At 68.8% G+C, this 56,576-nt stretch carries 57 protein-coding genes and 3 tRNA genes (2 of these 60 running past the window's edge); 33 read left to right on the top strand and 27 right to left on the bottom strand.

Annotated elements, in window-relative coordinates; genetic code table 11:
• The 5 genes from ACFWVP_RS08590 to trxA form a co-directional block, all read left to right on the top strand.
• On the top strand, positions 1-1,637 hold the 3' portion of the coding sequence (locus ACFWVP_RS08590) for a serine/threonine protein kinase (protein ID WP_384494723.1). Its footprint begins 67 nt before the window's first position; only the last 1,637 of its 1,704 coding nucleotides appear in the window; its start codon lies beyond the left edge, outside the window; its stop codon occupies positions 1,635-1,637.
• Positions 1,638-1,663: 26 nt separating this feature from the next.
• Positions 1,664-2,365, top strand: a complete 702-nt coding sequence (gene sigM, locus ACFWVP_RS08585; protein WP_384494721.1) for an RNA polymerase sigma factor SigM — start codon at positions 1,664-1,666, stop codon at positions 2,363-2,365.
• On the top strand, positions 2,362-3,306 hold the full coding sequence (locus ACFWVP_RS08580; protein ID WP_384494720.1) for a hypothetical protein: 945 nt from the start codon (positions 2,362-2,364) through the stop codon (positions 3,304-3,306). The genes sigM and ACFWVP_RS08580 overlap by 4 nt, the downstream gene beginning before the upstream one ends.
• 129 nt (positions 3,307-3,435) lie before the next feature.
• Positions 3,436-4,407, top strand: a complete 972-nt coding sequence (gene trxB, locus ACFWVP_RS08575) for a thioredoxin-disulfide reductase (protein ID WP_384494718.1) — start codon at positions 3,436-3,438, stop codon at positions 4,405-4,407.
• Between the two features lie 45 nt (positions 4,408-4,452).
• The gene (gene trxA, locus ACFWVP_RS08570; RefSeq protein ID WP_361899860.1) at positions 4,453-4,785 is read left to right on the top strand and encodes a thioredoxin; all 333 of its coding nucleotides are present in this window, start codon (positions 4,453-4,455) and stop codon (positions 4,783-4,785) included.
• A 96-nt stretch (positions 4,786-4,881) separates the two neighbouring features.
• Here the strand turns inward: trxA and ACFWVP_RS08565 are convergent, their stop codons facing one another.
• The 9 genes from ACFWVP_RS08565 to rpmH form a co-directional block, all read right to left on the bottom strand.
• Positions 4,882-5,499 carry a GNAT family N-acetyltransferase gene (locus ACFWVP_RS08565; RefSeq protein WP_384494714.1) on the bottom strand — a complete coding sequence of 206 codons (618 nt, stop codon included), beginning with the start codon at positions 5,497-5,499 and terminating at the stop codon, positions 4,882-4,884.
• A gap of 305 nt (positions 5,500-5,804) precedes the next feature.
• Positions 5,805-6,896, bottom strand: coding sequence for a ParB/RepB/Spo0J family partition protein (locus ACFWVP_RS08560; RefSeq protein WP_384494713.1), 1,092 nt, complete (start codon positions 6,894-6,896; stop codon positions 5,805-5,807).
• On the bottom strand, positions 6,893-7,969 hold the full coding sequence (locus ACFWVP_RS08555; protein WP_384494738.1) for a ParA family protein: 1,077 nt from the start codon (positions 7,967-7,969) through the stop codon (positions 6,893-6,895). Before ACFWVP_RS08555 ends, ACFWVP_RS08560 begins: the two co-directional genes overlap by 4 nt.
• Positions 7,970-8,261: 292 nt before the next feature.
• Positions 8,262-8,978 carry a 16S rRNA (guanine(527)-N(7))-methyltransferase RsmG gene (rsmG, locus tag ACFWVP_RS08550; RefSeq protein ID WP_384494712.1) on the bottom strand — a complete coding sequence of 239 codons (717 nt, stop codon included), beginning with the start codon at positions 8,976-8,978 and terminating at the stop codon, positions 8,262-8,264.
• Positions 8,979-9,087: 109 nt separating this feature from the next.
• A complete protein-coding gene (locus tag ACFWVP_RS08545) occupies positions 9,088-9,597 on the bottom strand; it encodes a protein jag (RefSeq protein ID WP_384494710.1) in 510 nt (169 codons plus the stop codon).
• 14 nt (positions 9,598-9,611) lie between these two features.
• Entirely contained in the window at positions 9,612-10,877 is a 1,266-nt protein-coding gene (gene yidC / locus ACFWVP_RS08540; RefSeq protein ID WP_384494708.1) for a membrane protein insertase YidC, read from the bottom strand.
• A gap of 3 nt (positions 10,878-10,880) precedes the next feature.
• The gene (yidD, locus tag ACFWVP_RS08535) at positions 10,881-11,240 is read right to left on the bottom strand and encodes a membrane protein insertion efficiency factor YidD (RefSeq protein ID WP_384494706.1); all 360 of its coding nucleotides are present in this window, start codon (positions 11,238-11,240) and stop codon (positions 10,881-10,883) included.
• Entirely contained in the window at positions 11,237-11,608 is a 372-nt protein-coding gene (gene rnpA / locus ACFWVP_RS08530; protein ID WP_384494704.1) for a ribonuclease P protein component, read from the bottom strand. Before rnpA ends, yidD begins: the two co-directional genes overlap by 4 nt.
• 19 nt (positions 11,609-11,627) lie before the next feature.
• Complete coding sequence (gene rpmH, locus ACFWVP_RS08525) at positions 11,628-11,765, bottom strand: 50S ribosomal protein L34 (RefSeq protein WP_003967884.1); 138 nt, start codon at positions 11,763-11,765, stop codon at positions 11,628-11,630.
• 380 nt (positions 11,766-12,145) lie between these two features.
• Here rpmH and dnaA point away from each other — a divergent pair, with 380 nt between their 5' ends.
• The 9 genes from dnaA to ACFWVP_RS08480 all read left to right on the top strand — a co-directional run bounded on the left by dnaA (position 12,146) and on the right by ACFWVP_RS08480 (position 24,774).
• Positions 12,146-13,915, top strand: coding sequence for a chromosomal replication initiator protein DnaA (gene dnaA, locus ACFWVP_RS08520; protein WP_384494703.1), 1,770 nt, complete (start codon positions 12,146-12,148; stop codon positions 13,913-13,915).
• A gap of 987 nt (positions 13,916-14,902) precedes the next feature.
• Positions 14,903-16,033 (top strand): DNA polymerase III subunit beta, encoded by a 1,131-nt coding sequence (gene dnaN, locus ACFWVP_RS08515; protein WP_384494701.1) that lies wholly within the window; start codon positions 14,903-14,905, stop codon positions 16,031-16,033.
• 132 nt (positions 16,034-16,165) lie between these two features.
• Positions 16,166-17,044 carry a phosphogluconate dehydrogenase (NAD(+)-dependent, decarboxylating) gene (gene gnd / locus ACFWVP_RS08510; protein ID WP_384494699.1) on the top strand — a complete coding sequence of 293 codons (879 nt, stop codon included), beginning with the start codon at positions 16,166-16,168 and terminating at the stop codon, positions 17,042-17,044.
• 49 nt (positions 17,045-17,093) lie between these two features.
• Positions 17,094-18,224, top strand: a complete 1,131-nt coding sequence (gene recF / locus ACFWVP_RS08505) for a DNA replication/repair protein RecF (RefSeq protein ID WP_384494697.1) — start codon at positions 17,094-17,096, stop codon at positions 18,222-18,224.
• Positions 18,221-18,790: a DUF721 domain-containing protein gene (locus ACFWVP_RS08500; protein WP_384494695.1), complete on the top strand. Its 570-nt coding sequence runs from the start codon at positions 18,221-18,223 to the stop codon at positions 18,788-18,790. The genes recF and ACFWVP_RS08500 overlap by 4 nt, the downstream gene beginning before the upstream one ends.
• Positions 18,791-19,193: 403 nt before the next feature.
• Entirely contained in the window at positions 19,194-21,263 is a 2,070-nt protein-coding gene (gyrB, locus tag ACFWVP_RS08495) for a DNA topoisomerase (ATP-hydrolyzing) subunit B (protein WP_384494693.1), read from the top strand.
• A gap of 46 nt (positions 21,264-21,309) precedes the next feature.
• Entirely contained in the window at positions 21,310-23,937 is a 2,628-nt protein-coding gene (gyrA, locus tag ACFWVP_RS08490; protein WP_384494692.1) for a DNA gyrase subunit A, read from the top strand.
• A 93-nt stretch (positions 23,938-24,030) separates the two neighbouring features.
• Positions 24,031-24,627 (top strand): DUF3566 domain-containing protein, encoded by a 597-nt coding sequence (locus ACFWVP_RS08485; protein WP_384494690.1) that lies wholly within the window; start codon positions 24,031-24,033, stop codon positions 24,625-24,627.
• Positions 24,628-24,697: 70 nt separating this feature from the next.
• Positions 24,698-24,774 (top strand) — tRNA-Ile (locus ACFWVP_RS08480).
• Positions 24,775-25,050: 276 nt separating this feature from the next.
• Here ACFWVP_RS08480 and ACFWVP_RS08475 read toward each other — a convergent pair.
• Positions 25,051-25,410: a DUF6344 domain-containing protein gene (locus ACFWVP_RS08475; RefSeq protein ID WP_384494689.1), complete on the bottom strand. Its 360-nt coding sequence runs from the start codon at positions 25,408-25,410 to the stop codon at positions 25,051-25,053.
• A 281-nt stretch (positions 25,411-25,691) separates the two neighbouring features.
• Here ACFWVP_RS08475 and ACFWVP_RS08470 point away from each other — a divergent pair, with 281 nt between their 5' ends.
• The 4 genes from ACFWVP_RS08470 to ACFWVP_RS08455 all read left to right on the top strand — a co-directional run bounded on the left by ACFWVP_RS08470 (position 25,692) and on the right by ACFWVP_RS08455 (position 27,972).
• Complete coding sequence (locus ACFWVP_RS08470; RefSeq protein WP_003958712.1) at positions 25,692-25,826, top strand: DLW-39 family protein; 135 nt, start codon at positions 25,692-25,694, stop codon at positions 25,824-25,826.
• Positions 25,827-25,989: 163 nt separating this feature from the next.
• A complete protein-coding gene (locus ACFWVP_RS08465) occupies positions 25,990-26,118 on the top strand; it encodes a hypothetical protein (protein ID WP_384494687.1) in 129 nt (42 codons plus the stop codon).
• Between the two features lie 43 nt (positions 26,119-26,161).
• The gene (locus ACFWVP_RS08460) at positions 26,162-26,635 is read left to right on the top strand and encodes a hypothetical protein (protein ID WP_384494686.1); all 474 of its coding nucleotides are present in this window, start codon (positions 26,162-26,164) and stop codon (positions 26,633-26,635) included.
• On the top strand, positions 26,632-27,972 hold the full coding sequence (locus ACFWVP_RS08455; protein WP_384494684.1) for a hypothetical protein: 1,341 nt from the start codon (positions 26,632-26,634) through the stop codon (positions 27,970-27,972). The genes ACFWVP_RS08460 and ACFWVP_RS08455 overlap by 4 nt, the downstream gene beginning before the upstream one ends.
• Positions 27,973-28,064: 92 nt before the next feature.
• On the opposite strand, the gene ACFWVP_RS08450 is transcribed toward ACFWVP_RS08455, so the two are convergent.
• Positions 28,065-29,414 (bottom strand): serine/threonine-protein kinase, encoded by a 1,350-nt coding sequence (locus tag ACFWVP_RS08450; protein WP_384494683.1) that lies wholly within the window; start codon positions 29,412-29,414, stop codon positions 28,065-28,067.
• A 100-nt stretch (positions 29,415-29,514) separates the two neighbouring features.
• Positions 29,515-30,063: a helix-turn-helix domain-containing protein gene (locus ACFWVP_RS08445; RefSeq protein ID WP_384494681.1), complete on the bottom strand. Its 549-nt coding sequence runs from the start codon at positions 30,061-30,063 to the stop codon at positions 29,515-29,517.
• Positions 30,064-30,235: 172 nt separating this feature from the next.
• Between ACFWVP_RS08445 and ACFWVP_RS08440 the strand changes: the two genes are divergently transcribed.
• Positions 30,236-30,308 (top strand) — tRNA-Ala (locus ACFWVP_RS08440).
• 358 nt (positions 30,309-30,666) lie between these two features.
• Here the strand turns inward: ACFWVP_RS08440 and ACFWVP_RS08435 are convergent.
• Positions 30,667-31,392, bottom strand: coding sequence for a DUF5324 family protein (locus tag ACFWVP_RS08435; RefSeq protein ID WP_384494680.1), 726 nt, complete (start codon positions 31,390-31,392; stop codon positions 30,667-30,669).
• Between the two features lie 350 nt (positions 31,393-31,742).
• On the opposite strand from ACFWVP_RS08435, the gene ACFWVP_RS08430 reads away from it, so the two are divergent.
• On the top strand, positions 31,743-32,270 hold the full coding sequence (locus tag ACFWVP_RS08430) for a peptidylprolyl isomerase (protein WP_384494679.1): 528 nt from the start codon (positions 31,743-31,745) through the stop codon (positions 32,268-32,270).
• Positions 32,271-32,420: 150 nt separating this feature from the next.
• Positions 32,421-33,320: a rhomboid family intramembrane serine protease gene (locus ACFWVP_RS08425; RefSeq protein ID WP_384494677.1), complete on the top strand. Its 900-nt coding sequence runs from the start codon at positions 32,421-32,423 to the stop codon at positions 33,318-33,320.
• A gap of 254 nt (positions 33,321-33,574) precedes the next feature.
• On the opposite strand, the gene crgA is transcribed toward ACFWVP_RS08425, so the two are convergent.
• Positions 33,575-33,829 (bottom strand): cell division protein CrgA, encoded by a 255-nt coding sequence (crgA, locus tag ACFWVP_RS08420; RefSeq protein ID WP_056793179.1) that lies wholly within the window; start codon positions 33,827-33,829, stop codon positions 33,575-33,577.
• A 136-nt stretch (positions 33,830-33,965) separates the two neighbouring features.
• On the opposite strand from crgA, the gene ACFWVP_RS08415 reads away from it, so the two are divergent.
• The 5 genes from ACFWVP_RS08415 to ACFWVP_RS08395 all read left to right on the top strand — a co-directional run bounded on the left by ACFWVP_RS08415 (position 33,966) and on the right by ACFWVP_RS08395 (position 37,853).
• Positions 33,966-34,733 (top strand): DUF881 domain-containing protein, encoded by a 768-nt coding sequence (locus ACFWVP_RS08415; protein ID WP_384494675.1) that lies wholly within the window; start codon positions 33,966-33,968, stop codon positions 34,731-34,733.
• A 162-nt stretch (positions 34,734-34,895) separates the two neighbouring features.
• Positions 34,896-35,084: a hypothetical protein gene (locus tag ACFWVP_RS08410; RefSeq protein WP_056793181.1), complete on the top strand. Its 189-nt coding sequence runs from the start codon at positions 34,896-34,898 to the stop codon at positions 35,082-35,084.
• Complete coding sequence (locus ACFWVP_RS08405; RefSeq protein ID WP_384494673.1) at positions 35,081-35,719, top strand: aminodeoxychorismate/anthranilate synthase component II; 639 nt, start codon at positions 35,081-35,083, stop codon at positions 35,717-35,719. The genes ACFWVP_RS08410 and ACFWVP_RS08405 overlap by 4 nt, the downstream gene beginning before the upstream one ends.
• Positions 35,716-37,098 (top strand): class E sortase, encoded by a 1,383-nt coding sequence (locus tag ACFWVP_RS08400; protein ID WP_384494671.1) that lies wholly within the window; start codon positions 35,716-35,718, stop codon positions 37,096-37,098. The genes ACFWVP_RS08405 and ACFWVP_RS08400 overlap by 4 nt, the downstream gene beginning before the upstream one ends.
• 26 nt (positions 37,099-37,124) lie before the next feature.
• Complete coding sequence (locus ACFWVP_RS08395; RefSeq protein ID WP_384494670.1) at positions 37,125-37,853, top strand: class E sortase; 729 nt, start codon at positions 37,125-37,127, stop codon at positions 37,851-37,853.
• Positions 37,854-38,008: 155 nt separating this feature from the next.
• Here the strand turns inward: ACFWVP_RS08395 and pknB are convergent, their stop codons facing one another.
• The 6 genes from pknB to ACFWVP_RS08365 all read right to left on the bottom strand — a co-directional run bounded on the left by pknB (position 38,009) and on the right by ACFWVP_RS08365 (position 46,050).
• Positions 38,009-39,997, bottom strand: coding sequence for a Stk1 family PASTA domain-containing Ser/Thr kinase (pknB, locus tag ACFWVP_RS08390; RefSeq protein ID WP_384494668.1), 1,989 nt, complete (start codon positions 39,995-39,997; stop codon positions 38,009-38,011).
• A 168-nt stretch (positions 39,998-40,165) separates the two neighbouring features.
• The gene (locus tag ACFWVP_RS08385; RefSeq protein WP_384494667.1) at positions 40,166-41,623 is read right to left on the bottom strand and encodes a peptidoglycan D,D-transpeptidase FtsI family protein; all 1,458 of its coding nucleotides are present in this window, start codon (positions 41,621-41,623) and stop codon (positions 40,166-40,168) included.
• Positions 41,620-43,020, bottom strand: coding sequence for an FtsW/RodA/SpoVE family cell cycle protein (locus ACFWVP_RS08380; protein ID WP_384494665.1), 1,401 nt, complete (start codon positions 43,018-43,020; stop codon positions 41,620-41,622). Before ACFWVP_RS08380 ends, ACFWVP_RS08385 begins: the two co-directional genes overlap by 4 nt.
• A 23-nt stretch (positions 43,021-43,043) precedes the next feature.
• Positions 43,044-44,534, bottom strand: coding sequence for a Stp1/IreP family PP2C-type Ser/Thr phosphatase (locus ACFWVP_RS08375; RefSeq protein ID WP_384494663.1), 1,491 nt, complete (start codon positions 44,532-44,534; stop codon positions 43,044-43,046).
• A gap of 129 nt (positions 44,535-44,663) precedes the next feature.
• Complete coding sequence (locus ACFWVP_RS08370) at positions 44,664-45,179, bottom strand: FHA domain-containing protein (protein WP_384494662.1); 516 nt, start codon at positions 45,177-45,179, stop codon at positions 44,664-44,666.
• Positions 45,180-45,189: 10 nt separating this feature from the next.
• On the bottom strand, positions 45,190-46,050 hold the full coding sequence (locus ACFWVP_RS08365; RefSeq protein WP_384494661.1) for an FhaA domain-containing protein: 861 nt from the start codon (positions 46,048-46,050) through the stop codon (positions 45,190-45,192).
• A gap of 315 nt (positions 46,051-46,365) precedes the next feature.
• Here ACFWVP_RS08365 and ACFWVP_RS08360 point away from each other — a divergent pair.
• Positions 46,366-46,448, top strand: a tRNA-Leu gene (locus tag ACFWVP_RS08360).
• Between the two features lie 325 nt (positions 46,449-46,773).
• Here the strand turns inward: ACFWVP_RS08360 and ACFWVP_RS08355 are convergent.
• Positions 46,774-47,385, bottom strand: a complete 612-nt coding sequence (locus tag ACFWVP_RS08355) for an FMN-dependent NADH-azoreductase (RefSeq protein WP_384494659.1) — start codon at positions 47,383-47,385, stop codon at positions 46,774-46,776.
• Positions 47,386-47,538: 153 nt separating this feature from the next.
• Here ACFWVP_RS08355 and ACFWVP_RS08350 point away from each other — a divergent pair, with 153 nt between their 5' ends.
• Positions 47,539-47,883, top strand: a complete 345-nt coding sequence (locus tag ACFWVP_RS08350; RefSeq protein WP_384494657.1) for a winged helix-turn-helix transcriptional regulator — start codon at positions 47,539-47,541, stop codon at positions 47,881-47,883.
• A gap of 39 nt (positions 47,884-47,922) precedes the next feature.
• On the opposite strand, the gene ACFWVP_RS08345 is transcribed toward ACFWVP_RS08350, so the two are convergent.
• The gene (locus ACFWVP_RS08345) at positions 47,923-48,375 is read right to left on the bottom strand and encodes a MarR family winged helix-turn-helix transcriptional regulator (RefSeq protein WP_384494655.1); all 453 of its coding nucleotides are present in this window, start codon (positions 48,373-48,375) and stop codon (positions 47,923-47,925) included.
• An 80-nt stretch (positions 48,376-48,455) separates the two neighbouring features.
• Here ACFWVP_RS08345 and ACFWVP_RS08340 point away from each other — a divergent pair, with 80 nt between their 5' ends.
• The 4 genes from ACFWVP_RS08340 (at position 48,456) to ACFWVP_RS08325 (ending at position 52,678) form a co-directional block, all read left to right on the top strand.
• Positions 48,456-49,598 carry a hypothetical protein gene (locus tag ACFWVP_RS08340; RefSeq protein WP_384494653.1) on the top strand — a complete coding sequence of 381 codons (1,143 nt, stop codon included), beginning with the start codon at positions 48,456-48,458 and terminating at the stop codon, positions 49,596-49,598.
• A gap of 171 nt (positions 49,599-49,769) precedes the next feature.
• Positions 49,770-51,227, top strand: coding sequence for a DUF2252 domain-containing protein (locus ACFWVP_RS08335; protein WP_384494652.1), 1,458 nt, complete (start codon positions 49,770-49,772; stop codon positions 51,225-51,227).
• Between the two features lie 58 nt (positions 51,228-51,285).
• The gene (locus tag ACFWVP_RS08330) at positions 51,286-52,287 is read left to right on the top strand and encodes a J domain-containing protein (RefSeq protein ID WP_384494650.1); all 1,002 of its coding nucleotides are present in this window, start codon (positions 51,286-51,288) and stop codon (positions 52,285-52,287) included.
• A 46-nt stretch (positions 52,288-52,333) separates the two neighbouring features.
• Positions 52,334-52,678, top strand: a complete 345-nt coding sequence (locus ACFWVP_RS08325) for a rhodanese-like domain-containing protein (protein WP_384494648.1) — start codon at positions 52,334-52,336, stop codon at positions 52,676-52,678.
• Positions 52,679-52,860: 182 nt separating this feature from the next.
• Here ACFWVP_RS08325 and ACFWVP_RS08320 read toward each other — a convergent pair whose 3' ends face one another.
• The 5 genes from ACFWVP_RS08320 to paaA are packed head-to-tail and all read right to left on the bottom strand — an operon-like array spanning position 52,861 to position 56,442.
• Positions 52,861-53,922 (bottom strand): 2Fe-2S iron-sulfur cluster-binding protein, encoded by a 1,062-nt coding sequence (locus tag ACFWVP_RS08320; protein WP_384494647.1) that lies wholly within the window; start codon positions 53,920-53,922, stop codon positions 52,861-52,863.
• Entirely contained in the window at positions 53,923-54,420 is a 498-nt protein-coding gene (gene paaD / locus ACFWVP_RS08315; RefSeq protein WP_384494645.1) for a 1,2-phenylacetyl-CoA epoxidase subunit PaaD, read from the bottom strand.
• Positions 54,414-55,115, bottom strand: coding sequence for a 1,2-phenylacetyl-CoA epoxidase subunit PaaC (gene paaC / locus ACFWVP_RS08310; protein ID WP_384494643.1), 702 nt, complete (start codon positions 55,113-55,115; stop codon positions 54,414-54,416). The genes paaD and paaC overlap by 7 nt, the downstream gene beginning before the upstream one ends.
• A complete protein-coding gene (gene paaB, locus ACFWVP_RS08305; RefSeq protein WP_384494641.1) occupies positions 55,112-55,402 on the bottom strand; it encodes a 1,2-phenylacetyl-CoA epoxidase subunit PaaB in 291 nt (96 codons plus the stop codon). Before paaB ends, paaC begins: the two co-directional genes overlap by 4 nt.
• Positions 55,399-56,442: a 1,2-phenylacetyl-CoA epoxidase subunit PaaA gene (paaA, locus tag ACFWVP_RS08300; RefSeq protein WP_384494639.1), complete on the bottom strand. Its 1,044-nt coding sequence runs from the start codon at positions 56,440-56,442 to the stop codon at positions 55,399-55,401. Before paaA ends, paaB begins: the two co-directional genes overlap by 4 nt.
• Positions 56,443-56,557: 115 nt before the next feature.
• On the opposite strand from paaA, the gene ACFWVP_RS08295 reads away from it, so the two are divergent.
• On the top strand, positions 56,558-56,576 hold the beginning of the coding sequence (locus ACFWVP_RS08295) for a DUF5819 family protein (protein WP_384494637.1). It continues 968 nt past the right edge of the window; the window shows 19 of its 987 coding nt (coding positions 1-19); its start codon is at positions 56,558-56,560; the stop codon falls past the right edge of the window.

Genomic DNA, 56,576 nt, shown 5'->3' with positions numbered 1-56,576 from the left:
AGGCGGACGAGGCAACGACCGACGGCACGGCCCAAGCCCAGGACACCGAAGGCGCGAGCCCGGAGAGCACCGACGGCGGGCAGGACAACAGCCCGGCCGCCGTACCGGCGGCACCGGATCTGCACAGCGGCCACAAACTGGCCGGACGCTACCGCCTCGAGGAGTGCGTCACCCGTCTGGACGGATTCAGCAGCTGGCGCGCCGTCGACGAGAAGCTGCGCCGTGCGGTGGGCGTCCATCTGCTTCCCGCCGATCATCCTCGCGCCCGCTCGGTGCTGGCCGCAGCCCGCTCCTCCGCGCTGCTCGGTGACCCGCGCTTCGTCCAGGTCCTGGACGCGGTGGAGGAGGACGCCCTCGTCTACGTGGTCCACGAATGGCTCCCGGACGCCACCGAGCTCACGGCCCTGCTGGCCGCGGGTCCGCTGGACGCCCACGACGCCTATCAGCTCGTGAGCCAGATCTCGCAGGCCATGGCCGCCGCCCACCGGGAAGGCCTCGCACATCTGCGCCTCACTCCCGGAGCCGTACTGCGCAGCTCGACCGGGCAGTACCGGATCCGCGGTCTCGCGGTCAACGCGGCGCTACGCGGCATCACCTCCGACTACCCGCTGCGCAGGGACACGGAAGCGATCGGCGCCCTCCTCTACGCGGCGCTGACTCGTCGCTGGCCGTACGAGAGTGACGCCTACGGGCTCTCCGGGCTCCCGAAGGACCTGGGGCTCATCGCTCCGGACCAGGTACGCGCAGGGGTCCACCGCGGTCTCTCGGAGCTCGCCATGCGGGCGCTCGCCAACGACGGCGCCACCGCGTCACGGCAGGAACAGCCGTGCACCACACCGGACGAGCTGGCCAAGGCCGTCGCGGCCATGCCGCGCATCCTGCCCCCTGAGCCCGCTTTCACCGCTCCGCCCGAGTACCAGCGCACGACCTATCAGCAGGGCACCTACGGGCGCCCGTCGGCACATCCCCTCTCCGCGACTCAGCCCGTGATGGCCAAACCCCCGCCGCCTCTCCAGAGCCGCACGGGCAAGGCACTCAAGTGGGCCGTGTCCGCGCTGCTGATCGCAGCCCTCGGCCTCGGCAGCTGGCAGCTGGCGGAGACCGTCCTCGACCGGACCAACGACTCCGGCGAACCCGCCCCCACAAAGACCACGGACGACGACATCGACAAGAAGGCCGTCGAACCCAGTAAGCCCGTCAGCATCGCCGAAGCCTGGGATTTCGACCCCCAGGGCACGGACGGCTCGGAAAAACCCGCGTCGATAAAGAACGCCTACGACGGGGACGCCGGCTCGTACTGGAGCACCGACGGCTACTACACCGCCGGCTTCGGCAACCTCAAGGACGGCGTCGGAATCGTCCTGGACCTCGGCGAGGTCCAGGAGGTGGGCAACGTCGACGTGTCCTTCCTCGGGGGCCGTACCTCGGTCGAACTGAGGACCACGGACAGTTCGTCCGCCCCCCAGGCATCCGACGGCTTCACCAAGGTCGCGCAGGGCTCCGGAACAAAGGTGTCTCTCAAGCCCGACAAGCAGGTGCGGGCACGGTACGTTCTGGTCTGGCTGACAGAGCTGCCGCTGAGCAGTGACGACGGCAGATACCGGGGCAAGGTCTCGGACATCAAGATCACCAGCTGACGGGACCAGGGGGAGGGGGCTCACCGTTGGACGACACCAGATTCGCCGGCATCAGCGACCAGGATCTACTGGCTCAGCACGTCGCAGGCGAACCGGACGCCTTCGGTGAGGTCGTACGGCGGCACCGCGACCGGCTCTGGGCCGTGGCGCTCCGCACGCTGGGCGACCGTGAGGAAGCGGCCGACGCGGTACAGGACGCGCTTGTCTCCGCCTTCCGCGCCGCCCACACGTTCCGCGGGCAGTCCGCCGTCACCACCTGGCTGCACCGGATCACCGTGAACGCCTGTCTCGACCGCGCGCGCAAGGCTGCCTCGCGCAGAACCTCACCGGTCGACGACGCGGAGCGCCTGGATCAGCTCCTGGAGCCGCACGAGTCCGCCGAGGCTCCGGCCGAACGGCAGGACCTGCACCGCGAACTCCTGGTGGCCATGGCCACCCTCCCCGCCGAGCAACGGGCCGCTCTCATCCTCGTGGACATGCAGGCCTACCCCGTGGCAGAGGCCGCCCGCATCCTCGACGTGCCGACCGGCACCGTGAAAAGCCGCTGTGCGCGAGGCCGGGCCAGACTGCTTCCTCTGCTCACCCATCTGCGCAGCGGCAGAGGGGACGGCGAGGACGGCACCGGGGAGAGGAACCGTACGCAGGGGGCATCCGTCCCACCCGTGTCAGGACCAAGGAACGCAGGGGAAAGCGACCCTGCTGCTGTCAAGGGAGGAGGCCGCGCATGACATCCACAGCCGACACGGCTCAGCACCCGGACGTCTCGGAGATCTCCGACCTCACCGAGGGCCTTCTCTCTCCCCCGCGGGCAGCTGAACTCCGCCTCCACATCAGTAGCTGCGTCGACTGCGGCGATGTCTACTCCTCGTTGGAGGAGATCCGCTCCCTGCTCGGCACCCTGCCCGCTGAGGAGCGGATGCCGGAGGACATCGCGAATCGAATCGACGTGGCGCTGGCGGCCGAATCACTCGCCGCCGGAAAACAGGACGACGCGGGTTCTGTTTCACGTGAAACAGCGGGTTCTGTTTCACGTGAAACATACGATCAGCCTCCGGAGAACCCAGCCGCAGCTCGTCCCGAGGGCCGCCCCCGTGGCGCAACAGGGCCCGGCCGGCGTCCGGCCCGGCGTCGGCGCCGCACGGTGATCCTGGGAACAGCCTTCGGTGCGGCGTTCGTCGGCATGAGCGTCTTCCTGCTGCAGTCGGTCCAGGAGTCCCAGAACGCGTCCAAGAGTGCGGCCGACCACGGCGTGAGTGCTGCCGAGAAGAGCACGGAGGATTTTTCGGAGGACACGCTCGAGGGCCAGGTCCACGCGCTCCTGAGCGAGACGGCGGCCCTTGAAACTCCCGGCTCCGATGTGACGAAGCCTTCCATGGACACCAAGTCGTCCCCGCGGAACATGTCGCCCGAGTCCGTCTCCCCCCGGAGTCCTCTGCGCGCTCCCGTCGTGGACGTACCGCCGTGCGTCCAGGAGGGCACGGGGCGCAACGCCCCCGCCCTCGCCGTGGAGGAAGGCAGCTACCGAGGCACAGCCGCTTTCCTCGTCGTCCTGCCCCACCCGACCGACTCGAGCCGCGTCCAGGCCTATGTCGTCGACGCTGCGTGCGTGGGGGCCGCGCCCGCGGCGAAGGGACAGCTGCTGCTCACGGACTCCTACACGCGCCCCTGAGGGCCTCTCTGGCGGAAGCCGGTCCGGTGTTTCGGGAATGCATGCCCCGTAGGATCCGTTGGGTGGGGTGAGAGTCGTGGAACCGACCCCCGTAGCCAGCAGGCAGTCCGCAGAGACGAGGAAGAAACCGTGACCGACGTCCGTAATGTGATCATCATCGGTTCCGGGCCGGCCGGTTACACCGCCGCCCTGTACACCGCTCGCGCGTCGCTGAAGCCCCTGGTGTTCGAGGGCGCCGTGACGGCCGGTGGTGCGCTGATGAACACCACCGACGTAGAGAACTTCCCGGGTTTCCAGGACGGCATCATGGGCCCCGAACTCATGGACAACATGCGCGCCCAGGCCGAGCGCTTCGGTGCCGAGCTCATCCCCGACGACGTGATCTCCGTCGACCTCACGGGCGACATCAAGACCGTCACGGACACCGCGGGCACGGTGCACCGCGCCAAGGCAGTCATCGTCACCACGGGATCGCAGCACCGCAAGCTCGGCCTGCCGAACGAGGACGCCCTTTCCGGACGCGGTGTCTCCTGGTGTGCCACCTGCGACGGCTTCTTCTTCAAGGACCACGACATCGCCGTCATCGGTGGCGGTGACACGGCCATGGAGGAGGCGACCTTCCTCTCCCGGTTCGCCAAGTCCGTCACGATCGTCCACCGCCGTGACTCCCTGCGTGCCTCCAAGACGATGCAGGAACGCGCCATCGCCAACCCGAAGATCAAGTTCGCCTGGGACAGCGAGGTCGCCGAGATCCACGGCGATCAGAAGCTCGCCAGCCTGACCCTGCGGAACACCAAGAACGGTGAGACGTCCGAGCTCGCGGTGACCGGCCTGTTCATCGCGGTCGGCCACGACCCCCGCACTGAGCTCTTCAAGGGCCAGCTCGACCTCGATGACGAGGGCTACCTCAAGGTCGAGGCTCCCTCGACGCGCACCAACCTGAAGGGTGTCTTCGGCGCCGGCGACGTCGTCGACCACACCTACCGACAGGCGATCACCGCTGCCGGGACCGGCTGCACCGCAGCCCTCGACGCCGAGCGCTTCCTGGCCGCGCTCGACGACGAGAAGCTTGCAGAGCCGGAGAAGACCCCCGCGGTCTGACGCTCCCCCTCACCCCACACACCAAGCGAATTTAAGGAGGCCGCCGTGGCCGGCGCCCTGAAGAACGTGACCGACGACTCCTTCGACGAGGATGTCCTGAAGAACGAGAAGCCCGTACTCGTGGACTTCTGGGCTGCCTGGTGCGGCCCGTGCCGTCAGATCGCCCCCTCCCTGGAGGCCATCGCGGCCGAGCACGGCGACCAGATCGAGATCGTCAAGCTCAACATCGACGAGAACCCGGCCACCGCGGCAAAGTACGGCGTGATGTCCATCCCCACGCTCAACGTGTACCAGGGCGGCGAGGTCGCCAAGACCATCGTCGGCGCCAAGCCGAAGGCCGCGATCCTCCGCGACCTGGAGCCCTTCATCAGCGAGTAGTACAGCGGCACACTTGTTTCACGTGGAACGGCTCGCCCTACGGGCGGGCCCGTTCTGCGTCAGGCCCCTTCAGGCCCGGACGGAGTCCAAGAGGGCTCACAGAGGCCGCAGCACGGGCTCCTTCTGTACGGCACCCAGCAGTCGGTCCAATGCCAGCTCGACGTCCTCCTTCCAGGAGAGCGTCGTACGCAGCTCCAGCCTCAGCCGTGGGTACGTGGGGTGAGGGCGCACCGTCTTGAAGCCCACCGCGAGAAGATGATCCGCCGGGAGGACACATGCCGGCTCCTTCCAGCGGGCATCGCCGAAGGCCTCGATCGCCTTGAAGCCCCGCCGCAACAAGTCCTTGACGACTGTCTGCACGATCACCCGGCCCAGCCCTTGTCCCTGGAACCGCGGCAGGATGAGCGCGGTCATCAGCTGTACGGCATCGGGGGATACAGGGCTGGTGGGAAACGCCATGGCCCGGGGGACGTACGCGGGCGGTGCGTAGAGAACGAAGCCGGCCGCGACATCATCCACGTAGACGATCCGCCCGCAGGAACCCCATTCGAGGAGCACCGCCGAGATCCAGGCTTCCTTCTCGAGCCCGGATCTGCCCGCCCTTATCGCAGCTTCCCCGCTGACCGGATCAAGTTCCCAGAAGACGCACGAACGGCAACGCCCGGGGAGATCCGGAAGGTTGTCCAGTGTGAGCGGTACAAGCCGTCGCCCCATGAAGGCGATTCCTCGCTTCCTGCGCCCGCCGCATCACGTGCGGCTGCCAGCGCACTCCGTTCGCGGAACAGGCTGCCGACAAACCCCCCGACAGCGCCAAGCCCCAACCCGACTGTCACCAGGTGGCTGCGATTCACTGATCGCACGGCCCCCGCCTCCTCTGAGGTGGATCACGGTGGTGGATACGCCATACCAGAACGCATCGTATCCACCCAGACGTGGTGCGGATACCGAGAGAGAGCAAAGGGCGGGCTGTGTTCCGGGATCTTCATCCGTACACAGCCCGCCCTCTATCTTCCGCACGTTCAGCCTTCGTCTGCCTCGGCCTGTTCGCCCTCGGCACTCCGGTTCAGCACGCGTCCCTCGCCCGGGGCGAGGCTGCCGAGAATCCTGTCCAGATCCTCCATCGAGGCGAACTCGACGACGATCTTCCCCTTCTTCTGGCCGAGGTCCACCTTCACCCGCGTCTCGAAACGGTCAGAGAGCCTGGAGGCCAGATCGGTCAGAGCCGGCGAGACCCGCCCGCCGGCACGAGGCCCTCTCGGCTTCGCGGAACTCGTGGGCTCGGAACCCAGAAGGTTCACGATCTCCTCGACCGCGCGCACGGACAGCCCTTCGGCCACGATGCGGTGAGCCAGCCGGTCCTGCTCGTCCGAGTCGTCCACCGACAGCAGGGCTCGCGCGTGACCGGCCGACAGGACCCCGGCGGCGACCCTGAGCTGCACCGGCGGGGAGAGCCGCAACAGACGCAGTGTGTTCGACACCTGAGGGCGGGACCGCCCGATCCGGTCCGCCAACTGGTCATGCGTGCACTTGAAGTCCTTCAGCAGCTGGTCGTACGCCGCCGCCTCCTCCAGAGGGTTCAGCTGGGCCCGGTGAAGGTTCTCCAGAAGCGCGTCCAGAAGCAGCTTCTCGTCGTCGGTCGCCCGGACGATCGCCGGGATGCGGTCCAGCCCCGCCTCGCCGCAGGCCCTCCAGCGACGCTCTCCCATGACGAGTTCGTAGCGGTCGCCGTCCACCTCGCGGACGATGACAGGCTGGAGGAGACCGACCTCCTTGATCGAGGTGACCAACTCGGCCAGAGCATCCTCGTCGAACACCTCACGAGGCTGCCGGGGGTTCGGCGTGATCGAATCAAGGGGGAGCTCAGCGAAGTACGCCCCTGCGGAGTCGGTCGGCTCGGCGACCGCCTCCAGCCCCACGGCCGGGGAGCTCGGCTCCGGAATCATCGGACCGGCGGGCAGTGCTGTCACCTTCGCGGCGGCCACACCCCGCTCGGCGATCAGCACATGGGACGCACCCGCGCCCGCACCAGGAGCCGATACCTGCTTCTCCGGGGGAGCCGCGGGAATCAGTGCACCGAGCCCACGCCCCAGCCCTCTACGACGCTCGCTCACTGCATGCCCTCCGCGTTGATCTGCCGGCTGTTCTGAACGCCCGTGTGGGCCTGCTGCGCCTCGTAATGCATCCCCACGCCCCTGAGGGCGATCTCCCGGGCTGCTTCGAGGTAGGAGAGTGATCCGCTGGAACCCGGATCGTAGGTCAACACCGTCTGTCCGTAGCTGGGCGCCTCGGAAATGCGCACGGACCGCGGAATGCTCGTGCGCAGCACCTCCTTGGAGAAGTGGCTGCGCACTTCCTCCGCCACCTGTGAGGCGAGCCTGGTCCGGCCGTCGTACATGGTGAGCAGGATCGTCGACACATGAAGATCCGGGTTGAGGTGCCCCCGGACGAGATCGACGTTGCGCAGCAGCTGCCCGAGACCCTCCAGCGCGTAGTACTCGCACTGAATCGGGATGAGCACCTCGGCGCCGGCCACCATCGCGTTGACCGTCAGTAGACCGAGCGACGGCGGGCAGTCGATGAGGATGTAGTCCAGCGGCTGCTCGTACGCCTGAATCGCCCGCTGCAGTCGACTCTCCCGTGCCACCAGTGACACCAGCTCGATCTCCGCACCGGCGAGATCGATGGTGGCCGGGGCACAGAAGAGGCCTTCGACGTCCGGAACGGGCTGGACCACTTCGGAGAGCGGCATGCTCTCCACCAGGACGTCATAGATGGAGGGGACTTCCGCGTGATGGTCGATCCCCAGGGCCGTGGAAGCGTTGCCCTGCGGGTCGAGATCCACCACCAGGACACGCGCACCGTGCAGAGCGAGCGAAGCGGCAAGGTTGACCGTGGAGGTCGTCTTCCCTACTCCGCCCTTCTGGTTGGCCACGACGATGACGCGTGTCCGGTCAGGTCGAGGCAGCCCTTCGCCGGCGCGGCCAAGGGCCTCAACCGCCAACTGGGCCGCACGACCGATGGGTGTGTCGTCCATCGGAGGCGGTGTTTCACGTGAAACACCGTCCCCCGCGGACTCGGTACGGGGACCGGGGACCGGATCGGTCATCGGTCCCGCGATCTCGGCGTCGGACCGCAAGGATTCACTCTCCTCGACTTCAGGCTCGCAATGAACAGAGCCTGCCATGCTTTTGGGGTCGCGAACCAGCGAGGCCGACTGTTCTGTGGATGAATCCGCTTCTGTGGACAACACGGCAACCCTTACGGGCTTGCGGTCGCGCGGTGCGGCAGCCGCACGACCACGGTCGATGATTCCCTGCAGCAGAGAGCGACGTTTCACGTGAAACACGATGCCTGTGCAGCACAGCGGCAGGCTCTCGACACTCCGCAGGCGGAACATATCGCTGCTTCCTTGGAGCATCACCAAGAAAAAGCCAATATGCGGAGAAGCCAGCCATACCGTCTCTGCCCGTGAGGTCTCAGCGGCGTCGGCGCGTCCGGCTGACCCGCGCGGCCTTGGCCCGCTTTGCGGCGAACCTCACACCGCCCGGACTCTCACCGACCACCACGCGCACCACCGTGGCCGCTGGATCGACGAGGCCCTCGCCGACGTGCAGCACCTCGGTCTCCACCACCCCGAGCTTGCTCAGGGCGGCCCGTGCCCCCTGAATCTCCTCCTCGGCGGTGCCGCCCTTGAGCGCCAGCATCTCTCCGTACGGACGCAGCAGGGGCACCCCCCACCCGGCGAGCCGGTCGAGCGGCGCCACCGCTCGGGCCGTCACCACATGGACGGGCTGGAGCGTCCCGAGCACTTCCTCGGCCCGGCCACGGACGACCGTCACATGATCGAGGCCCAGCAGCTCGACGACTTCCTGCAGGAAGTTCGTCCGGCGCAGCAGCGGCTCGAGCAGGGTGATCTTGAGGTCGGGGCGCACCAGTGCCAGAGGGATGCCGGGAAGGCCCGCCCCGGACCCCACGTCGCACACCGTGACGCCCTCGGGCACCACTTCGGAGAGCACGGCGCAGTTCAGCAGGTGGCGCTCCCACAGACGCGGCACCTCGCGGGGGCCGATCAGCCCTCGCTTGACCCCCGCGTCCGCGAGCAGCTCCGCGTACCGGACAGCTTCTGGGAAGAACTCACCGAATACCGCCTGCGCCTCCTGGGGCGCCTGAGGGAGCTCTGCTGCCTCCGTCACGGGGACCGTCCTTCCGTACCGCACTAGCGCACTGTGGGTGGCTGACTATCAGGCTGACAAAGATCGGCCCCGCCTGCGAACAGACGGGGCCGACAGTACAAGGGTTCGGTCAGGCCGGGAGAACGACGACGAAGCGCTGCGGCTCCTCGCCCTCGGACTCGCTGCGCAGACCCGCTGCCGCGATCGCGTCGTGCACGACCTTGCGCTCGAACGGCGTCATCGGCTCCAGCTTCACCGGCTCGCCCGAGCTCTTGACCTCGTCCGCGGCCTTGGCACCCAGCGCGGCCAGGACCTCACGCTTCTTGGCACGGAAGCCGCCGATGTCCAGCATCAGACGGCTGCGGTCACCGGTCTCCCGGTGGACGGCCAAGCGGGTCAGCTCCTGGAGCGCCTCCAGCACCTCACCGTCACGACCCACAAGCTTCTGCAGGTCACGCGCCGATTCACTGATGATCGAGACCGCTGCCCGGTCCGCCTCGACATCCATGTCGATGTCGCCGTCGAGGTCGGCGATGTCGAGCAGACCCTCGAGGTAGTCGGCCGCGATCTCCCCTTCCTGCTCCAGGCGGGTCAGGGTGTCGCTGCCCTCAGCGGCCGTGGTGGTGGTGCCTTCCGTCACGGATGGACTCCTTCTTACTTCTTGGACGGGTGCTTGGGCCGCTGCGGGCCCTTGCGCTGTCCGGACTTGGCTTGGCGTGAGGAACCGGACGCGGACTTGCCCGCCGGCTTCGACTTGTCGTCCTGCGATGCGGAGCGCTTCTCCAGCGAGGTCTTGGCTCCCGGCTCGGCCGACTCGGAGTCCCTGGCCGCTCCCGGCTGCGTGGCACCCGTGTGACGCTTCGCCTTCGTCTGACGCTTGGGCTGCTGCCTCTTCGACGCGGCGCCACCCTCGGCTTCGGTGACGGCGGCCTCGCTCTTCGCGACGGTGCCGTCCTCCTGCGCCGCGAGGCCCAGCTTGGACAGACCGGTGATGAACTTGCGCTCGATGTCGTTGCGGTCGGGACCCTTGGCGACGATCGCCTTGACGGTCTTACGGCGCGTCCTGCCACGCACCTGACCATGAGAGGTGACGCCCTTCAGCACACGTCCCAGGTACTGGTCCTGCGCCTTGCTGCCCGGCGTCGGGTTCTGGTTGATCACGTACATCTGCTGACCCATGGTCCAGACGTTGGTGGTCAGCCAGTACACGAGGACACCGACGGGGAAGTTGATGCCCATGACGGCGAAGATCAGCGGGAAGATGTACATCAGCATCTTCTGCTGCTGCATGTACGGGGTCTTCACGGTCAGGTCGACGTTCTTCGTCATCAGCTGGCGCTGGGTGAAGAACTGCGACGCGGACATCATCACGATCATGATCGCGGTGACGACTCGGACATCGGTCAGCGAGGCGCCGAGCGCCGCGACCTTCTCTTCGCTGTCCATGAACTTCGCGGCCAGCGGGGCCCCGAAGATGTGTGCCTGCCGGGCGCTGTCCAGCAGCGGCTGGTCGATGACACCGATCGTCTTGCCCGAGGCGATGGACGACAGCACGTGATACAGGGCGAAGAAGAACGGGGACTGCGCCAGGATGGGAAGGCACGAGGAGAGCGGGTTGGTACCCGTCTCCTTGTACAGCTTCATCATCTCTTCGGACTGACGCTGCTTGTCGTTCTTGTAGCGCTCCTGGATCGCCTTCATCTTCGGCTGGAGCACCTGCATGTTGCGGGTCGACTTGATCTGCTTCACGAAGAGCGGGATCAGGCAGATCCGGATCAGGACCACCAGGGACACGATGGACAGGCCCCAGGCCCAGCCCGTGTCGTCGCCGAAGAGCGCTCCGTACAGCTTGTGGAACTGGACGATGACCCACGAGACAGGTGTGGTGATAAAGCTGAACAGACTGGCAATCGTGTCCACTAATCAGGCTCCTTGAGCTTTGGGCGAGGTCTCTGTGGCCGGGCTCGGGGGTTCGGAGACCGACCCCCCGGGAGGCACAGCGGCGGCTGAGTCCCCGCCCTTGCCGCCGCGCACACAGCTGCGCAGCAGTTCGTGCCAACGCGGACGTTTGCGTGGCGGTACGTGATCCACGCCGCCGGGTGACCACGGATTGCAGCGCAGGATGCGCCAAGCGGTCAGCGCCGTTCCCTTGATCGCACCGTGCCGGTCGATCGCCGTATATCCATAGTGGGAACACGACGGGTAGTAACGGCAGACAGGCCCGAGAAGTGGGCTGATCGTCCACTGGTACAGCTTGATAAGAGCCAGCAGCGGGTACTTCATCGCGCGCCCCCTCCCAGAAGCCGCTCCAGGGCGGCGTCCAGGTCTCGGGCCAGCTGTGCATGGTCGGCGTCGCCCGATCCGGGCAGCGCTCGTACGACAACAAGGCTACCGGGGGGCAGCTGGGCCAACCGGTCACGGACCAGATGGCGAAGCCTGCGCTTCACCGCGGTGCGGACGACCGCTCCGCCCACTGCTTTGCTGACAACGAAACCCGCACGTGGCGGGGGAGCACTCTCCCCCGCCACGTGCGGGTCCGTTACACCGCTGCTCAGATGGACGACCAGTAGCGGACGCCCTGCTCGACGTCCTCGTCGTACCGCGGTCGCGAAGTCCTCACGCCGCCTCAGCCGATTCTCGGTAGGCAGCACGTCATGGACCTGTTGACGATCAGGCGGACAGGCTGCTGCGGCCCTTGCCACGGCGGTTCGCGAGAATCGCGCGGCCGGCACGGGTACGCATACGCAGCCGGAAGCCGTGGGTCTTGGCGCGACGACGGTTGTTCGGCTGGAAGGTGCGCTTGCTCACTCGGGGGCTCCAGAAATGATTGTGTGTTGGCGGGACATCGCCTGGCTGTCACCGTGCGCCCACGAGGAACTCGCGTAAACGCCTTAGTGCACCGCTTCACAATCACAGATCGTGATGTTTGCCCATCGGAGGCAGGCGGCAGCAGCCATCGACAACTCGACCTGGTCACGGTACGCGCGGCGGCGTCATTCGGTCAAACCGGGTCCGCGCCACCCCATGCTGTACACAGCCTGTGGACAACAACTTGAACCGCGTGGGTCGGCCTGACTACCGTGGCTGAACTCCGGTTCTTTTCCTTCCCACCTGCCGGGCCTCACCCGACCCGACCCATCCCGTCCCGAGAAGCACACATTCGTGGGACATGCGAGAGAGCGTGCCTTGTGGCTGACGTACCTGCCGATCTTGCCGCAGTGTGGCCACGAGTGCTGGAACAACTCCTCGGGGAGGGCCAGCAGGGCATCGAGCCGAAGGACAAGCAGTGGATCGAGCGCTGCCAGCCGCTGGCACTCGTCGCCGACACCGCACTGCTGGCCGTTCCCAACGAGTGGGGCAAGCGCGTCCTGGAGGGCCGGCTCGCGCCGCTCATCAGCGAGACGCTCACCCGTGAGTGCGGCCGGCCGATCCGGATCGCGATCACGGTCGACGACTCCGCCGCCGAGCCCCCCTCCCCGCCCGCGCCGCCCATGCACCAGGGGCAGCAGGCCCACCGATACCAGGGACCGCCGCGCGACGAGCCCCCGCACCACGACGCCTACGACGGATACGGCCACCGGCCCTCCGACGACGGCATGCCGACGGCCCGTCCCGCCTACCCGGACTACCAGCAGCAGCGACCCGAACCCGGTGCCTGGCCCCGGGCGCAGGAGGATCTGTGGCAGCCCCGGCACGGCGGTTACCAGGACCGCGACCCGTACGCGAGCACACGGCCCCAGCAGCCTCAGCACGACTACCGGCCGCAGCAGCCCGAGCACCAGGGCTACGAGCAGCCGCGTGACGGGCGCGACCGCCACGACCTTCAGGACCAGCAGCCTCAGCACCGTCAGGTCGGCCCGGGCACCGGCCGTGCCGGCGGCCCGATGGGCGCTCCGTCGCCCTCGGCGCCCGGCCCCGGTGAGCCGCACGCCCGGCTGAATCCGAAGTACCTCTTCGACACCTTCGTCATCGGGGCTTCCAACCGCTTCGCGCACGCCGCGGCCGTCGCCGTCGCCGAGGCACCCGCGAAGGCGTACAACCCCCTGTTCATCTACGGGGAGTCGGGGCTCGGCAAGACCCATCTGCTCCATGCCATCGGCCACTACGCGCGGAGCCTCTACCCGGGCACCCGGGTCCGGTACGTGAGCTCCGAGGAGTTCACCAACGAGTTCATCAACTCGATCCGCGACGGCAAGGGCGACACCTTCCGCAAGCGCTACCGCGACGTGGACATCCTCCTGGTCGACGACATCCAGTTCCTCGCGAGCAAGGAGTCGACGCAGGAGGAGTTCTTCCACACGTTCAACACGCTCCACAACGCCAACAAGCAGATCGTGCTGTCCTCCGACCGGCCGCCGAAGCAGCTGGTGACGCTGGAGGACCGGCTGCGCAACCGGTTCGAGTGGGGTCTCACCACCGACGTGCAGCCGCCCGAGCTGGAGACGCGTATCGCGATCCTCCGCAAGAAGGCCGTGCAGGAGCAGCTCAACGCCCCGCCCGAGGTGCTCGAGTTCATCGCGTCCCGGATCTCGCGCAACATCCGCGAGCTCGAAGGCGCGCTCATCCGCGTCACCGCCTTCGCCAGTCTGAACCGGCAGCCGGTGGACCTCGGGCTGACCGAGATCGTGCTCAAGGACCTGATCCCCGGCGGAGAGGACTCCGCCCCCGAGATCACCGCGCCGGCCATCATGGCGGCGACCGCCGACTACTTCGGGCTGACGGTCGAGGACCTCTGCGGATCCTCGCGCAGTCGCGTCCTGGTGACGGCGCGCCAGATCGCCATGTATCTGTGCCGCGAGCTGACGGACCTGTCCCTGCCGAAGATCGGCGCACAGTTCGGTGGGCGCGACCACACGACGGTGATGCACGCCGACCGGAAGATCCGTGCGCTGATGGCCGAGCGGCGCTCCATCTACAACCAGGTCACCGAGCTCACCAACCGCATCAAGAACAGCTGACGGGCCGGTACGGCCACCCCGCACCACGCACGGAACAAGGCGCCTCCGAGGACTTCCACCCGTCCTCGGATGCGCCTTTCCGTTTCACCAGCAGCCTCGTGCGCGCACCCGGCAGCCCTGGAAACGGGTCCCTCGGGGGGTCTCCGGGGTGTCCGAGCGGCTTCCGCGGGCCCTTTCCGTACCTGGTCGGCTCCTCATGGAGCACGTCAGCTGTTCGAATACGGGCCTCGACAGGCCCCTTCTCCACAGGTAGGCGAGGAAATGGGCGTCCACAGCCTGGGGACTGGGAAGTTGTCCAGATTGCATCCACAGGTGCCGCTGCCGATACTCCATCAGGCCAGGTCACACCCCTGGGGATTTGTGGTCAACGATGATCCACAGCCTGTGGACAAACTTTTGGTCCCCAGGGGTACGTCGGCGTTGTCCACCGGCAGCCCACAGGCTGGACCGTGTTGTCCCCAGCTTTCCCCTGGTTCCCCACAGGACTGTCCACTGTTCGGCAACCCAACATCGCCTTTCACTGCCGAGAGTGAAAGGCGTCACACCAGGACCCCTGGTTGAGCTGTGGGGAACGTGGGTAAAGCTGGGGACAGCCCTGGGGAGAAGTAGCCCCCGCCTGTGCATCGGGTGTGCAGAACTTTCGTGTGTCCACAGAAGCGCCTGGTTGTCCACCGGTGTCACCCACAGGGTCGGTGGACAAAAAACCACTTCTGACCTGGGCAAATGACGTTATCCACCGTTTCCACAGGGCCTACTACTACTACCACTCAGAGTTAGCCAGGAATCCGCTTCGAAGTGGGGCCTGTGCACAACTTGGGTGGCGAGCTCCGCGAACCTCTTGGTGCGACTTGACCCCGAGCAGCAACGAGTGTCGGCGTCGTACGTCAGACTGGACCCCGGCGGCCTCCCCAGCTCTTCGGCGGGGAGACCCCCGACCAGACGACGAAGGCCAGCAGGGCGAGCGAGCAACAGCAGGAGGCGGTTCCGGTGAAGATCCGGGTGGAGCGCGATGTACTCGCGGAGGCGGTGGCCTGGGTGGCCCGCAGCCTCCCGGCCCGTCCGCCGGCGCCCGTTCTCGCGGGCCTTCTGCTGAAGGCTGGGGACGGTGCCCTCAGCTTCTCGAGCTTCGACTACGAGGTCTCGGCCAAGGTCTCGGTGGACGCCGAGGTCGAGGAGGACGGCACGGTGCTGGTCTCCGGCCGGCTGCTCGCCGACATCTGCCGCGCCCTTCCGAACCGCCCGGTGGAGATCTCCACCGACGGTGTACGGGCCACGGTGGTCTGCGGCTCCTCGCGGTTCACCCTCCACACCCTGCCTGTGGAGGAGTACCCGGCACTGCCGCAGATGCCCACCGCGACGGGCACCGTCCCCGGTGAGGTCTTCGCCTCCGCCGCCGCCCAGGTCGCCATCGCGGCCGGCCGCGACGACACGCTGCCCGTCCTGACGGGCGTCCGTATCGAGATCGAGGGCGACACCGTCACCCTCGCCTCCACCGACCGCTACCGCTTCGCGGTCCGCGAGTTCCTGTGGAAGCCGGAGAACCCGGACGCCTCGGCCGTGGCCCTGGTGCCCGCCAAGACGCTCCTGGACACCGCCAAGGCGCTGACCAGCGGTGACACGGTGACCCTCGCGCTCTCCGGCGCCGGTGCCGGAGAGGGCCTCATCGGTTTCGAGGGTGCGGGCCGTCGTACGACGACGCGTCTGCTCGAAGGCGACCTGCCGAAGTACCGCACGCTCTTCCCCACCGAGTTCAACTCGGTGGCGGTCATCGAGACAGCCCCGTTCGTCGAGGCCGTCAAGCGTGTGGCGCTGGTCGCCGAGCGGAACACCCCGGTGCGGCTCAGCTTCGAGCAGGGCGTGCTGATCCTGGAGGCCGGTTCCAGCGACGACGCACAGGCTGTGGAGCGCGTCGACGCCGTGCTGGAGGGTGACGACATCTCGATCGCCTTCAACCCGACCTTCCTGCTGGACGGGCTCAGCGCGATCGACTCCCCGGTCGCCCAGCTCTCCTTCACGACGTCCACCAAGCCGGCCCTGCTCAGTGGCCGTCCCGCGGTCGACGCCGAGGCGGACGACGCGTACAAGTACCTGATCATGCCGGTCCGGCTCTCGGGCTGATCCGGCGGTCGCTTCCTGTCATGGCAGTCCCGGTGGGCACGCTCAGTGCCGAGCAGGCCCGCCGTACTGTCCCCGGCCCGGGCGTAGGCTCGGTCCTGGGTACGAATCGGCACAACGCTTAAGGAATCTCTGATGGAGCTCGGTCTCGTCGGCCTCGGCAAGATGGGCGGCAACATGCGTGAGCGCATCCGCCGCGCAGGCCACACCGTCATCGGTTACGACCGCAACCCGGACGTCGCGGATGTCCACAGCCTCGAAGAGCTCGTGGGCAAGCTCAAGGGCCCCCGCGTCGTGTGGGTGATGGTTCCGGCAGGTGCCGCGACCCAGTCCACCGTCGACGAGCTGGCCGAGCTGCTCTCCCCGGGTGACATCGTCGTGGACGGCGGGAACTCCCGCTGGACGGACGACGAGAAGCACGCCGTCGAGCTGGGGATCAAGGGCATCGGCTTCGTCGACTGCGGCGTCTCCGGTGGCGTCTGGGGCCTGGAGAACGGTTACGCCCTGATGTACGGCGGCGACGCCGAGAACGTCGCGAAGGTCCAGCCGATCTTCGACGCGCTGAAGCCCGAGGGTGACTTCGGCTCCGTCCACGCGGGCAAGGTCGGTGCCGGCCACTTCGCGAAGATGGTTCACAACGGCATCGAGTACGCCATGATGCAGGCCTACGCCGAGGGCTGGGAGCTGCTGGAGAAGGTCGACTCCGTCACGGACGTGCGTGAGGTCTTCCGCTCCTGGCAGGAGGGCACGGTCATCCGTTCCTGGCTGCTCGACCTGGCGGTCAACGCGCTGGACGACGACGAGCACCTCGACAAGCTGCGCGGCTTCGCCGCGGACTCCGGCGAGGGCCGGTGGACGGTCGAGGCCGCCATCGACAACGCCGTTCCGCTGCCGGCGATCACCGCGTCCCTGTTCGCGCGCTTCGCCTCGCGGCAGGACGACTCCCCGCAGATGAAGATGATCGCCGCACTGCGCAACCAGTTCGGCGGCCACGCGGTCGAGAACAAGAAGTAAGCGGCAGAAAAGCACCACGCGCACCACGGAGTAGGGAAGGTCGGCGAACATGCACGTCACGCATCTCTCGCTGGCCGACTTCCGTTCGTACGCCCGGGTCGAGGTCCCTCTCGACCCGGGCGTCACCGCGTTCGTGGGTGCCAACGGCCAGGGCAAGACCAACCTGGTCGAGGCGGTCGGCTATCTCGCGACGCTCGGCAGCCACCGGGTGTCGTCCGACGCCCCGCTGGTCCGGATGGGCGCCGAGCGTGCCGTCGTCCGGGCCGCGGTCACACAGGGCGAGCGGTCCCAGCTGATCGAGCTGGAGCTCAACCCGGGCCGTGCGAATCGAGCCCGTATCAACAGGTCCTCGCAGGTCAGACCACGGGACGTGCTGGGGATCGTCCGAACGGTGCTGTTCGCCCCCGAGGACCTGGCCCTGGTGAAGGGCGACCCCGGTGAGCGCAGACGCTTCCTGGACGAGCTGATCACGGCGCGTTCGCCGCGGATGGCGGGCGTCCGCTCCGACTACGAACGGGTGCTGAAGCAGCGCAACACCCTGCTCAAGTCCGCTGCGATGGCCCGTCGGCACGGCGGCCGGTCGATGGACCTGTCCACCCTGGACGTGTGGGACCAGCACCTGGGCCGCGTGGGCGCGGAACTGCTCGCTCAGCGGCTGGACCTGGTCGCCACGCTGCAGCCGCTGGCGGACAAGGCGTACGCGGACGTGGCTCCCGGCGGTGGCCCGGTCACTTTCGACTACCGCAGCTCGATCGGCGCCGACGTGGTGCCCGCGAGCACCCGCGACGAGCTGTACGAGCAGGTCATGGCGGCGCTCGCCGAGGCCCGCAAGCAGGAGATCGAGCGGGGCGTGACCCTCGTCGGCCCGCACCGTGACGATCTGGTGCTGGGACTGCGCGGAATGCCCGCCAAGGGGTACGCGAGCCACGGCGAGTCCTGGTCGTACGCGCTGGCGCTGCGGCTGGCCTCGTACGATCTGCTGCGCACCGAGGGCAACGAGCCGGTGCTCGTGCTGGACGACGTGTTCGCCGAGCTGGACGCGCGCCGCCGTGAACGGCTGGCGGAGCTGGTGGCGCCGGGCGAGCAGGTGCTGGTGACGGCCGCGGTGGACGACGACGTCCCGGGAGTGCTGGCGGGCGCGCGCTACGCGGTGTCCGCGGGGGCGGTGGAACGGCTGTGAGCGGTACGGGAGCGGGCCGGGAGTCCTCGGACCCGTTGTCCGGGGCGGCGAAGCCGCCCGAGGCGTCGGGCGTCGACCTGGCGCGGGTGGCACTGCGTGCGGCGAAGGAGCAGGCCCGTGCGCGGGGCGCCGCGGTCCAGCAGAAGAAGCAGTCCAGGCGGGGCGGCGGTCTGCGGTCCGGGGCACGGTCCGACGGCCGTGACCCGTTGCCTCTGGGATCGGCGATCAACCGGCTGATCACCGAGCGCGGCTGGGAGACCCCGGCGGCGGTGGGCGGCGTGATGGGCCGGTGGCCGCAGATCGTCGGGGACGATCTGGCCAAGCACTGTGTGCCGCTGCGGTACGACGAGGATCCGGCCGAGCGGGTGCTGACGGTTCAGTGCGACTCGACGGCGTGGGCGACACAGCTGCGGCTGCTGGCGCCGCAGTTGGTGGCCCGGCTGAACACGGACCTGGGGCACGGCACGGTGCGCGTGATCAAGGTGCTGGGGCCGGGAGGCCCGCAGCGCAGGTTCGGTCCGTTGCGGACCCCCGGGAGCCGGGGCCCGGGCGACACCTACGGCTGAGCAGGCCTTTTGCCGCTCCACGACCCCGCGGGCCTGGTCGGGTCCCGGGGTTTCCCGATGTTCCTCACGTCCCCTCTGTCCCGTTCCGGTGTCGACCCGACGCTTCCGGTATGCCGGGGTATGCGGTGCTTCGTTCCGGACCGGGAGGGTGAGGCGTCCCTCACCGTAGCGAGAGGTTGACAGGCCGAAGCGCTCAATGCCGCCGTGAGCCTCCCGGAGCCCCGTCCCGGATATGGGGAGTCGTCAGCCGCTCATTCAGGGCGGCACATGCGGACTCAGGTACCGGCAAACACCCATTCATGTCGGCGCTACCGGTAGACTGATGGACAATCCCGCTTCCGTGCGGGAGTCGTCGATACAAGCCGAACGACGCAGCCGCTCCCGCCTGCCCGGAGAACGGCCTGTGCTGTGCCAGAAAGGGCGCTTCGTGGCCGATTCCGGCAACCCCAACGAGAACAACCCGTCCACAGTCGGCGAGCACGGCGAGGTCACCGCCTCGTACGACGCCAGCGCCATCACGGTCCTCGAGGGCCTGGACGCGGTCCGCAAGCGACCTGGTATGTACATCGGTTCCACCGGTGAGCGCGGCCTCCACCACCTCGTGCAAGAGGTTGTCGACAACTCCGTCGACGAGGCGATGGCCGGTCACGCGGACACCATCGATGTCACGATCCTCGCCGACGGCGGGGTGCGCGTGATCGACAACGGCCGCGGCATCCCGGTCGGCATCGTGCCGTCCGAAGGCAAGCCGGCCGTCGAGGTCGTCCTGACGGTCCTGCACGCCGGCGGCAAGTTCGGCGGCGGCGGCTACGCCGTCTCCGGCGGTCTGCACGGCGTCGGTGTGTCCGTCGTCAACGCCCTGTCCACGCGGGTGGCCGTAGAGGTCAAGACGGACGGCCACCGCTGGACCCAGGACTACAAGCTCGGTGTCCCGACAGCGCCGCTGGCCCGTCACGAGGCCACCGGGGAGACCGGTACGACCGTCACCTTCTGGGCCGACGGGGACGTCTTCGAGACCACCGAGTACTCCTTCGAGACCCTTTCGCGCCGCTTCCAGGAGATGGCGTTCCTCAACAAGGGCCTCACCCTCAAGCTCACGGACGAGCGTGAGTCGGCGAAGGCGACGGCGGGCGCGGACAGCGTCGACGCGGTCGAGGTTCCCGACGAGGAGCCGACCCGGACGGTCACGTACCACTACGAGGACGGCATCGTCGACTTCGTGAAGTACCTGAACTCCCGCAAGGGCGACGTCATTCACCGGTCGGTGATCGACATCGAGGCCGAGGACAAGGAGCGACTCCTCTCGGCCGAGATCGCGATGCAGTGGAACACGCAGTACACGGAGGGGGTCTACTCCTTCGCCAACGCGATCCACACGCACGAGGGCGGTACGCACGAGGAGGGCTTCCGCGCGGCGCTGACCTCGCTGGTCAACCGGTACGCGCGCGACAAGAAACTGCTGCGCGAGAAGGACGACAACCTCACGGGCGAGGACGTCCGCGAGGGCCTGACGGCGATCATCTCGGTGAAGCTGGGCGAGCCGCAGTTCGAGGGCCAGACGAAGACCAAGCTGGGCAACACGGAGGCCAAGACCTTCGTGCAGAAGGTCGTCCACGAGCAGCTGACGGACTGGTTCGACCGGAACCCCAACGAGGCCGCCGACATCATCCGCAAGGGCATCGCGGCCTCCACGGCGCGTGTCGCGGCCCGCAAGGCACGTGACCTGACCCGGCGCAAGGGGCTGCTGGAGAGCGCCTCGCTGCCCGGCAAGCTGAGCGACTGTCAGTCGAACGACCCCACCAAGTGCGAGATCTTCATCGTCGAGGGTGACTCCGCCGGCGGCTCGGCGAAGTCCGGCCGCAACCCGATGTACCAGGCGATCCTGCCCATCCGGGGCAAGATCCTGAACGTCGAGAAGGCCCGGATCGACAAGATCCTGCAGAACACCGAGGTCCAGGCACTGATCTCGGCCTTCGGCACCGGGGTCCACGAGGACTTCGACATCGAGAAGCTCCGCTATCACAAGATCATCCTGATGGCGGACGCCGACGTCGACGGCCAGCACATCAACACGCTGCTGCTGACGTTCCTGTTCCGGTTCATGCGGCCGCTGGTCGAGTCCGGGCACGTGTACCTCTCGCGCCCGCCGCTCTACAAGATCAAGTGGGGCCGGGACGACTTCGAGTACGCGTACTCCGACCGGGAGCGCGACGCCCTGGTGGCGCTCGGCAAGCAGAACGGCAAGCGGATCAAGGAAGACCTGATCCAGCGTTTCAAGGGTCTCGGCGAGATGAACGCCGAGGAGCTGCGCATCACGACCATGGACGTCGACCACCGGGTGCTCGGCCAGGTCACGCTGGACGACGCGGCGCAGGCCGACGACCTGTTCTCGGTGCTCATGGGTGAGGACGTCGAGGCGCGGCGCTCGTTCATCCAGCGCAACGCCAAGGACGTCCGCTTCCTCGACATCTGAGTCGGCCGTACAAGCAAGCCGCAGCTCGAAAGGACTTTGACCAGCAATGGCCGACGAGAACACCCCTGTGACACCTGAAGAGGAGCCCGCCGCGGCGGGTGTGGGCATGCGTGTCGAGCCCGTGGGGCTCGAGACGGAGATGCAGCGCTCCTACCTCGACTACGCGATGTCCGTCATCGTGTCGCGCGCCCTGCCCGACGTACGGGACGGTCTCAAGCCCGTCCACCGCCGGGTGCTGTACGCGATGTACGACGGCGGCTACCGGCCCGAGAAGGGCTTCTACAAGTGCGCCCGTGTCGTCGGTGACGTCATGGGTACGTACCACCCGCACGGCGACTCCTCGATCTACGACGCGCTCGTGCGACTGGCGCAGCACTGGTCGATGCGCATGCCGCTGGTGGACTCCAACGGCAACTTCGGTTCCCCGGGCAACGACCCGGCCGCAGCGATGCGGTACACCGAGTGCAAGATGATGCCGCTGTCCATGGAGATGGTCCGGGACATCGACGAGGAGACCGTCGACTTCAAGGACAACTACGACGGTCGCAACCAGGAGCCGGTGGTCCTCCCGGCGCGCTTCCCGAACCTGCTGATCAACGGTTCGGCGGGCATCGCGGTCGGTATGGCCACCAACATCCCGCCGCACAACCTGCGCGAGGTCGCGGCCGGTGCGCAGTGGTACCTGGAGCACCCGGAGGCTTCGCACGAGCAGCTCCTGGAGGCCCTGCTCGAACGCATCAAGGGCCCGGACTTCCCGACCGGCGCGCTCGTCGTGGGCCGCAAGGGCATCGAGGACGCGTACCGCACGGGCCGTGGCTCCATCACGATGCGCGCGGTTGTGGCGGTCGAGGAGATCCAGGGCCGTCAGTGCCTGGTGGTCACGGAGCTTCCGTACCAGACCAACCCCGACAACCTCGCGCAGAAGATCGCCGACCTGGTGAAGGACGGCAAGGTCGGCGGGATCGCGGACGTCCGCGACGAGACGTCCTCGCGCACCGGCCAGCGCCTGGTCGTCGTGCTGAAGCGGGACGCGGTCGCCAAGGTCGTCCTGAACAACCTGTACAAGCACACCGATCTGCAGACGAACTTCGGCGCGAACATGCTGGCGCTCGTCGACGGGGTGCCGCGCACGCTGTCGATCGACGCGTTCATCCGCCACTGGGTGACGCACCAGATCGAGGTCATCGTCCGGCGCACGCAGTTCCGGCTGCGCAAGGCCGAGGAGCGGGCGCACATCCTGCGCGGCCTGCTCAAGGCCCTGGACGCGATCGACGAGGTCATCGCTCTCATCCGGCGCAGCAACACCGTGGAGATCGCGCGTGAGGGCCTGATGGGCCTGCTGGAGATCGACGAGATCCAGGCGAACGCGATCCTGGAGATGCAGCTTCGCCGGCTGGCCGCGCTGGAGCACCAGAAGATCACCGCCGAGCACGACGAGCTCCAGGCGAAGATCAACGAGTACAACGCGATCCTGGTGTCGCCCGAGCGGCAGCGGCAGATCGTCAGCGAGGAGCTGGCGGCGATCGTCGAGAAGTTCGGCGACGACCGGCGTTCCAAGCTCGTGCCCTTCGACGGCGACATGTCCATCGAGGACCTGATCGCCGAGGAGGACATCGTCGTCACGATCTCCCGCGGCGGCTACGTGAAGCGCACGAAGACGGACGACTACCGCTCGCAGAAGCGCGGCGGCAAGGGCGTGCGCGGTACGAAGCTCAGGGAAGACGACATCGTCGACCACTTCTTCGTGTCGACGACGCACCACTGGCTGCTGTTCTTCACGAACAAGGGCCGTGTGTACCGGGCCAAGGCCTACGAGCTGCCGGACGCCGGCCGGGACGCGCGCGGTCAGCACGTCGCGAACCTGCTGGCCTTCCAGCCGGACGAGCAGATCGCGCAGATCCTGGCGATCCGTGACTACGACGCGGCGCCGTACCTGGTCCTGGCGACCAAGGGCGGCCTGGTGAAGAAGACCTCGCTGAAGGACTACGACTCCCCGCGTTCCGGTGGCGTCATCGCGATCAACCTCCGGGAGACGGAGAGCGGCGCGGACGACGAGCTGATCGGCGCGGAGCTGGTGTCGGCCGAGGACGACCTGCTGCTCATCAGCAGGAAGGCCCAGTCGATCAGGTTCACCGCGACGGACGACGCACTGCGCCCGATGGGCCGTGCCACTTCGGGCGTGAAGGGCATGAGCTTCCGCGAGGGCGACGAGTTGCTCTCGATGAATGTTGTCCGTCCCGGTACGTTCGTGTTCACTGCCACCGACGGCGGGTACGCGAAGCGGACCGTTGTCGACGAGTACCGGGTCCAGGGTCGTGGCGGTCTGGGCATCAAGGCCGCGAAGATCGTGGAGGACCGCGGATTGCTCGTCGGCGCGCTGGTGGTCGAGGGGACGGACGAGATCCTCGCCATCACGCTCGGCGGTGGTGTGATTCGTACGCGAGTCAATGAAGTCAGGGAGACGGGCCGTGACACCATGGGCGTCCAACTGATCAATCTGGGCAAGCGTGATGCCGTCGTCGGCATCGCGCGCAACGCCGAGGCCGGTCACGAGGCCGAAGAGGTCGACGGGACCGACGAGGCCGAAGGCAACACGGTCGAGGCTCATGCCGAGAACGTGGTCGAGGGCACAGTCGAGGGCACGGAGCCTTCGGCAGGGGAGCACGAGGAGTAGAGCGTGAGTGGAGCCACGGGCGCCGGTTCGGCCGCTTCCGGAGCTGGAGCGAACGGTGCCCGTGGCTCTGCCACGGACTCCCAAGGGGGCACTGTGACGGACACTCGGGGACCTCAGCCCCAGTACGAGGGGTACGCGACCGGGCCGTTGCCCGGCGAACGTGAGCCCGCAACGGGCAAGGCGGGGCCCTATCACCCGCCTCAGGCGTACCCGTCCCCCGCGGACGGTACGCAGGCTGGCGGCACACAGGGCGGAGCACAGGGCGTGGGCGGCGTACAGGCGACCCGGTTGCCCCGGACGGGGGCGCGGACCACTCCGCGTACCCGTAAGGCGCGGCTGCGGGTGGCGAAGGCCGATCCGTGGTCGGTGATGAAGGTCAGCTTCCTGCTGTCCATCGCGCTCGGCATCTGCACGGTGGTGGCGGCCGCGGTGCTGTGGATGGTGATGGACGCGATGGGCGTCTTCGACACCGTCGGCGGCACCATCAGCGAGGCCACCGGTTCGAACGAGAGCAACGGCTTCGATCTGCAGTCGTTCCTGTCGCTGCCGCGCGTCCTCATCTTCACCTCGGTCATCGCGGTGATCGATGTGGTGCTGGCCACCGCGCTGGCCACGCTGGGCGCGTTCATCTACAACTTGTCGGCCGGCTTCGTGGGGGGCGTGGAGCTCACTCTGGCCGAGGACGAGTAGGACGCCGGGTATCGATTTTGGGACTGGCCCCGACGTGCGCTAATCTTCAGAAGTCAGCGCACAGCGCGGCGGGGCTATAGCTCAGTTGGTTAGAGCGCATCCCTGATAAGGATGAGGCCACAGGTTCAAATCCTGTTAGCCCCACCAGCACGAAGGCCCCCCACCGGGAACGGTGGGGGGCCTTCGGCATGTACGGGGCCCATGTGCGTCCGACGGCTCACCCAGGGCCCTTCCGTCCGTACGGAGGCCGACTTCCGGACAGGGGCGCTCGGGGGAGACGTACCGGCTGCCGTTTCCCGGCACGGATGAGTTCCTGTGCCGCTGAGGGCGGCTCAGGGGCGGTGCTGGGGCGTGGAAAAGGCCCCTGCCGGCGTGAACCGGAACCAGGGGCCCTGTGTGTCGGGTGAGGCGCTCTCAGGGCGCTCAGGGCGGCAGGGGGGACGAGTCCCCGGCCGGCGTGCCGCCGTGGGTGGAGCGGGTGCCGTTCGTCGCGTGCGCGGCGTCGGTCGTGTCGGCGGACAGTTGCCGGGTGGCCGGTGAGGATCCGTGTGCCTCGGCGCGGATGCGCTGCTTCATCGTGGGTGGCAGTGCCCTGTCACGCGGAAGGGTCCATCGCACCGACGGGGTGGTCGCGGTTGCCGCGGTCGCACCCGTGTGCTCCTGGATCGTGGTCGTCGGCTCCGCGGCCGCGGCCTGGGCGGTGGCGAGGCCCAGTGACGCGAGAAGTGCGAAGAAGGCGGTGATGAAGGCGGTCCAGACGCTCTTGACCCTGAAGGTGCTCATGGCCCCTCGCTTTCAGGTGGTCCTGTTTGCTTACCTTTCCGATGATGTGGAGATGGCCCTCGGATTCCGGGAGCGACGCCCCCGCTGCGCCGATCTTCCGATGAACACCACTCCTATGGTTCAACCGGCTCGGACGAGCTGATCCGGGGGTGGCCGGCGGCCTCGGTGAAGGCCCGATCGGGGCGCCGGTGAGGGCACGGGGAGGTAACCGATCGGTATCGGTCGGTGTGTATAGTCGGGCGGCAGAAGTCCCTTACGCCAAGGAAAGACGAGGTCGCGCGGTGAAGAAGCTTCTCCTGGTCGCACTGGCTGCCATCGGCGGGCTCCTCGTGTACCGCCAGATCCAGGCGGATCGCGCCGAGCAGGATCTGTGGACGGAGGCGACCGACTCCGTGCCCGCAGGTTCGGGTGTGTGAGACGGAACAGTCTGTTATGAGCCCCGGTCGCTGAGCGGCCGGGGCTTTTCGTTGACCGGACTCCTGTTGCGGGACCGTGACGGCCGTCCCCTTGAGTTCACATCGGCAAATAGTCGGCTTGCGTAAGCAAAGCAGTCGGGATGTGTGGGCCGAGGGGGCTTCGGTGAGGGCACGGAAGAGGGCGGGGAACCGTCGTCGTACGGCGACGGCGGGGCTCATGTCATGCGGGGCGCTGCTCGCCCTGCTGGTGGGGACGCTGCCCGCCGCGGCGGCACCCGCGGGCCGGGCGTGAAGGGCGGCCGGGTCGGTTCGGGGGAGGCGGTGGTCTCGTCGGGGTGCTCGACTCCTCGGGCTCCCCGGGCGACGACGGCACGGGCCGCACCCGGATGGAGAGCGCGCGTACGGCCGTCGCCACCGTGGTGGACGCGCTGCCCGACGGCTGTCCGGCCGGCCTCCGGGTGTACGGCGCCGACCCGCCCCGGGGCTGCACGGACACCCGGCTGGTACGGCCGGTGCGGAAGCTGGACCCGCGCATCGGTGTGGTGCTGCGCGTCGCGGTCCTCGGCGAGGCGCCGGCGGGTCCGCAGCAGGGAGCACCCGTACCGGCGATGGACGACGGCAGAGCGGAGCAGGGCAATAGCCGTGATTCGACTGTGGCCGCAGACAGCAGCGGTACGGGCGGGGCAGGATGGACCGGCATCGCGACCGCTGCCGGAGCGGGCGCGGCAGCCGCCTTGATCGCGGGGCTCGTCTTCGTACGCAGCCGCCGCCGCGGGGCCGGCACGCAGACGACGAGGGGAAGCGCGTGAACAGGCAGCGCAACAGGGGCCGGGTGACGCTGGCGTCGCTCGCGGCGATGTGCGCGGTGGCGGTGCTGCCGGGCCAGGCGCGTGCGGCCGACGGCCCCGGGTCCTACACCTTCGACCCCGCGGCGACGGAGGTCCGGGGCGCGGAGACGAACGCCGAAGCGTCCGAACTGAAGCCCGGAGCGGTCTACAAGAGCTCGATCGGGGTGGGCGAGAAGCTGTACTACCGCCTGGAGCTCGACGACAGGACCGACGCGTACGTCTCCGCGGTGGTCGTGCCGAGGACGGCCGGACAGGTCGCCTACGGGGACGGCGTCACGATCAGCGTCAGGGATCTCGACGACTTGCGGTGCAGCTCCGAGGACGCGGTCTTCGAGTCGGCGGAATTCCCGCGTCCGATCGCCGCGTACGCGCACCGCACGGTGGAGAAGGACAGCACCACGTGCGGCGCGGCCGGTACCTACAACGTGCTGATCGAGCGGGAGAGCAAGGCCACATCGGCTGCGGACCCGTGGGACCTGGAGCTGCGGGTCGAGACGGAACCGGCGCTCAAGGACGGTGACACGCCCCCGACCGAGGCACCGGAGAACTGGCCCTCCGCCTCGCCGACCCCGCCCTCAGGGAAGCAGAAGCGGACCGGCGGCAGCAGCTACTACGACGCGACGAGCCTGGATTCCGGCGAGTGGGTGGACACCGTCGCGCCCGGCCAGACGCGGTTCTACCGGGTTCCGGTGGACTGGGACCAGCAGATCTTCGCCACGGCGGCGCTCAGCAACAACAACAAGTCGACGGAGTTCCTCGGCAACGCCCTCGCGGTGGCGCTGGACAACCCGGCGCACGGCCATGTCGACGACGCGACGCTGTCCTACGCGGGGAAGCCCACGTCCGTGGCTCTGGATCCGCTGCCGCCGGTGAGGTACGAGAACCGCTATGCCTCGGCCTCGGCCGTCAGCGCCATGCGGTTCGCCGGCTGGTACTACCTGTCGGTGACACTGAGTCCGAAGGTCGCGGAGCACTTCGGCGACACGCCCATCGGGCTGACGCTCAAGATCAACGTGCTCAACGAGGCCGGGACGACGCCCTACCAGGGGGACGCCGGCGTCTTCGGAGTCACCGACGGCGACAGGGACATGGCCAAGAACGGGCAGAGCGCGCTCGATGCCGGCAGGAGCGACACGATGAAGATCGTGGCCGCGGCGGGAATCGGCGCGGGAACCGTGCTGGTGCTCGGACTCGGGGCGTGGACGCTGCTGGCCAGACGCCGGACCGTACCCGCCGCCGCCGTGCAGCCGGTCGCGGACGGGCAGCCGCCGTTCGGCGGGCCGCCCCAGGCCTGGTAGCCCGCCCGCCCGGCGGGCCGCGCAGGCCAGGGCCGGTAGCCGGTCAGGCCTGGCGGCCGGTCAGGCTCTGCGGCCGTGCGGCTGTGCGGCGGTCAGGCCTGGGTCAGCGCCCAGATGCCGACCGCGAAGCAGATCAGCGCGACGAACAGCACCGGGATCGCCACCTTCGGGGGCGGTCCCGGGCGCGTTCGGGGGGACACGTGCGCGGCGGGAGCCGGTGGCGCGACGGCCGCACCGGGGTGCGGAGCCTGCTGGTGCGGGGTCGTGTAGGCACGGGTGGGCACCGCCCCGTGCTGGACCGCTGCCGTGGGGGCCTGCGCGAGGTCCGGTGCGGCAGCGGCGAAGGGCCGGGCCGCGTGTGCCGGGACCGGGGTCGACGGGGTCCGAGGCTGCCCCTGCTGGGGCAGCTGTGCGGACTGCGGGGGTGGGGCGAGGTGGAAGCTGCCCGTCTCCGACATCGAGGGCGGTGGCGTGTAGGGCTGCTGCCCGGTGCCCTGTGGCTGCTGTGAAGCCTGAGGCGCCTGTGGTCCACCGAGTGACTGTACGGGCGCCCGGGGGGCCCGTACGGGGCCGTCGGGGCCGAATCCGGCGGGCAGGGGACCGATCTGGTCGAAGACCTCCACCGGTTCCTCGTCCGGCCCGGCGTCCGGCAGCATCTCGACGGCGGCCGTCAGCGCCTTGCGCGCTCCCGTGGCCGTCCGGAAACGGGCTTGCGGGTCCGGCTGCAGCAGCCCGGCGAGCACCTGCCACAGCGGCTCGGGCACGCCCTGGGGCGCACCCGGGGTGCCGTGCGCGGCGAAGTACTCGATGAGGGCCTGGGAGTCGGGCTTCTGGCCCTGCAGCAGATAGAGCGCGACGAGACCGACGGCGAACAGGTCCGCGGGGAAGTCGGGTTCCGCGCCCATCATCTGCTCGGGAGCGAAGTAACCGGGCGTGCCCACGACGTAGTTGGTCTCGGTCAGACGCGGTTCGCCCTTGCGCATCGAGATGCCGAAGTCGGAGAGCCGCAGATGCGGCCGGCCCGTTCCGGTGGCCTCCATCAGGATGTTGGCCGGCTTGATGTCACGGTGCACGACCCCCTCGGCATGCACCGTGGACAGCCCGGACAGCAGCTGGTCCAGCAGCAGACAGACGAAACGCGGGGGCAACGGCCCGTAGTCGCCGATGACATGGGCCAGCGATCCGCCGCTGACCAGGTTCATCGTGAACAGGACCTTGTCGTCGTCGGCCGCCCAGCTGGCGGGAGCCAGGACGTGCGGGTGCTCGATCCGCAGCGCCTGCTCGCGGACGAAGCGCAGCAGCGTGTGCGCGTCGCTCTGCTGCAGGACCTTGGCGGCCACATACCTGCGGCGCCGGTGGTCCCAGGCGCGCCAGACGGCCCCGACCCCACCCCGTCCGATCGGATCGATCAGCTCGTACCGACCAGCGAATACCTCACCCATTGCGCTGCGCCCGCTCCCCGTTCCGGTGTCGGCTCGTGTCCCGGCCGTCGGGATACCTGCCAGGGTCCTGCCGGACAGGACCCGGCAACCCGGGACCTCTCTAGCTCTGGTGGCCTTCGTAGTGCGCGACCGCGTCGGCGGTGCGCCCAGCTCCGTACACCCTGAGGAACTCTGCCAGTTCGGGGTGGGTGGGGGCGAGGGAGTCCGCGGCATCGATGATGTCGCCGGCGGCGGCGACCGACCGCAGCAGCGACTGGATCTCACGGACCACGCGCCGGACCGTGGGCGCCCCGCCGGTGGTGGACGTCTGGCCGGTGCCGGTCAGAACCGAACCGCCCTGGGACTTCTTGATCTCTTCCATCCGGTCGGTGGCCTCTCCCGCGCTGGCACTGCCGTCAGCGACCTGTCCGGCGAGCTCCTGAAGGGCCTGGACACGCTGGACGACCGCGGGGTTGCCGATCTTGGCCCGCTGGCCGCTCATCAGCTGGGACAGCATGGGCGCGGACAGCCCGAGCACCGCGGCGAGCCGGGCCTGATTCAGGCCGAGATCGTCGATCAGCCTGCGGAAGAGCGCCCCCAGAGGCTCCCCGTACCAGCTGCGCTGGAGCTCCCGGGCTCTAGCCGTCGCCTCTTGTTGCGCTGCGTCCATTGCGTCTCCCCTTCGCTGCGGCTTCGCTGCTGCGAACCTTGTCGTGCATCTTACGGAGAGCCGTTGCGGACCGGGAGACCCAATCCTTTTGCAAGATTCAGGGGGTCACCCGGTACTCTGTTCTGCGACGGATGTCGCGGCACCGATGTGTCCGGTACTGTCGGCTTTTCCCGGGGCCTTAGCTCAGTTGGTAGAGCGCTGCCTTTGCAAGGCAGATGTCAGGAGTTCGAATCTCCTAGGCTCCACAACCAACGCCCCTGACCTGTTTTCAGCAGGTCAGGGGCGTTCTGTCATGGATGGGGCAGAGAGTATGGGGTGTTTCGTCCCCATCCTGCCCCTACCTGCTTCAGGCGTGCGGCTCGGTCACGGTGGTCTGCGGCTCGGCACCCGCCCGTACCGGCCGGCCGAAGAATCCGGCGCCGTCGGTCACGTACAGCCAGGTCCCGTCGATCCTTCCCGCGGTGTCTTTTCCGAGGTCGGTACGACGGGGGCGGCCGGCTCGGTCAGTTCCGCGAGCGGGAACATCGGGCCACCGAGCACTACGGCGAGAGGGGCGCCGGAGGACCGTGCGGTCCTCCGGCGCCCCTCTCGTGTGCCGAGTGCTCAGCGGTGCTCGTCGCGGTCGGTGCCCTCCGCGTTGTCCGCTCCGGCCTCGTCCTCGTCCTGCTTGGCCCGGACCTCCGGGTCGAGCACGGTCGGGACGCTGCCGTCGACCGAGGCCAGAGGTGCCCGGTCGTCGGCCACCTCGGTGGGGGCGGGAGGCTCGACCAGCCAGTCGGGGTTGGCCTGCTTGTCCCACCACTTCCAGGCGGCGAAGGCGCCGCCCGCCAGTGCGCCCAGGACGAGTACTCCCTTGGCCACACGGCCGGCCCTGGCACGCCGCTCGTGCTTCCTGACGATCTTTCGGATCTCCTTGGCCGTCACCTGACCACGCAGTGCGGCCAGTGCGGCGGCGCTGCGGGCGGTGGCCTCCTCCGCCATGGGCTGGGCCGCCGCCACCGCGTGCTCGACACGCGGCACGGTGTAGTCGGCTGCGCTCCGGGCGACCCGCCGGGTGCGGACGGCGGCGCGGTGTGCGGCCTCGTCGACCCTGGGGGGCACATGGGTACGTGCCTGTTCGATGCGGGGCGCGAGATGCGCGCCGTACTGGACGCGGGCCTGCGCGGCTGCCTTCGACACCTTGGGCGCGAGCAGGGCACGAGCCTCCTGCGCGTAGTGCGCGGCCTGTTCCTTGGCCGTGTCGGCGTAGGGCGCCACCACTTCCGCGGCGTGCTGCGCGCTGTCCTTCGCCGAGTAGGTTGCGGCGCGCACGCTGTCGATGCGGGTCACGGGATCCTCCTCCTTGGTGGCGGGTAGGTACTCCGCCTATCCACCCATGTCGAAATCATGCCTGCTGAGGCCTTGAGCGCCAGATGGGACGGGCATCCGGGTCATGAACGGCATTCTGGGGGCAATGCGGTGCAGGGGGAGCGTGCCGACGACGATGCCATGGTTCGTGTCGGTGTGCGCCGCGGCGCCGCGCACTTGGCCGCATCCATCCCGCAGGAAGTGTGGGAAGGGTGCAGGAAAGTGGGCAACAAGGTGAGTGCCGCCCGTTCTTGGGGCGTCGATCGGGGGGCGGCGGGGGTGCCCCGTGCAAGGATCGGTGGTCGTCAGAGAAGACTCACGGAAGGCAGATCGTGGCCGAGCAGCTGTACGCCACCTTGAAGACCAGCCAAGGCGACATCGAGATCCGGCTTCTGCCGAACCACGCGCCCAAGACGGTCAAGAACTTCGTCGAGCTCGCCCAGGGTGAGCGTGAGTGGACCGACCCGGTCACGGGCAAGAAGTCCACGGACAAGCTGTACGACGGCACTGTCTTCCACCGCGTCATCAGCGGCTTCATGATCCAGGGCGGCGACCCGCTGGGCAACGGTACGGGCGGGCCGGGATACGAGTTCGGCGACGAGTTCCACCCCGACCTCGCGTTCAACAAGCCGTACCTGCTGGCGATGGCCAACGCGGGTCCGGGCACCAACGGCTCGCAGTTCTTCCTGACGGTGTCGCCCACGGCCTGGCTCACCGGCAAGCACACGATCTTCGGCGAGGTCACCGACGACGCGGGCAGGAAGGTCGTGGACACCATCGCGGCGACCGCGACCAATCCGCGTACGGACCGCCCGGTGCAGGACGTGGTGATCGAGTCGGTCGTCATCGAGACCCGCTGATCTCCGCCCCCGCGCCGGTCGGCGTCGGGACTGTCGACCCCGGAATCCGGGAACCTACCGCCCTGTTCGTCCGTACTGTTACATAACGGGCGAGCGGGGCGGACGCAGGTGCGCCGCCTCCACGGACGAGGACCGAAGGGGCCGTGACCGATGGAGCAGCAGCCGCCGAAGGACCAGGACGGGGCCGCGAACGGCCCGGCCACGTGCTACAGACATCCGGGCCGGGAGACGGGGATCCGCTGTGTCCGGTGCGAGCGGCCGATCTGCACCGACTGCATGATCGACGCGTCGGTCGGCTTCCAGTGCCCGGACTGCGTCAGGGAGGGCTCCGGCACGGGTCATCATCCGGCGGCGAACCGGCCGCGCACCCTGGCGGGCGGCGCCGTCGCGAGCGACCCGAGGCTGGTCACCAAGATCCTGCTCGGCATCAATCTCGCGGTGTTCATCGCCGTCTCCGTCGCCGGGCGCCCGCTGCTCGACGATCTGCTGCTGTTCGGCCGCGCCTACTCGGGTAACCAGCCGTCCGGCCTCGAGGGAGTGGCCGAAGGCCAGTGGTACCGCCTGGTGACGTCGATGTTCCTGCACCAGGAGGTGTGGCACATCGCCTTCAACATGCTGGGGCTGTGGTGGCTCGGCGGGCCGCTGGAAGCCGCGCTCGGCCGCGTCCGCTATCTGCTGCTCTACGTGCTGTCGGGCCTCGCGGGCAGCGCCCTCACGTACTGGATCTCCGATCCGGGGCAGGGCTCGCTCGGTGCTTCCGGTGCCGTCTTCGGTCTGCTGGGGGCCACAGCGGTCCTGATGCGCCGGATGAACTACGACATGCGGCCGCTGATCGCACTCCTCGTGGTGAACCTGATCTTCACCTTCAACCCGTGGGGCGCCATCGCCTGGCAGGCCCATATCGGCGGCCTGGTCGCGGGTGCCCTGATCGCGATCGCCATGGTGCACGCGCCGCGCGAGCGCCGGAACCTCGTGCAGTACGGGGCCTGTGCGCTGGTTCTGGTGGTGGTCGTGGTGATCGTCCTCGCCAGGACCGCAGTGCTCACCTGAGCAGAATCCGGTGTTCCGGGGCCAGGGTTGTCCACAGAGGGTGCCGGATCTTGTGCATGGCGTGGGGAACAGTTGTGCCCCTTGTCGCTGAACTGGGTTTTTCCAGTCAGGACAAGGGGCGTACCGTCTCGCGACGCGAGAGTGTGCAGTCACACCGGCGTCAACTTCGCCGGAAGTTATCCACAGATCGTCTGACCTTTTCCCCTGATTGTGGATAACTCTGTGGGTAACTCAGGGCCGAGGTGGGGGCAGGGCTACTTCCACTGCGTGGAGACACCGAAGCCGCCGGCGATGAAGCCGAAGCCCACCACGATGTTCCAGTTGCCCAGGGCGTCGATCGGCAGATCGCCCTCGGTCACGTAGAAGACCACGATCCAGGCCAGACCGATGAGGAAGAGCGCCAGCATCACCGGCGCCACCCAACTTCGGTTGGTCAGCTTTATGTTGGTGGACTGCCTCTCCGGGGGAGGCGTGAAGTCTGCCTTCTTGCGGATACGTGACTTCGGCACGAGGGACTCTCCTGTCGATGCGCTGCGTGACCGCGCAGGGATCTGTGGCTGGCGCCGGGGCGCAAGGGGGAATGCTGCCTCCCCGGGGCGTCCGTTAGCGTAGTGCTTCCGTGGCGCCTAAGGAGATAAGGGTACGTTGAGCAATTCTGCCGACTCTCCTCAAGGTCCGGCCCGGCGAGTGTCCCGGTGGCCGGTCCAGAGCCTCACCGCTGCCGTTTTCGCGCTGGCCGGGCTCATCTTCGTCACCAGCGCCAACACTGCCAAGGGTACGGACATCCGTACCGACTCCTCCCTGCTGAAGCTCTCCGACCTCATCCAGCAGCGCAGCGAGAACAACGCCGAGCTGGACGGATCGATGGCTTCCGTGCGCGCGGACATCGACGCGCTCGCCCGGCGTGACGACGGGAGCACCGCGGCGGAGGACGCCGAGCTCGACGCGTTGGAGAAGGCCGCGGGCACGACGGAGCTCACCGGCGAGGCCGTCAGCGTCACGCTCGACGACGCGCCGCCCGATGCCACCGCGAATCCCGGCTATCCGGAGCCGCAGCCCAATGACCTGGTCATCCACCAGCAGGATCTGCAGGCCGTCGTGAACGCCCTCTGGGAGGGCGGGGCCCGCGGGATCCAGGTGATGGACCAGCGGCTGATCTCCACCAGCGCCGTGCGCTGTGTAGGCAACACGCTGATCCTGCAGGGCCGGGTGTACTCCCCTCCGTACAAGGTCACCGCGGTCGGCGACCCCGGTGATCTCAAGCAGGCGCTCGACGACTCCACGGCGATCCAGAACTACCAGCTGTACGTGAAGGCGTACGGGCTGGGCTGGCAGGTCGAGGAGGACGACAAGGTGACGCTGCCCGGCTACTCGGGCACGGTGGACCTCCATTACGCACAGCCCGTGGAGTAGCCCTCCGCGCGGGCCCGCCGGTGCCGGAGCCACGATGGGGGCCGCGGTTGTCCACAGCCGGGCCACAGGCGTGGCGGACGGCCGGGGCGCGGCTTTCCACAGCTGACCCACGTCCGAGCCGCCGCCGTTTAGTCTGGTGCCGTACCGAACGGAGGGGACAGCATGTACGGCTGGATCTGGCGGCATCTGCCGGGCAACACATGGGTGCGGGGCTTCCTGTCGCTCGTGCTCGTCCTGGCCGCTGTCTACGCGCTCTTCCAGTACGTCTTCCCCTGGGCGGAGCCCCTGCTCCCGTTCGGTGACGTGACGGTGGACGGCGAAGGCACCGGCGGAGCGGAGACCGGTCAGTGAGCGCACGCATTCTCGTCGTCGACAACTACGACAGCTTTGTCTTCAACCTCGTCCAGTACCTCTACCAGCTCGGTGCCGAGTGCGAGGTGGTGCGCAACGACGAGGTGACCACGGCACACGCCGAGGACGGCTTCGACGGTGTCCTGCTGTCGCCGGGACCGGGCACGCCCGAGCATGCCGGGGTCTGCATCGACATGGTGCACCACTGCGCGCGCACCGGTGTGCCCGTCTTCGGCGTATGCCTGGGCATGCAGTCGATGGCCGTCGCGTACGGCGGCGTGGTGGACCGCGCGCCGGAGCTGCTGCACGGCAAGACCTCCCCCGTGCTGCACGAGGGCAAGGGCGTGTTCGCCGGCCTGCCGTCGCCGTTCACCGCGACGCGCTACCACTCGCTCGCCGCGGAGCCTGCCACGGTCCCGCCCGAGCTGGAGGTCACCGCGCGTACCGCCGACGGGATCATCATGGGACTGCGCCACCGTGAACTGGCGGTGGAGGGAGTGCAGTTCCACCCGGAGTCGGTGCTCACCGAGCACGGCCACCTGATGCTCGCGAACTGGCTGGCGCAGTGCGGGTACACGGGGGCCGTCGCCAGGTCGGTGGGGCTCGCCCCGGTGGTGGGCAAGGCCGCGGCGTGACCGGGCTCCGCCCCGAACCCGATGCCGGGCGGAACGGCCCGTACGCGCAGGGAGCGTACGAGGCCGACGGCACGTTCGAGGCGGCGGTGGAGCAACTCGCGGACCCGCTGAACGACCCCCTGCCGGGACAGCACACGTCGCCCTGGTTCCGCGCGGAGACCGCCCCGGCGGACGGTGCGGCCGGACCGGACCCGTCGGCAGCGGCGCCGCAGGGGCCCCAGCGGCCACAGCAGGCCCCTGGGCAGTGGTACGACCCCGGAGGGTACGAGCGGGACCGGTACGGGCAGCGAGGGCCGGAACCGGCCCCTCAGCCGGTCTCTGCGCCGCCGGAGTCCGTGGCCCCCGCGGCGCCGGATCCGGTGCCCGGACCCGCTCCAGTCGAGCCCCGTGTCCAGGCCGCCCCGGCCCGGGTCGACGAGACCGTCGCCCTGCGGACGGCGGACACCCGACGCCTGTCACAGCCGGACGGCCCCGGACCCGCCCCCGGTGCCGGCCTCGACACTCCGGTTCCGGACCCGCCGACCACGCCCCTGCCGGACTCCTCGGCCGCGTCCCTGCCGACGGGCGGACGGGCGGAGCGCCGGCGAGCGGCCAGGAGCCGCGGAAAGCGGCGCGCCGAACCGCGCCGCCCGGCGGAGGGGGACACGGCGGAGCCCGCCGTCCCCATGTCACGGCTGGAAGCCCGGCGTGCCGCCCGCGCGGCCAAGGACAGCCCGGCCGTCGTGGCCAGCAGGGTCGTAGGCGAGGTGTTCATCACCTTCGGCGTGCTGATGCTCCTGTTCGTCACGTACCAGCTGTGGTGGACCAACGTCCGTGCCGACCAGATCGCCGGCCGGGAGACGAACAAGATCCAGGACGACTGGGCGAACGGCGAGCGCACACCGGGCGCCTTCGAGGCGGGCCAGGGCTTCGCCATCATGCACATCCCGAAGCTGGACGTGGTCGCGCCGATCGCCGAGGGCATCGACAAGGAGAAGGTCCTCGACCGCGGCATGATCGGCCACTACGCCGAGGGCAAGCTGGAGACGGCCATGCCTTCGGCGAAGCAGGGGAACTTCGCGGTCGCGGGTCACCGCAACACCCATGGCGAACCGTTCCGCTACGTCAACAAGCTGAAGCCCGGTGACCCGATCGTGGTGGAGACGCAGGAGTCTTACTACACCTACGAGATGACCAGCATCCTTCCCCAGACGTCGCCGTCCAACGTCTCGGTGATCGACGCCGTGCCGAAGGGATCCGGCTTCACCGGTCCGGGCAGGTACATCACGCTGACGACGTGTACGCCGGAATTCACGAGTACGTACCGAATGATCGTGTGGGGCAAGATGGTCGACGAACGGCCGCGCAGCGAGGGGAAGCCCGACGCACTCGTCGGCTGAACACCATCACGACAGGGACGGGTGCGGTGGCAGCGAGGACCGAGCACGAAGAGCGCGCCGACGAGTCGGCGCCGCCGGTACGGCGCAGGAGCCGTCATCCTGTCGCCGTGGCCGTGAGCCTCTTCGGTGAGCTGCTGATCACGGCAGGTCTGGTGCTGGGCCTCTTCGTCGTCTACTCGCTGTGGTGGACCAACGTGCTGGCCGACCGCGAGGCCGACAAGCAGGGCAACAGCGTCCGCGACCGCTGGGCGGGCGGACCGGGTGCGCTGGACACCAGGGACGGCATCGGCTTCCTGCACGTGCCCGCCATGAAGAACGGCGAGGTGCTGGTCAAGAAGGGCACGGACCCCGAGACCCTCAACCACGGCCTCGCCGGCTACTACACGGACCCCGTGAAGTCGGCACTCCCCTCGGACGAGCAGGGCAACTTCACGCTCGCCGCGCACCGGGACGGCCACGGCGCCAAGTTCCACAACATCGACAAGGTGAAGAAGGGCGACGCGGTCGTCTTCGAGACCAAGGACACCTGGTACGTCTACAAGGTGTACGCCGAGCTCCCGGAGACGTCGAAGTTCAACGTCGACGCGATCGCGCCGGTGCCTGAGGAGTCGGGCGTGAAGAAGCCCGGCCGCTACATCACGTTGACCACGTGCACGCCGGTCTACACGTCGAAGTACCGCTACATCGTGTGGGGCGAGCTCGTCCGTACGGAGAAGGTCGACCGGGACCGTACGAAGCCGGCGGAGCTGCGCTGACTCCGCCGGTTCTCTGCGCGCGCCGGGCGTTCCGACGCTCCCGAGGGGCCGGACGACCTGCGCTGGTCCCGGATCCGGGCCTCGAGCACATAAGGAGGGCCCCGGTCACCGTTGAGGTGACCGGGGCCCTCCTTATGCGCAGCGGGTTCCTCGGGTCAGTCCGAGAATCCGGACGGGCCACCGAAGATGTTGCCGTCCCTGTTGCCGCCCCCGCCGACGGTCGTCAGGGTGACGGTGGTGCCCTTGGCCACCTGGCTGTTCGGACCCGGAGCGGCGTTCATCACCAGGGCGTTGCCCTTGTCGGACGAGTTGGGGGCGAGTGCGACCACGAGACCCAGGCCTTCGAGTGCGGCCTTCGCGTCCTGGTACCGCTTGCCGACGATGTCACCGGGGACGGTGACCTGCTCCGGCTGCGCGGGCCCCTTGGAGACCTTCAGGACGATCTGGACGTCCTTGGCCTGCTTGCTCGGTCCCGCCGGGGTCTGGCCGACGACCGTGTCCTTCGGTTCCTGGGAGTCGACTTCCTCCCGCTGGATGTTGGTGAACCCGATGCCCCTGAGCTGGGCCTCGGCCTCGGCGTACGTGCGGTTGAGCACCGGCAGGTCGAGCAGGGCTTCCTTGGCCACCGTGATCGTGACCTCGGAGTCCTTCTCGGCCTTCTCGCCCGGCCCCGGCTTCTGCTTGGTGACCGTGCCCGGGGTCGCGTCGGACTCGACGGCTTCGACCCTGACCGTGAAGCCCTTCTCCTCCAGAGCCTTCCGGGCGCTGTCCTCGGACTTCTCCAGGACGTCCGGGACCTCGACCTTGGGCGCTCCGGTGGAGACGACGACCGTGATGGTCTCGCCGGCCTTGATCGTGCCGTCCGCCGGGCTCTGGCTGCAGATCTTGTCCGCGGCCTGTTCCTCGCAGGGCTCCTTCGAACCCACCTTCAGAATGATGTCGGCGTTGTCCGCCGTCCCCTGCGCCTCGACGACCGTGGATCCGACCAGGTTCGGCACGTCGATCTCACCGCTGCCACCGTCGGTGGACCCGAAGACCTCACGGCCGATCAGGATCGCACCCACGAGCACCAGGATGCCCGCGACGACCAGCAGGATCGTCGAGGTGTTGCTCTTCTTCTGGCGGCGGCGGTCCGGGCGGTCGTCGTACCCGTAGCCGCCGTCGTCCGGGTTGACCGGCGGCAGCATGGACGTCTGGGCGCCGGCCGGGTCCATCGGGCGCAGGGCCGTGGTGGGCTGGTCGTTGCCGTAGGCGTCGTAGCCGCCGTAGCCCGCCGCACCCATCGCCGCCGTGGCCGCGACCGGCTGGCCGTCGAGGCAGGCCTCGATGTCGGCGCGCATCTCGTCGGCCGACTGGTAGCGGTAGTCGGGGTCCTTCGTCAGCGCCTTCAGCACGATCGCGTCCATCTCGGGCGTGATCTCCGGGTCGAAGTTGCTCGGCGGCTGGGGCTCTTCCCGCACGTGCTGGTAGGCGACCGCGACCGGGGAGTCCCCGACGAACGGGGGCCGGACCGCGAGCAGTTCGTAGAGCAGGCAACCGGTGGAGTACAGGTCGGAGCGCGCGTCGACCTGTTCGCCCTTGGCCTGCTCCGGGGAGAGGTACTGGGCCGTGCCGATGACCGCCGCGGTCTGGGTCATCGTCATGCCGGAGTCGCCCATCGCGCGGGCGATGCCGAAGTCCATGACCTTGACCTGGCCGGTGCGTGTCAGCATGACGTTCGCCGGTTTGATGTCACGGTGGACGATCTGGGCGCGGTGCGAGTACTCCAGCGCCTGGAGGATGCCGACCGTCATCTCCAGGGTGCGCTCGGGCAGCAGCTTGCGGCCCGAGTGCAGAAGCTCTCTGAGGGTCGAGCCGTCGACGTACTCCATCACGATGTACGGGATGGAGACACCGTCGACGTAGTCCTCGCCGGTGTCGTAGACGGCGACGATCGCGGGGTGGTTGAGCGAGGCGGCGGACTGGGCCTCACGGCGGAACCGGGCCTGGAATGACGGGTCGCGGGCGAGATCGGCCCGCAGCGTCTTCACAGCTACGGTGCGGCCGAGCCGGGTGTCGTGCGCGAGGTAGACCTCGGCCATGCCACCACGGCCGAGCACCGAGCCCAGCTCGTACCGGCCGCCGAGGCGACGCGGCTCTTCCATAACTGATCCAGCCCTCTCCGTCAGTCCCGACCGCACCCGTGTGTGGTCCGGCGGTGTGCTGTTCGCGCATACGCTACCGGGCGCGCCCGACGTGATCGCCCCGCACCCGTCAGCTGATATCCGACCGGTATCCCAATGTGCTGGTGTGGACAGAAGTTGTGACGGTTGTCACTTCTTTCCGTCGAGTACCGCCTTCATCACATTCCTGGCGATCGGCGCGGCCAGGCCGCCGCCGGAGATGTCGTCCCGGTTGGCATTGCCGTCCTCGACGACCACGGCGACGGCGACCGGTGAGCCGCTGTCGGTCCTGGCGTACGAGATGAACCAGGCGTAGGGCTTCTCGCTGTTGTTGAGGCCGTGCTGCGCGGTTCCGGTCTTGCCACCGACAGTGACGCCGTCGATCCGCGCGTTGGTTCCCGTGCCCTTCTCGACGACGGTCTCCATCATCTGCTGCACCTTCTGGGCGTTCTCACCCGAGAGGGGCTGACCGATCTGCTCCTTCTCGTGGGTGTAGATCACGTCCAGGTTGGGTGCCTGCCGCTCGGCGACCATGTACGGCTGCATGAGCTTGCCGTCGTTGGCGATCGCGGCTGCCACCATGGCCATCTGGAGCGGGGTGGCCCGGTTGGACGCCTGGCCGATGCCCGCCATGGCGTTCTGCGGCCGGTTGTCCTTCGGGTAGACGCTCGCGTCGGCGCGGACGGGAGTGAAGATCTCCTCGTTGAAGCCGAACTTGCCGGCCTGCTCGATCATCTTGTCGTTGCCGAGGTCGTCGCTGAGCTTGCCGAAGACGGTGTTGCAGGACCAGCGCAGGGCTTCCCGGAGGGAGGCGTCCTCGCACGGGATGCTGCCCTCGTTCTGCAGCAGGTTGGTCGACTGCGGCAGCCGCCAGGGCAGCGGGGAGTCCGTCTTCGCGTCGATGTCGGTGTAGAGGCCGTTCTCCAGTGCCGCGGCGGCCGTGACGACCTTGAACGTCGAACCCGGCGGGTAGGTCTCCCGCAGGGCCCGGTTCAGCATCGGCTTGTCCTTGTCGTTCAGGAGCTGCTGCCGGGCGTCCGAGTCCTTGAGCGAGTTCCCCGCGAAGACCGACGGGTCGTACGAGGGGGTGCTGGCCAGTGCCAGGACGGCGCCGGTCTGCGGGTCGATCGCGGCGACGGCGCCCTTCTTGTCGCCCAGCCCTTCGAAGGCGGCCTTCTGGGCGCCGCCGTCGAGGGTGGTGACGATGTTCCCGCCGGACTTCTTCCCACCGGTGAACATCGAGAGAGTCCGGTCGAAGAACAGCTGGTCACTGTTGCCGGTGAGGATGCCGTCCTCGAGGTTCTCCAGCTGGGAGGAGTCGAAGGCCTGCGAGGAGTAGCCGGTGACGGGCGCCCACATGGGGCCGTTCTTCCAGACCCGCTTGTACGTGAAGTCGCTGTCCGTGGTCTCGACGGAGCCCGTGACGGGCTCGCCGTCGACGATGATGTCGCCGCGCTCGTGGGCGTAGCGCTCGATCTGGACGCGGCGGTTGTGCTCGTTGGAGTTGAGCTCGTCGGCGCGGACGTACTGGAGGTAGTTGGTGCGCACCAGCAGGGCCAGGACCAGGATGCCGCAGAACATCGCGATCCGGCGGAGCGGCTTGTTCACGGTCGGACCACCTGCGTCATCTCGGCGTCCGTGGACGGCGCGGGGGCCGGAGCGGGACGGCGGGCGGTGTCGCTGATTCTGATCAGGATGCCGATCAGGGCCCAGTTGGCGATGACGGAGGAACCACCGGCCGCGAGGAACGGCATGGTCATACCGGTCAGCGGGATGAGACCCATGACACCGCCGGCGACGACGAAGACCTGGATGGCGAAGGAGCCGGAGAGGCCGATCGCCAGGAGCTTGCCGAAGGGGTCGCGGGCGGCGAGCGCGGTGCGTACGCCGCGTTCGACGATGAGGCCGTAGATGAGCAGGACGGCCATCATCCCGGCGAGGCCGAGCTCCTCGCCGACGGTGGCGAGGATGAAGTCGGAGTTGGCGGCGAAGCCGATCAGGTCGGAGGCGCCCTGGCCGAGGCCGGTGCCGAGGGTGCCGCCGGAGCCGAAGGCCATCAGGGACTTGGCCATCTGCTCGCTGGCCGGTTCCACACCCCAGCCCGCGAAGGGGTCGAGCCAGGCGGTGACGCGGTCCTGGACGTGCGGCTCGAAGGTGGCCACACCCACGGCTCCGGCCCCGGACATCAGCAGACCGAAGACGATCCAGCTGGTGCGCTCGGTGGCGACGTACAGCATGACGACGAACATGCCGAAGAACAGCAGCGAGGATCCGAGGTCGGTCTCGAAGACCAGGATGAGGATCGAGAAGGCCCAGACCATGAGGATCGGCCCGAGGTCACGGCCCCGGGGCAGGTAGAGCCCCATGAAACGCCGGCTGGCCAGGGCCAGTGCGTCGCGCTTGACCATGAGGTACCCGGCGAAGAACACCGCAATGATGATCTTGGCGAACTCCCCCGGCTGGATCGTGCCGATACCGGGGAGCCGGATCCAGATCTTCGCGCCGTTCACGGCGGGGAAGAACATCGGCAGGATCAGCAGGACCAGCGCCACCACCATGGAGATGTAGGTGTAGCGCTGCAGGATGCGGTGGTCCTTCAGGGCGATCAGCACGCCCACCAGCAGTGCCACGCCGACAGCGGAGAAGATCAGCTGCTTCGACGCGGCAGGCGCGTACGTCGTGAGCGCCTGCATCCTTTCGGACTGGTCCAGCCGCCAGATGAGCGCCAGACCGAGCCCGTTCAGCAGGGTCGCCAGCGGGAGCAGCAGCGGGTCCGAGTACGGGGCGAACCTGCGGATGGCGATGTGCGCGATGCCGCCGAGCAGGGCGAGGCCCAGCCCGTATCCGAGCATGCCGGCGGGCAGTTCGCCGTTGAGGGCGAGGCCCACGTTGGCGTACGCGAACACCGAGATCAGGACGGCGAAGACAACCAGCGCCAGTTCGGTGTTGCGGCGGCTCGGCGCGTCGATCGCGCCGATGGTCGTGGTGTTGGTGACAACGCTCATGGTGCTGAAGGCCCCCTACGGCTTTACTGCTTACCGCACTGCGGGACCAGCTTCTTCTCTTCCTCCGAGAGGCTGGGGCCGGGAGTGGGAGTCGCGGTCGTCTTGGTCCCCTTGGCGGAGGACGTGGCGGAAGTGCTGTCGGCGGTGTCGGGCGTCCCGCTCTTGTCCTTGGCGGCACTGCTGTCCGCTTCGGCCGCGCGGCGCTGGGCGTCCTTCTTGCACGCGGAGGCCTGCGCTTCGAGCTCGCTGACCTTCTTGCGGGCATCGGTGAGGTTGCCCTCGGCGATGGTCGCCTCGACCTGCTTGCGCTGGTAGGGCGGGAGGTACTTCAGTTCGACCTCGGTGTTCTCTTCGACGTTCGAGAGCGAGACCCAGGCCAGGTCCTGGCTGATGCCGCGGAACAGCGCGACGTTCTCGTCCTTGGCGCCCACGTAGAACTGCGTCTGCGTCCAGCGGTAGCCGCCGTAGACGCCACCGCCGATGACGGCCAGTGCCAGGACGATGTAGAACGACCGCTTCAGCCACTTGCGGCCGCCGCGCGGTTTCACGAAGTCGTCGTCGGAGTACGAGCCGAACGCGCTGTCGGGGCCGGAACCGTAGCCCATGTCGTCGCCGCTGCCGGGCGGGCCGAAGCCTCCGGCGGGCGGCGGGACGGGACGGCCGAGGCCGGCCGCACGCCCTGCCGGGGTTTCCATGGCCCCGCCGTCGCTCAGCTGGGCAACCTGGTTCTCGGCGACGGCTCCGACGATGACCGGGGTGTCGTTGAGCTGCCCGGCCAGGGTGTCGTTGCTGTCGACGTCCAGGACGTCGGCGACGATGCAGGTGATGTTGTCGGGGCCACCGCCGCGCAGAGCGAGCTGGATGAGTTCCTGGATGGTCTCCTGCGGGCCCTGGTAGCTCGCCAGGGTCTCTTCCATCGTCTGGTGGGAGACGACGCCGGAGAGCCCGTCCGAGCAGATCAGATAGCGGTCACCGGCGCGGACCTCCCGGACGGAGAGGTCGGGCTCCACGTGGTCTCCGCTGCCCAGTGCCCGCATCAGCAGGGAGCGCTGGGGGTGGGTGGTGGCCTCTTCCTCGGTGATCCTGCCCTCGTCGACGAGGCGCTGGACCCAGGTGTGGTCCTGGGTGATCTGCGTCAGTACGCCGTCGCGCAGCAGGTACGCCCGGGAGTCGCCGACATGGACGAGGCCGAGGCGCTGTCCGGTCCAGAGCAGGGCGGTGAGCGTCGTGCCCATGCCCTCCAGCTGGGGGTCCTCCTCGACCATGACGCGCAGCTGGTCGTTGGCCCGCTGGACCGCCGTGCCGAGCGAGGTGAGGATGTCGGAGCCCGGTACGTCGTCGTCGAGCTGGACGAGCGTGGAGATCACCTCGGAGCTGGCGACCTCTCCCGCCGCCTGGCCGCCCATGCCGTCGGCGATGGCGAGAAGGCGGGGACCGGCGTAGCCGGAGTCCTCGTTGCCTTCCCGGATCATGCCCTTGTGGGATCCGGCGGCGAAGCGCAGGGACAAGCTCATGCGCACCTCGCCCGTCGGCTCGGGGTACAGCCGGTCTCGAGCCACACTGCCCACCCTCCGGTCGGGAGCCGGGCCGGTTCCTTCGTCAGGACCGCCGCGGCTCGCTCGCTCCGCTCGCTCATTGTCGTACTACTTCCGCAGCTCGATGACGGTCTTGCCGATGCGGATCGGCGCGCCCAGCGGAACAGGTGTCGGGGTGGTGAGCCGGGTCCGGTCGAGATAGGTGCCGTTGGTGGACCCGAGGTCCTCGACGATCCACTGGCCGTCACGGTCCGGGTAGATCCTGGCGTGCCTGCTGGACGCGTAGTCGTCGTCCAGCACGATCGTTGAGTCGTGCGCCCGGCCCAGGGTGATGGTCTGGCCCTGGAGGGCGACGGTGGTGCCGGTGAGCGTGCCTTCGGAGACGACCAGCTTCGTGGGCGCCCCGCGGCGCTGGCGCCCGGACTGCTGGCGCTGCTGAGGCGGCGCTGCCTGCTGTTGGCGAGCCTGTGGAGGGCGCGCGTCGTTGGCAGTGCGGCGTGAGCCGCGCTGCGTGACGCGCGTTCCGAACAGGTCGCTGCGAATGACCTGGACGGCCACGATTACGAATAGCCACAGAACAGCCAGGAAACCTAGCCGCATGACCGTCAGGGTCAGCTCTGACATTGCCCCCGCTTCACCCTTCGGCTTGCCGGTAAACGATGGTGGTGCTGCCCACGACGATTCGCGAGCCGTCGCGGAGCGTAGCGCGGGTTGTGTGCTGCCCGTCCACCACGATGCCGTTGGTGGACCCGAGATCCTGGATCGTCGAGGGCGTTCCGGTCCTGATCTCACAGTGCCGGCGGGATACGCCGGGGTCGTCGATCCGCACGTCGGCTTCGGTGCTTCGGCCCATGACCAAGGTCGGGCGGGAGATCTGATGGCGGTTGCCGTTGATCTCGATCCAGCGCCGCACCTGCGCGTCCGGCACGGGGCCGGACGCCGTCGGGGGACGCCAGTCGGCCGCCGGGCCTCCGGGACGCCCGGCGCCCGGCGGCGGGGCCGCGGGCATGGGCGGGGGGGAGGCCGGCGGGTAGCCGTAACCGCCCTGCCCCTGCGGGGCGGCCGGGCGGTTCGGTTCCGCGTGAGGGGCGGGGCCGCTCGGCTGGCCCTGCTGTGACGAACTCGACGCCAGGGTCCGGCTGCGTACGCGGTAGAGCCCCGTGTCGAGGTCGTCGGCCTTCTCCAGGTGGACCTTGATCGGCCCCATGAAGGTGTACCGCTGCTGCTTGGCGTAGTCCCGGACGAGACCGGCCAGCTCGTCGCCGAGCTGGCCCGAGTACGGACTGAGGCGTTCGTAGTCCGGGGTGCTGAGCTCGACGATGAAGTCGTTGGGTACGACCGTCCGCTCGCGGTTCCAGATCGTTGCGTTGTTGTCGCACTCGCGCTGAAGGGCTCCCGCGATCTCGACCGGCTGCACCTCGGACTTGAAGACCTTGGCGAAGGTGCCATTGACCAGGCCTTCGAGACGCTGCTCGAAACGCTTCATGACTCCCATGGGGCACCTCCTCCGCTGTCGTCATCCCTGTACTGCTTACTGATCGTATCCACGCGTCGGGAAATCGGCTGGTTCCCCTTGTCTGCACAGTGGACGAGTGTCACCTCTCACACGGATCGTAGAGGTGCCCTCCTGACAGTGTCCCGCACTCCGGGTGCACTAAGGAGGAGTGGGGGCGGGCTTCCCGCGTTCCCGGTTCCCTTCGTGGGTCCGCCGAAACAACGGATGTGAATCCACCCTGTCCAGCGTGCTAATCTTCCGGATGTCGCCAGGCGCTCGCACCACACGGTGAGAGAGTCTGAAAACACCGCTCATGCGCGAGTGGCGGAACGGCAGACGCGCTGGCTTCAGGTGCCAGTGTCCTTAGGGACGTGGGGGTTCAAATCCCCCCTCGCGCACAACGGGCAGCTGTTTGTAGCTGCTGGGTTGGTTCGACAGAACCCCCGCCCTGGAGAGATCCGGGGCGGGGGTTCTTCGCTGTCTATAGACCCTTTGTTCGATGTGCGTGGCCGTGCCCGTCCGTGGGTCTTCCCTCCCGGTGGTGGACGCGAGAGGGTGCTGTTTCACGTGAAACGTCGGGTCCGTGCCGTATCGAGCGGTTCGAGGGTCGGTTCGCGGGATCGTCTCGTGGGGTCGTTTCGCGGAGCCGGGAACCGGGCCGCAGAGCCGGACTGCTCTGCGGGCCCGTCATGGCCGGTCGGCGGCGCGAGGGTGTCCGGTGGTTCAGCCGGCCAGGCGTACCGCGAGCGACTTGGCCTTCTCCTCGGCTTCGGTGAACGCCTTGGCGCGGGAGGCGTCCGCGAGCGGAATGAGCTCGGCCATCTCGGGCTTGGAGTGGGCCAGCGTCAACTCCGGGACGATGAAATCGACTTCGGCGCCCAGCATTCCTGTCAGCACCTTCTCCAGGTAGTTCTGGACGAACTCGAAGTCCTCGCGCGGGGTTCCGGGCGCGTATGAACCGCCGCGGCTGGCAACGACGGTGACGGGGGTGCCGGTGACGGGGCTGTCGGGGCCGGCGTTGTGGCCGACGATGATCACCTGGTCCAGCCAGGCCTTCAGCGTGGACGGGATCGAGAAGTTGTACATCGGCGCGCCGATCAGCACGGCGTCCGCCGAGGCCAGTTCGGCGGCCAGTTCGCCGCGCAGCGCGTCTTCGGCGCCGGCGGCAACTGCTGCGGCGTCCAGGTGGGGCAGGGGTTCGGCGGCAAGATCGCGATATACGACCCGGCCGCCGGGGTGCTGCTCGCGCCAGGTCTCGACGAAGACGGCGGTGACTTCGCGAGACGTGGAGCCCTGGGGGAAGACGGCGGAGTCGAGATGCAGAAGCGTGGCCATGGAGGTCTCCACAGAAAGTGACGGGGCGGCCCGGGTGCTGCGGAGGGAGTGTTGCCGCCGCATCCTGGCTGCTTATTTTTTCGTACGTAGCTATTGATAACACAGTCGCTTACTTTTTATTAGCCCCTCACGTCGACGCAGTACTCTGGGGGCATGGCGGATCACAGCGAGCAGACCTGTCGGCGGGTGGACGTGGGCATCAGCCGCGTCTTCGAGCTGTTCGGTAAGCGCTGGACGGGTCCGATCGTCTCGGTGCTTATGCGGCAGCCGGTGCACTTCGCGGATCTGCGACGGGCGATTCCGGGGATCAGTGAGCGCATGCTCTCGGACCGGCTCTCCGAGCTGGGGGCGGCAGGGCTCGTGGTGCGTGAGGTCGACGAAGGGCCGCCACTGCGCGTGTCGTACCGCCTGACGGAGGCCGGTGCCGCCATGGGGCCGGCGCTCGAGGAGCTTGGGCGGTGGGCGGATGTGTACCTGCCGGAGCGCGGGGGCTGCTGACCGGCCGCCGGGTGACCCGGCGGCGGTGCGGATGATCCTCTATCGCGGGTCGGCCCCGTCGCCGGTCGCGTTGTAGCGCAGCAGGTACTCCGCGAACCGGGCGAGGTCGTCGCCCGTCCACTCGCCGAGGCGCTCCCGGTAGGCGGCGCGACGGCTCGCCTGGGTCGACGCCAGCGCCTGTGTGCCGGCGGTGGTGGGGTGCAGTACCTGGATGCGGTGGTCGTCCGGGTCGGGATGGCGCTCGACCAGGCCCAGCTTCTCCAGAGCCGCGACCTGTCGGCTGACCGTCGACTTGTCCAGCATGTAGTGCGCGGCCAGGTCGGTGGCCCGGCAGCCCTGTCGGTAGTCGATGTGGGCGAGCAGCGTGTACGAGACCAGGGGCAGATCCGGGTGGAGTCGTGCGGCCGCCGCACGCGCACGGCGGGCGAAGGCGGTCAGTTCGCGCTGGATGACATCCAGCGACTCTTCGCGTTCCCGGGGGGCGCCTGCCACGGAATCACCTTTCCCAAAGTTTAAATGTATGCTACAACGATTATTGAGTTGTAAAAGCCAACTACTGGAGGACCGGCCGAATGTCCGCAGGCCCGAATGGAGCGCCCGGCGCCACCGCCGGTGCGCTGCGTCATGTGCTCGGTCATCTCGTTACGCCGCTGCTGATGTGCGTCGGCATGGGGCTCGCCTACCTGGGTGCCTTTCACGCCCCGGAGCCGCACGACCTGAGGGTGGACGTCGTCGGCTCCGGGGTGAGCGCCCACGTGCTTGCACAGACCTTGCAGGACAGGGGCGACGGTGCATTGAGTGTGCGTACGGTAGCCGACCGCGACACCGCGGTGAACCATCTGCGGACACAGCGGAGTTACGGCGCCTACCTGCCGGGGAAGACCCCCCGGCTGCTGGTGGCAACGGCCTCGTCCGACACCAGCGCCACAGTGGTCCAGAAGGTCTTCACCGAGGTCGCCGCCGGTCAGGGAGCGCCCCTGGAGGTGGTGGACGTCGCGCCGACGGCGGACGGCGATCCGACCGGCCAAGGGCTCTTCTTCCTGCTGGTGGCCGTGAGCATCGGGTCGTACGCGTCGGTCGCCGTGATCGGTGGTGCCGGTGCGGTGCTGGCGCTGCGGCTCAGGGCCGCTCTGGCGCTCGGGGCCTCGCTCGTGGTCAGTGTGATCGGCGCGGTGTTCGCGGGGCCGCTGTTCGGCCTCGTGGACCACGGGCTCGGCGGGCTCTGGGCGATGGCGTGGCTCTATTCGGCAGCGATCCTGCTGATCGGCGTCGGACTGCACACCTTCCTCAAGCGGTGGACCACGCTCGGTGTGATGGTGCTGTTCGTCATGCTCAACTTCACGAGCTCCGGCGGGGTCTTCCGGCCCGAGCTCCAGCCGGGGTTCTTCGGAGCACTCCATGCCTTCTGGAACGGCGCGGGCTTTCTCGAAGGGGTACGCGGCCACGTGTACTTCGGGGGCCATGGGCTGGGCGGCCATGTGCTGGTTCTGGCGTTCTGGTTCGTGGCGGGGCTGGCTGCCATGGGCGCGGCCGGCCTGGCCGAGGCGAGAAGGCGCCGGGAGGCCGCAGGGCGCGGCCGGGAGGCAGAGGTTCCGCTGCCGGGGGCCGGGCCTGCCTCGAAGGGCGCGGGCGGTGCCCCGGGTGTCTCCGGTGCCTCGCGTGCCTCGAAGGGCGAAGGCGCCGAGGAGGAGATGGAGGAGGCGGTCGGGGTGTGAGCCGGCATGCCGGCGCTGTTTCCCGCGGCCCGGGCGAAGGGCTCGATGAGTTGTCCACAGGTCGCTTCCGGGGTTGTCCACAGGGGCAGACGGCTGTGGCGGGACAGCTGTACCGTCATCCGCAATTGATGTTGGACACGGCGGCTGAACAAGGCGGGGAGGCGGCGCTCGATGAGCGAAGTCGGTGCGACGGTGCCGGTACGGCGGGCGGCAGCGGGAGACCTGCGCATTCCGGTGGTTCCCGGGTTCGCGCAGCGGGCGGAGCACGGTCCCGGGCCGACGGCGGCCGCGGGATCCCCCAAGGCGGCGGGCAAGGCGCTGAGGCTGGAGGTGCCGCGGTCCTCGCACGGTTCGCTGGTCCTGCCCTCCGGCCGGCCCGATGCCGTGCAGGCGGTCGAGGAGTCCAACGCCGGCCGGGTGCCGGGGCTGACGCCGATACGGGTGGGGCGGATGGCGGCGACCCCCTTCGCCTTCCTGCGCGGGGCGGCCGGACTGATGGCCCATGACCTGGTGGGCACGCCGGTCACGGGTGTGGGCGCGCAGCTCTGCGGTGACGCCCACGCGGCCAACTTCGGCCTGTACGGCGATGCCCGCGGCAATCTGGTCATGGATCTGAACGACTTCGACGAAACCGTCTTCGGCCCCTGGGAGTGGGACCTCAAGCGGCTCGCGACCTCGCTGGTCCTCGCGGGCCGCCTGGCCGGTGCGGACGAGGACACCTGCCGGCAGGGCGCGTACGACACGGTGGGCGCGTACCGCCGCACGATGCGTCTGCTGGCCGGGCTGCCCGCGCTGGACGCCTGGAACGCCATCGCGGACGAGGAGCTCGTCTCGCACACGGACGCGCGTGACCTGCTCGGGACGCTGGAGCGGGTCTCGGCGAAGGCCCGCAACAACACGAGTGCCAGGTTCGCCGCCAGGTCCACCGAGGATTCGGATGAGGGCGGACGCCGTTTCGTCGACGCACTGCCTGTGCTGCGCCGGGTGCCCGACGCCGAGGCCGCAGCGGTCGCGGCGGGTCTGGAGGGCTATCTCGGGACGATTTCCGAGGACCGGGTCCCGCTGCTGGCGCGGTACGCCATCCACGACGTGGCGTTCCGGGTGGTGGGAACGGGCAGCGTGGGCACCCGGTCGTACGTGGTGCTGCTGCTCGACCACCGTGGAGAGCCGCTGGTCCTCCAGGTGAAGGAAGCCCGTCCCTCGGCGCTCACGCCCTATCTCCCCCAGGTCGGTTTCGACGTACCGGTCGTGGCTCACGAGGGGCGCCGGGTGGTGCTCGGCCAGAAGCGGATGCAGGTCGTCAGCGACATGCTGCTCGGCTGGGCCGAGGTCGACGGCCGGCCGTTCCAGGTGCGCCAGTTCCGCAACCGCAAGGGCAGTGTGGACCCCACCGCTCTCGCGGCGGACCAGGTGGACGACTACGGGCGGATGACCGGTGCCCTGCTGGCCCGGGCCCACGCGCACAGCGCCGATCCCCGGCTGCTCGCGGGATATTGCGGGAAGAACGCGGAGCTGGACGGCGCGGTGGCCGATTTCGCGGTGACGTACGCGGACAGGACCGAAGCGGACCACGCAGAGCTCGTACGGGCTGTCCGGGCCGGGCGTATAGCCGCCGAGCTCGGCGTATGACGGGCGTCGCGGTCACCGCGCGTCCTGCGGGCCCGGGCTGTGGCCATACGCTGGACGGGTGACCGACGAAGCCGCCGGGGTGCCGACCACCCGGAACGACGAAGACCTGCAGGACCAGAGCCGGCAGGACGAGCTGCGGCACGCGCACGATGCGTCGCGGGGCGACCTGCGGAGCGATCCGGACGATGCGCCACAGGCTGACTCCCCCACCTACGACGCGGCCGGTGGGGAGACCGGTGGCGGGGCCGCCGGCGCGGCGGACGGATCGGCGGGTGAAGCGGGCGCGCCCCGGCCCGAGGAACGGCTGGCGCGGGCCGTCCGGGTGGCCGAGCAGGCGCTCATCGAGTTCGAGATCGCGGTGGAGACCTTCCGGGTCGAGGTCGAGAACTTCTCCCGGCTCCACCACCAGAAGCTCGGCCCGGTGTACGCCCGCCTGGACGAGCTCGATGCGCAGATCGCGGAGGCCCGGGCTGCGAGGACGGGCGATCCGGAGGACCTGCGCAAGGCACAGGAAGCCCGGGCGATCGTGATGCCGATGCCCGGGGTCGAGGAGCTCTTCCACGACTGGATGGACTCCGACGGCCTCTCGCCCGAGGCCGCGGCCATGCTCACGGAGCAGCCGGTCCGGCCGCCGAAGCGGGTCCGGCCGAGCGAGGAGGCGCGCAAGCTCTACCGGGAGCTGGCCCGTAAGGCTCACCCGGACCTGGCGCCCGACGAGAAGGAGCGGACCCGGCGGGACGAGTTCATCGCCCGGGTGAACGCGGCCTACGGCCGTGGTGACGTGGCGACGCTGAAGGAGCTGGCGGGGGAGTGGGAGGCAGGTCCGGTGGCGCCGGAGCTGCGGCTGAGCGAGAGCGAGGAGCTCTACGCCCGGCTGGAGTGGCTCAGCCGCCGCAAGGAACTGCTCACGGTCCTCGCGAAGGAGCTCGAGGAGGGCGCGATCGGCTCGATGCTGCGGATGGCGCCCGACGACCCCGACCGACTGCTGGACGACATCGGCGAGAAGCTCCTGGCCGAGGTGTCCCAGCGGGAGAACGAACTGGCGGGCCTGGTGCAGTAGCGTTTCCGGTGACCACGGCGCGTACGTACGAGAGAAGGCATGACCCATGAATTTCGCTCCGCTGCCCTCGGTGGATGTCGCGGCGGTGCCGTCGGACGGCCTCGTGCTGGACGTGCGGGAGGCCGACGAGTGGGCTGCCGGGCATGTCGAGGGTGCGCTGCACATCCCCATGAGCGACTTCGTGGGCCGCTTCGGTGAGCTGACCGAAGCGGCTGACGACGGCCGGCGCGTCCATGTGATGTGCCGGGTCGGTGGCCGGTCCGCCCAGGTCACCCAGTACCTGGTGCAGCAGGGCATCGACGCCGTGAACATCGACGGCGGGATGCTCGCCTGGGACGGTGCCGGGCGCCCGATGGTCGCGGACAACGGGAACCCGGCCTTCGTTCTCTGACGAGCCCGGGACAGGGCCGACCGGCGGAACTCGGTCCGGCAGGCCCATGCGCCCCGCACCGATAGGGGGCGGGACGCCAAGGTGTCCGGCTCCCTCGACGGTCGGACCAGCGCCGATCAGCGGTCGGGTCACAGCCGGGCCGACGTCGGATCAGCGCCGTCAGAGGCCGGTCCCACGCCGGATCAGCGGTCGAAGTCGAGCTCCACCTCCGGGGTGACCGGGTGCGACTGGCAGGCGAGCACGAAGCCCGCTCCGGTCTCCTCCGGTTCCAGTGCGAAATTGCGGTCCATCCGGACCTCGCCCGACACCAGGAAGGCCCGGCAGGTCCCGCACACTCCTCCCTTGCACGCGTAAGGGGCGTCCGAGCGGCTCCGCAGCACGGTCTCCAACAACGATTCGCCGTCCTGGACCGGCCAGCTCCCCGAACGGCCGTCGAGTGTCGCCGTGAGTGTGCTTTCCGCCGGTGCGGCGACCTGGGTGGGCGCGGGTGGACCAACCCCCTCGTCGGCGACGTGGAAGATCTCCTGGTGGATACGGGACCGGTCGACCCCCAGCGTCCGCAGCGCGCCCTCCGCACCCTTGACCAGGCCGAATGGTCCGCACAGGAACCAGCCGTCCACATCGGGCACCGACAGGAGCGCGGGCAGCAGCCCGGTGAGGCGCTCGCGGTCCAGACGGCCGGACGGCAACCCGGCCGCCTGTTCCTCCCGGGACAGCGCGGTCACCAGGTGGAAGCGGTCCGGGTAACGGTCCTTGAGGTCGGCCACCTCGTCTAGGAACATGGTCGATGCAGCGGTCCGGTCACTGCGGATCAGGCAGAAACGCGCCCCGGGCTCCCGGGTGAGCAGCGTGGCGGCTATCGACAGCACAGGCGTGATGCCACTGCCGCCGACGACCGCCGCGAAGTGGCCGGGGCGAGGGGGGAGGACGAAGCGGCCCATGGGGGCCATCGCTTCCACCCGGTCACCGACCGCCAGCTCCTTCAGGGCGTACGTGGAGAAGGCGCCGCCGTCGACCAGGCGGATACCCACACGCAGCACGGGGTCGGCCGGCCCGTCGACAGCCGGTGCGCAGATCGAGTACGACCGGCGGATCTCCTCACCGTCGACTCGGTAACGCACGTTCAGGTGCTGGCCTGGCGTGTGCCGGAAGATCTCGCGCAGTTCGGGCGGCACGGCGAAGGTGACGGCCACCGCATCGTCCGTGGTCCGTTCGATCGCGCTGACCCGGAGCGGATGGAACATCTACAACTCCTTGAAGTGGTCGAACGGTTCACGGCATTCCACGCACCGGCGCAACGCCTTGCACGCCGTGGAGGAGAACCGGCTGAGTAGCTCCGTGTCGGTGGAGCCGCAGTGCGGGCAGCGCACCGTGAGGGTCAGCGGCACTGGTCCGCCGGATCCGCCGCTGTGCCGGGGCGGTGCTATGCCGAACTCCGCGAGCTTGCGTCGGCCTTCTTCGCTGATGTCGTCCGTCGACCAGGCAGGGGCGAGCACGGTGATCACGGAGACCTCGGCCACGCCGTGCTCGTGCAGTACCCGCTCGATGTCTGCGGCCATGGCCTCGATCGCGGGGCATCCGGTGTACGTCGGAGTGAGCCGAACGGTGACCTTGTCCGGGCCGTGCATCCGCACACCGCGGAGCACGCCGAGCTCGTCCAGGGTGAGGACGGGGAGCTCGGGGTCCGGCACCGAGCCCGCCAATCGGTGGAGCTCCGCCTCCAGCAAGGTCTCGGTCACCATGACGCCCCCGGGTGACTGCGGTGAAGATGCTGCATCTCCGCGAGCATCCGCCCGAACGGCTCGGTGTGCAGGCCCTGCCGGCCCGCCCCTGCCGTCCAGGCCCCGGACTGCGGACCGGAGGGGAGAGAGAGGGTGGCCCGCTCGACGACGGAGGTGACGGAGGGCAGCCAGCTGTCGTGCAGCGACTGCCAGTCGACATCGACGCCCTCGACGGGCTCGAACAGCTCACCGGTGAACCGCCACAGACCGTCCAGGCCGCGTTGCATCCGCTCGTGGCTCTCCGCGGTGCCGTCGCCGAGCCGCAGGACCCACTGCTCCGCGTGGTCGCGGTGGTAGGCGACCTCCTTGACGGCCTTGGCCGCGAGGTCCGCGAACTCACCCCCGCCGGCGGCCAGGCGCTCGTACAGCAGGTGCTGGTAGACGGAGAAGTAGAGCTGGCGGGCGATGGTGTGGGCGAAGTCGCCGTTCGGCTGTTCGACGAGCTGCAGGTTGCGGAAGGAGCGCTCCTCGCGGAGGAAGGCCAGCTCGTCCTCGTCCCCGACGAAGGAGAGCAGCATTCTGGCCTGCCCCAGCAGATCGAGGGCGATGTTGGCGAGGGCGACCTCCTCCTCCAGCACGGGGGCGTGCCCCGCCCACTCCCCCAGCCGGTGCGACAGCACCAGAGCGTCGTCGCCGAGGGCGAGGGCCGCGGTCACAGGTGCTTCACCCCTTCCGGGATCTCGTAGAACGTGGGGTGGCGGTAGGGCTTGTCGCCGGCGGGTTCGAAGAACGAGTCCTTCTCGTCCGGCGAGGAGGCGGTGATCTCCGTGGACGGGACCACCCAGATGGAGACGCCCTCGGAGCGGCGCGTGTAGAGATCGCGCGCGTTGCGCAGGGCCATCTCGGCGTCCGGCGCGTGCAGGCTGCCCGCGTGGGTGTGGGACAGTCCGCGCCGTGAGCGCACGAACACCTCCCACAGCGGCCAGTCGGTCGATTTGCTCATGCGGTCGCCTCCACGGGTTGTGCGGTCGCTCCGGACGTACCGGGCCGTGCTGTGTGCTTCTCTGTGTGCTTCTCCGCGTAGGCCGCCGCCGCGTCGCGGACCCACGCGCCCTCTTCATGGGCCGTGCGTCGCTGAGCGAGCCGTTGGTCGTTGCACGGGCCGTTGCCCTTGAGGACCTCCTGGAACTCCGTCCAGTCGATCGCCCCGTAGTCGTGCTGTCCGAGCTCCTCGTTCCACCGGATGTCGGGGTCCGGGAGGGTGAGGCCCAGCGCCTGGGCCTGCGGAACGCAGATGTCGACGAAACGCCGGCGCAGCTCGTCGTTGGAGTGCCGCTTGATCTTCCAGGCCATGGACTGCGCCGAGTGCGCCGAAGCGTCGTCGGGCGGACCGAACATCATCAGGGACGGCCACCACCAGCGGTTCACCGCGTCCTGCGCCATCTCGTGCTGTGCGGCGGTCCCCCGGCTGAGGGCGAGCAGCAGCTCGTACCCCTGGCGCTGGTGGAAGGACTCCTCCTTGCAGATACGGACCATCGCCCGGGCGTACGGGCCGTACGAGCAGCGGCAGAGGGGCACCTGGTTGGTGATCGCGGCGCCGTCCACCAGCCAGCCGATCGCGCCGACGTCCGCCCAGGTCAGCGTCGGGTAGTTGAAGATCGACGAATACCGCTGCCTGCCCGCGTGCAGCTTGTCGAGCAGCTCCTCGCGGCTGGTGCCCAGCGTCTCGGCGGCGCTGTACAGGTACAGCCCGTGTCCCGCCTCGTCCTGCACCTTCGCCATGAGGATCGCCTTGCGGCGCAGCGAGGGCGCCCGCGTGATCCAGTTGGCCTCGGGCTGCATACCGATGATCTCCGAATGGGCGTGCTGGGCCATCTGACGGACCAACGTGGCCCGGTAGGCGTCGGGCATCCAGTCCCGCGGCTCGATCCGGTCGTCGGCCGCCACGGCGGCGTCGAATGCCGCAGTGCGCGCCTCGGCTTCCGGGTCGTCCACCGCGCCTGCTGTCCCCTGCGTCGTCTGGTCCGCAGTCACTGCCGCCATCACGGGCTCCCTACCGACCGATCGTTCGGTTCCTTGACTTCAATGGTGAGTCGGAGGCCCGTAGGGTGTCAACCCTGTGGATAACTGAGTGGTGATCGACGGTGATCGGGGCGGGATGGATTCGGACCACGGTG

Origin of the sequence: Streptomyces sp. NPDC058637, assembly GCF_042717325.1 — a bacterium.
Lineage (GTDB): Bacteria > Actinomycetota > Actinomycetes > Streptomycetales > Streptomycetaceae > Streptomyces.
Note: the sequence above shows the minus strand (reverse complement) of the source record. Positions and strands in the feature narration are given on the sequence as shown.

Bases quoted from the DNA above. Each gene is read 5' to 3' on its own strand.
- ACFWVP_RS08445 (WP_384494681.1), bottom strand. From the start codon at position 30,063: ATGGACGCAGCGCAACAAGAGGCGACGGCTAGAGCCCGGGAGCTCCAG.
- ACFWVP_RS08410 (WP_056793181.1), top strand. From the start codon at position 34,896: ATGTACGGCTGGATCTGGCGGCATCTGCCGGGCAACACATGGGTGCGG.
- ACFWVP_RS08380 (WP_384494665.1), bottom strand. From the start codon at position 43,020: ATGAGCGTTGTCACCAACACCACGACCATCGGCGCGATCGACGCGCCG.
- pknB (WP_384494668.1), bottom strand. From the start codon at position 39,997: ATGGAAGAGCCGCGTCGCCTCGGCGGCCGGTACGAGCTGGGCTCGGTG.
- ACFWVP_RS08335 (WP_384494652.1), top strand. From the start codon at position 49,770: ATGAGCGAAGTCGGTGCGACGGTGCCGGTACGGCGGGCGGCAGCGGGA.
- paaA (WP_384494639.1), bottom strand. From the start codon at position 56,442: ATGGCGGCAGTGACTGCGGACCAGACGACGCAGGGGACAGCAGGCGCG.
- gyrA (WP_384494692.1), top strand. From the start codon at position 21,310: ATGGCCGACGAGAACACCCCTGTGACACCTGAAGAGGAGCCCGCCGCG.
- ACFWVP_RS08350 (WP_384494657.1), top strand. From the start codon at position 47,539: ATGGCGGATCACAGCGAGCAGACCTGTCGGCGGGTGGACGTGGGCATC.
- ACFWVP_RS08580 (WP_384494720.1), top strand. From the start codon at position 2,362: ATGACATCCACAGCCGACACGGCTCAGCACCCGGACGTCTCGGAGATC.
- ACFWVP_RS08565 (WP_384494714.1), bottom strand. From the start codon at position 5,499: ATGGGGCGACGGCTTGTACCGCTCACACTGGACAACCTTCCGGATCTC.
- ACFWVP_RS08370 (WP_384494662.1), bottom strand. From the start codon at position 45,179: ATGTCAGAGCTGACCCTGACGGTCATGCGGCTAGGTTTCCTGGCTGTT.
- yidD (WP_384494706.1), bottom strand. From the start codon at position 11,240: ATGAAGTACCCGCTGCTGGCTCTTATCAAGCTGTACCAGTGGACGATC.
- gnd (WP_384494699.1), top strand. From the start codon at position 16,166: ATGGAGCTCGGTCTCGTCGGCCTCGGCAAGATGGGCGGCAACATGCGT.
- ACFWVP_RS08340 (WP_384494653.1), top strand. From the start codon at position 48,456: ATGTCCGCAGGCCCGAATGGAGCGCCCGGCGCCACCGCCGGTGCGCTG.
- ACFWVP_RS08450 (WP_384494683.1), bottom strand. From the start codon at position 29,414: ATGGGTGAGGTATTCGCTGGTCGGTACGAGCTGATCGATCCGATCGGA.
- ACFWVP_RS08320 (WP_384494647.1), bottom strand. From the start codon at position 53,922: ATGTTCCATCCGCTCCGGGTCAGCGCGATCGAACGGACCACGGACGAT.
- ACFWVP_RS08425 (WP_384494677.1), top strand. From the start codon at position 32,421: ATGGAGCAGCAGCCGCCGAAGGACCAGGACGGGGCCGCGAACGGCCCG.
- ACFWVP_RS08325 (WP_384494648.1), top strand. From the start codon at position 52,334: ATGAATTTCGCTCCGCTGCCCTCGGTGGATGTCGCGGCGGTGCCGTCG.
- paaB (WP_384494641.1), bottom strand. From the start codon at position 55,402: ATGAGCAAATCGACCGACTGGCCGCTGTGGGAGGTGTTCGTGCGCTCA.
- recF (WP_384494697.1), top strand. From the start codon at position 17,094: ATGCACGTCACGCATCTCTCGCTGGCCGACTTCCGTTCGTACGCCCGG.
- ACFWVP_RS08555 (WP_384494738.1), bottom strand. From the start codon at position 7,969: ATGGCAGGCTCTGTTCATTGCGAGCCTGAAGTCGAGGAGAGTGAATCC.
- ACFWVP_RS08475 (WP_384494689.1), bottom strand. From the start codon at position 25,410: ATGAGCACCTTCAGGGTCAAGAGCGTCTGGACCGCCTTCATCACCGCC.
- ACFWVP_RS08365 (WP_384494661.1), bottom strand. From the start codon at position 46,050: ATGGGAGTCATGAAGCGTTTCGAGCAGCGTCTCGAAGGCCTGGTCAAT.
- ACFWVP_RS08355 (WP_384494659.1), bottom strand. From the start codon at position 47,385: ATGGCCACGCTTCTGCATCTCGACTCCGCCGTCTTCCCCCAGGGCTCC.
- ACFWVP_RS08375 (WP_384494663.1), bottom strand. From the start codon at position 44,534: ATGAGCTTGTCCCTGCGCTTCGCCGCCGGATCCCACAAGGGCATGATC.
- paaD (WP_384494645.1), bottom strand. From the start codon at position 54,420: ATGGTGACCGAGACCTTGCTGGAGGCGGAGCTCCACCGATTGGCGGGC.